Annotated in this window: 41 protein-coding genes (1 of these 41 cut by a window edge); 10 read left to right on the plus strand and 31 right to left on the minus strand. The window is 62.4% G+C overall.

The window, feature by feature from the left end:
* From ACQZ2L_RS16175 to cmoA, 4 genes are all read right to left on the minus strand, one after another.
* A protein-coding gene (locus ACQZ2L_RS16175) for a heavy metal sensor histidine kinase (RefSeq protein WP_430326948.1) crosses the window boundary here: on the minus strand, positions 1-205 show its 5' end (the start). Its footprint begins 1,181 nt before the window's first position; 205 of the gene's 1,386 nt are visible here — the first part of the coding sequence; it begins with the start codon at positions 203-205; its stop codon lies off the left edge, out of view.
* A complete protein-coding gene (locus ACQZ2L_RS16180) occupies positions 202-876 on the minus strand; it encodes a heavy metal response regulator transcription factor (protein ID WP_430326949.1) in 675 nt (224 codons plus the stop codon). Before ACQZ2L_RS16180 ends, ACQZ2L_RS16175 begins: the two co-directional genes overlap by 4 nt.
* Before the next feature lie 289 nt (positions 877-1,165).
* A complete protein-coding gene (gene cmoB / locus ACQZ2L_RS16185; RefSeq protein ID WP_430326950.1) occupies positions 1,166-2,122 on the minus strand; it encodes a tRNA 5-methoxyuridine(34)/uridine 5-oxyacetic acid(34) synthase CmoB in 957 nt (318 codons plus the stop codon).
* Positions 2,119-2,862: a carboxy-S-adenosyl-L-methionine synthase CmoA gene (cmoA, locus tag ACQZ2L_RS16190; RefSeq protein ID WP_430326951.1), complete on the minus strand. Its 744-nt coding sequence runs from the start codon at positions 2,860-2,862 to the stop codon at positions 2,119-2,121. Before cmoA ends, cmoB begins: the two co-directional genes overlap by 4 nt.
* 254 nt (positions 2,863-3,116) lie before the next feature.
* Here cmoA and ACQZ2L_RS16195 point away from each other — a divergent pair, with 254 nt between their 5' ends.
* Both ACQZ2L_RS16195 and ACQZ2L_RS16200 read left to right on the plus strand, forming a co-directional pair.
* A complete protein-coding gene (locus ACQZ2L_RS16195; RefSeq protein ID WP_430326952.1) occupies positions 3,117-4,304 on the plus strand; it encodes an alpha-xenorhabdolysin family binary toxin subunit A in 1,188 nt (395 codons plus the stop codon).
* 4 nt (positions 4,305-4,308) lie between these two features.
* A complete protein-coding gene (locus tag ACQZ2L_RS16200) occupies positions 4,309-5,283 on the plus strand; it encodes an alpha-xenorhabdolysin family binary toxin subunit B (protein ID WP_430326953.1) in 975 nt (324 codons plus the stop codon).
* Between the two features lie 9 nt (positions 5,284-5,292).
* Here the strand turns inward: ACQZ2L_RS16200 and ACQZ2L_RS16205 are convergent, their stop codons facing one another.
* The 5 genes from ACQZ2L_RS16205 to ACQZ2L_RS16225 form a co-directional block, all read right to left on the minus strand.
* Positions 5,293-5,682 carry a protease inhibitor I42 family protein gene (locus tag ACQZ2L_RS16205; RefSeq protein WP_430326954.1) on the minus strand — a complete coding sequence of 130 codons (390 nt, stop codon included), beginning with the start codon at positions 5,680-5,682 and terminating at the stop codon, positions 5,293-5,295.
* Positions 5,683-5,790: 108 nt separating this feature from the next.
* Positions 5,791-8,211: an endopeptidase La gene (gene lon, locus ACQZ2L_RS16210; protein WP_430326955.1), complete on the minus strand. Its 2,421-nt coding sequence runs from the start codon at positions 8,209-8,211 to the stop codon at positions 5,791-5,793.
* A gap of 161 nt (positions 8,212-8,372) precedes the next feature.
* Positions 8,373-10,784, minus strand: a complete 2,412-nt coding sequence (locus ACQZ2L_RS16215) for a glucose/quinate/shikimate family membrane-bound PQQ-dependent dehydrogenase (protein ID WP_430326956.1) — start codon at positions 10,782-10,784, stop codon at positions 8,373-8,375.
* Positions 10,785-10,809: 25 nt separating this feature from the next.
* A complete protein-coding gene (locus ACQZ2L_RS16220; protein WP_430326957.1) occupies positions 10,810-12,156 on the minus strand; it encodes a carbohydrate porin in 1,347 nt (448 codons plus the stop codon).
* Positions 12,157-12,395: 239 nt separating this feature from the next.
* Positions 12,396-14,444 (minus strand): TonB-dependent receptor, encoded by a 2,049-nt coding sequence (locus ACQZ2L_RS16225; RefSeq protein WP_430326958.1) that lies wholly within the window; start codon positions 14,442-14,444, stop codon positions 12,396-12,398.
* 128 nt (positions 14,445-14,572) lie between these two features.
* On the opposite strand from ACQZ2L_RS16225, the gene ACQZ2L_RS16230 reads away from it, so the two are divergent.
* Together ACQZ2L_RS16230 and ACQZ2L_RS16235 are read left to right on the plus strand one after the other, a co-directional pair.
* Positions 14,573-14,794: a VF530 family protein gene (locus ACQZ2L_RS16230; RefSeq protein ID WP_314877416.1), complete on the plus strand. Its 222-nt coding sequence runs from the start codon at positions 14,573-14,575 to the stop codon at positions 14,792-14,794.
* The gene (locus tag ACQZ2L_RS16235) at positions 14,795-15,436 is read left to right on the plus strand and encodes a Pr6Pr family membrane protein (protein ID WP_430326959.1); all 642 of its coding nucleotides are present in this window, start codon (positions 14,795-14,797) and stop codon (positions 15,434-15,436) included.
* A gap of 240 nt (positions 15,437-15,676) precedes the next feature.
* On the opposite strand, the gene ACQZ2L_RS16240 is transcribed toward ACQZ2L_RS16235, so the two are convergent.
* The 5 genes from ACQZ2L_RS16240 to ACQZ2L_RS16260 all read right to left on the minus strand — a co-directional run bounded on the left by ACQZ2L_RS16240 (position 15,677) and on the right by ACQZ2L_RS16260 (position 26,341).
* The gene (locus ACQZ2L_RS16240; RefSeq protein ID WP_430326960.1) at positions 15,677-16,438 is read right to left on the minus strand and encodes a siderophore-interacting protein; all 762 of its coding nucleotides are present in this window, start codon (positions 16,436-16,438) and stop codon (positions 15,677-15,679) included.
* Positions 16,438-16,968: a PadR family transcriptional regulator gene (locus tag ACQZ2L_RS16245; RefSeq protein WP_430326961.1), complete on the minus strand. Its 531-nt coding sequence runs from the start codon at positions 16,966-16,968 to the stop codon at positions 16,438-16,440. Before ACQZ2L_RS16245 ends, ACQZ2L_RS16240 begins: the two co-directional genes overlap by 1 nt.
* 135 nt (positions 16,969-17,103) lie before the next feature.
* Entirely contained in the window at positions 17,104-20,223 is a 3,120-nt protein-coding gene (locus ACQZ2L_RS16250) for a transglycosylase domain-containing protein (RefSeq protein WP_430326962.1), read from the minus strand.
* Positions 20,224-20,353: 130 nt separating this feature from the next.
* Positions 20,354-21,973: an FMN-binding glutamate synthase family protein gene (locus ACQZ2L_RS16255; RefSeq protein WP_430326963.1), complete on the minus strand. Its 1,620-nt coding sequence runs from the start codon at positions 21,971-21,973 to the stop codon at positions 20,354-20,356.
* Positions 21,974-22,060: 87 nt separating this feature from the next.
* Positions 22,061-26,341 carry a DEAD/DEAH box helicase gene (locus ACQZ2L_RS16260; RefSeq protein ID WP_430326964.1) on the minus strand — a complete coding sequence of 1,427 codons (4,281 nt, stop codon included), beginning with the start codon at positions 26,339-26,341 and terminating at the stop codon, positions 22,061-22,063.
* 122 nt (positions 26,342-26,463) lie between these two features.
* On the opposite strand from ACQZ2L_RS16260, the gene ACQZ2L_RS16265 reads away from it, so the two are divergent.
* Positions 26,464-26,877: an NUDIX hydrolase gene (locus tag ACQZ2L_RS16265; protein WP_430326965.1), complete on the plus strand. Its 414-nt coding sequence runs from the start codon at positions 26,464-26,466 to the stop codon at positions 26,875-26,877.
* On the opposite strand, the gene metR is transcribed toward ACQZ2L_RS16265, so the two are convergent.
* A complete protein-coding gene (gene metR, locus ACQZ2L_RS16270; protein ID WP_430326966.1) occupies positions 26,861-27,778 on the minus strand; it encodes a transcriptional regulator MetR in 918 nt (305 codons plus the stop codon). The two genes, ACQZ2L_RS16265 and metR, sit on opposite strands and share 17 nt — an antisense overlap.
* A gap of 111 nt (positions 27,779-27,889) precedes the next feature.
* Complete coding sequence (locus ACQZ2L_RS16275; RefSeq protein WP_430326967.1) at positions 27,890-33,310, minus strand: dermonecrotic toxin domain-containing protein; 5,421 nt, start codon at positions 33,308-33,310, stop codon at positions 27,890-27,892.
* 196 nt (positions 33,311-33,506) lie between these two features.
* Between ACQZ2L_RS16275 and ACQZ2L_RS16280 the strand changes: the two genes are divergently transcribed.
* Entirely contained in the window at positions 33,507-34,502 is a 996-nt protein-coding gene (locus tag ACQZ2L_RS16280; protein ID WP_430326968.1) for an alpha/beta fold hydrolase, read from the plus strand.
* A gap of 13 nt (positions 34,503-34,515) precedes the next feature.
* On the opposite strand, the gene ACQZ2L_RS16285 is transcribed toward ACQZ2L_RS16280, so the two are convergent.
* The 7 genes from ACQZ2L_RS16285 to ACQZ2L_RS16315 form a co-directional block, all read right to left on the minus strand.
* Positions 34,516-34,851, minus strand: coding sequence for a GlpM family protein (locus ACQZ2L_RS16285; protein WP_430326969.1), 336 nt, complete (start codon positions 34,849-34,851; stop codon positions 34,516-34,518).
* A 24-nt stretch (positions 34,852-34,875) separates the two neighbouring features.
* Positions 34,876-36,204, minus strand: a complete 1,329-nt coding sequence (locus tag ACQZ2L_RS16290) for a sigma-54-dependent transcriptional regulator (protein ID WP_430326970.1) — start codon at positions 36,202-36,204, stop codon at positions 34,876-34,878.
* A 13-nt stretch (positions 36,205-36,217) separates the two neighbouring features.
* The gene (locus ACQZ2L_RS16295; protein ID WP_430326971.1) at positions 36,218-38,122 is read right to left on the minus strand and encodes a sensor histidine kinase; all 1,905 of its coding nucleotides are present in this window, start codon (positions 38,120-38,122) and stop codon (positions 36,218-36,220) included.
* Between the two features lie 68 nt (positions 38,123-38,190).
* Positions 38,191-38,925, minus strand: coding sequence for an amino acid ABC transporter ATP-binding protein (locus tag ACQZ2L_RS16300; protein WP_430326972.1), 735 nt, complete (start codon positions 38,923-38,925; stop codon positions 38,191-38,193).
* Positions 38,922-39,593, minus strand: a complete 672-nt coding sequence (locus ACQZ2L_RS16305; protein WP_101321854.1) for an amino acid ABC transporter permease — start codon at positions 39,591-39,593, stop codon at positions 38,922-38,924. The genes ACQZ2L_RS16300 and ACQZ2L_RS16305 overlap by 4 nt, the downstream gene beginning before the upstream one ends.
* Positions 39,593-40,339, minus strand: coding sequence for an amino acid ABC transporter permease (locus ACQZ2L_RS16310; RefSeq protein WP_103438369.1), 747 nt, complete (start codon positions 40,337-40,339; stop codon positions 39,593-39,595). The genes ACQZ2L_RS16305 and ACQZ2L_RS16310 overlap by 1 nt, the downstream gene beginning before the upstream one ends.
* 97 nt (positions 40,340-40,436) lie before the next feature.
* Positions 40,437-41,351, minus strand: coding sequence for a glutamate/aspartate ABC transporter substrate-binding protein (locus tag ACQZ2L_RS16315; RefSeq protein ID WP_430326973.1), 915 nt, complete (start codon positions 41,349-41,351; stop codon positions 40,437-40,439).
* A gap of 335 nt (positions 41,352-41,686) precedes the next feature.
* On the opposite strand from ACQZ2L_RS16315, the gene ACQZ2L_RS16320 reads away from it, so the two are divergent.
* Complete coding sequence (locus tag ACQZ2L_RS16320) at positions 41,687-45,805, plus strand: NEL-type E3 ubiquitin ligase domain-containing protein (protein WP_430326974.1); 4,119 nt, start codon at positions 41,687-41,689, stop codon at positions 45,803-45,805.
* A gap of 57 nt (positions 45,806-45,862) precedes the next feature.
* Here the strand turns inward: ACQZ2L_RS16320 and glpD are convergent, their stop codons facing one another.
* The 4 genes from glpD to ACQZ2L_RS16340 all read right to left on the minus strand — a co-directional run bounded on the left by glpD (position 45,863) and on the right by ACQZ2L_RS16340 (position 50,896).
* Positions 45,863-47,398 (minus strand): glycerol-3-phosphate dehydrogenase, encoded by a 1,536-nt coding sequence (gene glpD / locus ACQZ2L_RS16325; RefSeq protein WP_430326975.1) that lies wholly within the window; start codon positions 47,396-47,398, stop codon positions 45,863-45,865.
* Positions 47,399-47,573: 175 nt separating this feature from the next.
* Positions 47,574-48,329 (minus strand): DNA-binding transcriptional repressor GlpR, encoded by a 756-nt coding sequence (gene glpR, locus ACQZ2L_RS16330; RefSeq protein ID WP_430326976.1) that lies wholly within the window; start codon positions 48,327-48,329, stop codon positions 47,574-47,576.
* A 147-nt stretch (positions 48,330-48,476) separates the two neighbouring features.
* Positions 48,477-49,976 carry a glycerol kinase GlpK gene (glpK, locus tag ACQZ2L_RS16335; protein WP_430326977.1) on the minus strand — a complete coding sequence of 500 codons (1,500 nt, stop codon included), beginning with the start codon at positions 49,974-49,976 and terminating at the stop codon, positions 48,477-48,479.
* Positions 49,977-50,044: 68 nt separating this feature from the next.
* Positions 50,045-50,896, minus strand: coding sequence for an MIP/aquaporin family protein (locus ACQZ2L_RS16340; protein WP_430326978.1), 852 nt, complete (start codon positions 50,894-50,896; stop codon positions 50,045-50,047).
* A gap of 304 nt (positions 50,897-51,200) precedes the next feature.
* On the opposite strand from ACQZ2L_RS16340, the gene ybaK reads away from it, so the two are divergent.
* Positions 51,201-51,671 (plus strand): Cys-tRNA(Pro) deacylase, encoded by a 471-nt coding sequence (gene ybaK, locus ACQZ2L_RS16345; RefSeq protein ID WP_430326979.1) that lies wholly within the window; start codon positions 51,201-51,203, stop codon positions 51,669-51,671.
* Positions 51,672-51,708: 37 nt separating this feature from the next.
* Here the strand turns inward: ybaK and ACQZ2L_RS16350 are convergent, their stop codons facing one another.
* Together ACQZ2L_RS16350 and argF are read right to left on the minus strand one after the other, a co-directional pair.
* Complete coding sequence (locus ACQZ2L_RS16350; RefSeq protein ID WP_430326980.1) at positions 51,709-52,818, minus strand: ABC transporter ATP-binding protein; 1,110 nt, start codon at positions 52,816-52,818, stop codon at positions 51,709-51,711.
* A complete protein-coding gene (gene argF, locus ACQZ2L_RS16355) occupies positions 52,815-53,735 on the minus strand; it encodes an ornithine carbamoyltransferase (protein WP_101321844.1) in 921 nt (306 codons plus the stop codon). The genes ACQZ2L_RS16350 and argF overlap by 4 nt, the downstream gene beginning before the upstream one ends.
* A 360-nt stretch (positions 53,736-54,095) precedes the next feature.
* Between argF and ACQZ2L_RS16360 the strand changes: the two genes are divergently transcribed.
* On the plus strand, positions 54,096-56,204 hold the full coding sequence (locus ACQZ2L_RS16360) for a molybdopterin oxidoreductase family protein (protein WP_430326981.1): 2,109 nt from the start codon (positions 54,096-54,098) through the stop codon (positions 56,202-56,204).
* 108 nt (positions 56,205-56,312) lie between these two features.
* Positions 56,313-56,651, plus strand: coding sequence for a Grx4 family monothiol glutaredoxin (gene grxD / locus ACQZ2L_RS16365; RefSeq protein WP_101321842.1), 339 nt, complete (start codon positions 56,313-56,315; stop codon positions 56,649-56,651).
* A gap of 88 nt (positions 56,652-56,739) precedes the next feature.
* Here the strand turns inward: grxD and bfr are convergent, their stop codons facing one another.
* On the minus strand, positions 56,740-57,213 hold the full coding sequence (gene bfr / locus ACQZ2L_RS16370) for a bacterioferritin (protein ID WP_103438360.1): 474 nt from the start codon (positions 57,211-57,213) through the stop codon (positions 56,740-56,742).
* A 202-nt stretch (positions 57,214-57,415) separates the two neighbouring features.
* Complete coding sequence (locus tag ACQZ2L_RS16375; protein WP_430326982.1) at positions 57,416-57,637, minus strand: bacterioferritin-associated ferredoxin; 222 nt, start codon at positions 57,635-57,637, stop codon at positions 57,416-57,418.
* Positions 57,638-57,671 lie beyond the last annotated feature (34 nt).

The following is a 57,671-nucleotide window of genomic DNA, read 5'->3' on the forward strand; positions in this document are numbered from 1 at the left end:
CGCGGGTGGCCAGGTCAGCGCTACGCAGGTCGACCCGCAGGTTGTGTTCTACCTGGAGCATCTTGCGCGCGAGGTCCTTGCGTGCGCGGCTGTCCAGTTCATGGTCGAGGGCAAATACCGCCAGGCAGGCCAGCAGCAGCACCAGCGCGGCGCCCATCAAGGTCACGCTCAGGCCAAGCCGCAGGGACAGGCTGGCAGGTTTCAACGGCGCGCCTCGAGTACGTAGCCAACGCCGCGCAAGGTATGGATCAGCTTGTCTTCGAAGGGGTCGTCGATCTTGGCTCGCAAGCGCCGGATCGAGACCTCGACAACGTTGGTGTCGCAATCGAAGTTCATGTCCCACACCAGTGAGATGATCTGCGTACGCGACAGCACCTCGCCGCTCTGGCGCATCAGCAGGTGCAGCAGCGAGAACTCCTTGGCGGTGAGGTCGATACGCGTGCTGCCACGCCAGGCCCGGTGCCGGCCAGGGTCCAGCTCCAGGTCGGCGACGCGCAATGTGCTCGGCTGCACCTGCTGATCGTTGCGCCGCAACAGGCTACGGATCCGCGCCAGCAGTTCGGGAAACTCGAACGGCTTGAGCAGGTAGTCATCCGCGCCCAGGTCCAGGCCCTTGACCCGGTCAGACAGGCGACCGTGAGCGGTCAGCATCATGATCCGCGTGGCCGACTCGGCGCGTAGCCGTTGCAGTACGGCCCAGCCGTCCAGTTCCGGCAGGTTGACGTCCAGAATGACCAGGTCGTAGGCCTGCTGGCGGGCCATGTGCAGGCCGTCGATGCCAGTGTGTGCGCAGTCAACGACATAGCCGTTTTCGCGCAGGCCCTGCTGCAGGTAATCGGCAGTCCGCCGTTCGTCCTCGATGATCAGTAGGCGCATGCTTGGGCTCAGGCAGAATTCGGGAGAGGGATTGTCGACCCTGAAGCTGGATCAAGGTCAAGCGCGCGATAGTACGCCAGGCGCAGGGCGGATCGGTGGTGATAACGGATCTGTAATCAGCGCGTCATCTGGCGGTTAGCCAGATGTTGCTGATTAAGCCAATTGGGGCTGCTTTGCAGCCCTTCGCGGCGGTCCGGCGTCCCGGTGAACCCGCTCCCACAGATTAAGGCGGCGCTGCAAAATACTGTGGGAGAGGGCTTGCCCGCTTGGCTTAACCGTGCAGCCTGGTTTACTTACGCGCCAGGATCGTCGCCCGACGCGGGGCAGGCAGGCCTTCGATGGTGCGGCTGTGGTCCTTCGGGTCGAGGAAGTCGCTCAGGGACTGGTAGCGCATCCACTCGGTGCTGCGCTGTTCTTCGACACTGGTTACGCTGACGTCGACGCAGCGCACGTCACTGAAGCCAGCGCGCCGCAGCAGGCGCTCCAGTGCCGGTACCGATGGCAAGAACCAGACATTGCGCATCTGCGCATAGCGGTCTTCGGGAACCAGCACTTGGTTCTCGTCACCTTCGATGACCAGGGTTTCCAGCACCAGCTCACCGCCTTTTACCAGGCAGTCCTTGAGCGCCAGCAAGTGCTCGATGGGCGAACGACGGTGATAGAACACACCCATGGAAAACACCGTGTCGAAGCCTTCGAGGTTGGCGGGCAGCTCTTCCAGGGCGAATGGCAGGTGCCACGCCGGCAGCTCGGGCAGGTACTTCTGCACTGCCTGGAACTGACAGAAGAACAGCCAGTTGGGGTCGACTCCGACCACCATGTCAGCGCCGGCGCCGAGCATGCGCCATTGGTAATAGCCATTGCCGCAGCCGACATCCAGCACGCGCTTGCCGGTCAGGTCCAGGTGCGGGCTGACCCGCGCCCATTTCCAGTCCGAATGCCATTCGGTGTCGACATGCACGCCGAACAGGTCGAACGGGCCCTTGCGCCAGGGTGAGAGGCCCATCAAAGCCTGCTGCAGCTGAGTGCGCGTCGCCTCATCGCAGCGGCTGTCCAGGCGCAGGCCATCGACCAGGTCAACTTCACTGGGCTGCAGCTCAGGCAGCGCCTCGAGCGCGCCACGCCAGCGCTCGAGGTCGCCGTGGCCTTTTTCCATCTTGCTGGCCAGTTGCGCTTGCAGGCCTTGCGACCAGGTAGCCAGCGGGGTGCCCGCCAGGCGGCGGACCAAGGGAGATAAATCGATCATGGCAGGGCTATCAACGAGGCGAAGTTAAGGCATTGGAACCACGGCACCACTTTCGAGAACCCGGCAGCACGCAGGCGGGCCTGATGGGTCTCGAGGGTGTCGGGTTTCATTACATGTTCGATGGCGCTGCGCTTCTGGGCAATTTCCAGTTCGCTGTAGCCGTTGGCGCGTTTGAAATCCAGGTGCAGGTCGTTGAGCAGCGCCTGCTCCTGATCATCGGCGAAGTGCAGTTTTTCCGAGAGGATCAACGCGCCTCCAGGCAGCAGGGCCTGGCGGATCCGCGTCAGCAGCTCGAGGCGCTGGCCGGGGGCGACGAATTGCAGGGTGAAATTCAGCGCCACTACCGAAGCCGGCTCGAACTCCAGGCTGAGGATATCGGCTTCCATGACCTGCACCGGCAGCAGCTCCTGGAACATCGAGTCCTGGGCGGTGAGGTACTGGCGGCAGCGCTCGACCATCGCCGCCGAGTTGTCCACCGCGATTACCCGGCAGCCGTCACTGCGCACATGGCGGCGCAGTGCCTGGGTCACCGCACCCAGCGATGCCCCCAGGTCGTACAACGCGGTGTCGGGTTGAGCAAAACGCGCGGCGAGCACGCCGAGGTTTTCGACGATGGTCGGGTAGCCGGGCACCGAGCGTTTGATCATGTCCGGGAACACCCGCACCACGTCCTCGTTGAAAGCGAAGTCAGGCACCTGGTCCAGGGGCCGGGCGAAGAGGCGGTCAGGGTCTGTGCTCACGGTGTGCTCGGGCGAAAAAAACAGGGGCGACATTCTAGCCAAGCCAGGCCTTGCTGGATACGGGCCTGGCGTGAACGGTCGGTGCCCGGGGGGAATCGCCCTGCGCTCGCCAAGCGCATATCCGTCAACCGGGGGCGAAATGTACTGCTTGGTTGCAGACCTTGTGGCGACTGCCAGTGCGACGCCCGCGCCGTATTGTCGGGGTGTTTCAACGACCCCTTGGCTCTGTGCCCTTGCCCTATAAGGATGGCCCTATGGACGTGAAGGAAAATCAATCCCTCGCGAAACTTGATGTACAACAACAAGCTGAACTGGTCCCGAAGCAGTACTTCCAGGCCATCAGCGACACTGAATTGACCGACTCACAGCCAGCACTGATCTTCAGTCGCGAGAACCTGCTGGTGATCAAGCGGTACGTACGGCGAGTGCTGGAACTGCCGAGCAACCGCGAGGTGCTGGGAGAATGGATTGATTTCGAGCTTTTCAAGCTCAACGCTGATGAGATCCACGAGACCTTCGAGGACCTGCGCAAACACGTGTTGGGTTGGGATCCACTTGAACGTGAAACCCAGGCTCTGGGCACGACCCTGGAAAACTTCGCAGAGATCTTCACCCGCGAAGGTGCAGAGTTGGTCAGCACTGCGCGCAACATGAGAGTTTTGCGCGGCGGTCGCTTGGCCGATGTCAGTGATGAGCTACTGGAAGGATGGGCGCCTGTTGCCCTCGAGCCGGGCGTCAGAGTCGACGCCTTCGGGTCCATCGAGGATCTGCTGCTTGATCTGCAAGTGGAGATAGATCGGGTAGATGCTGATATCAAGCAGCTCTGCGACAGGGCTGATCGTTTTTACAACGATATAGAGCAAATCCTGCTGCCAAAGATCAGCGCGCTGGAAACGGACCTGGGGCGGATAACTCGCGACGCATTGATCATCCGCATCACCGACGCCATGAGCAAACTGGATGAAGAGATCGACGTGAAGTCAGCGGAGATCAGCACGTTTACCGAGTACCAGTTTTTCGGCATGGTCTTCGGACCTGCCGGGGCTATTGTCACCCACGCGATTTTTGGCAGCGACGCCAAGGCTGCCAAGGAAAGCAAGAACGCGCTACTTCGTCAACGCGACGAGCTCGCTCGCAGCCTGGACGCGGTCTCGCCGCAACTGGCCCAGCTGAAGAATCTGGTCAGCCTGATGGTTGATATGAAAGAGCGCTTGAGACACGTCAACACCTCGGCCTGGAACCTGCGCTGGGTGTTGCGCTCGCTGGGCAATCACATTTCCTTGAGCAAGCAGTCCCTGGCGGATATCGACACCGATGTCAGCCTGGAACGTTTCGTTCGCCGTTTCGAAAGGATCGTACGGCCGTGGCACATGATCGGCAACATCTCCGCGGAGTTGACTCAAGTATTCAACGATGTGGTGAAAAATTATGATCAGGAGTGATGATATGGAACGTCAACAAGATGTAATGCAGTATCCAAGCGTTCGCACGCAGCGCGCGCTTCAAGGCGACATCTCGCGGCTGGTGCACGGGCAGATGTCGGCCTTGCCCGCAGTGGTGCGTGAAAATGCTGGCGACTTGCTGCGCCTGATCAGAGAGTGCGACGGCCTGATGGGCGATAGTGTGCTTAACGCCTCGATTATGCTTACTCACCAGAACTGGCTTGAGATTCAGGCTGTTGCAGGCCCACAAGCCGCAGCCCATACGGCGGATCTTAGAAAAGACATCGAAGAAGATATGCTGCGCCTGCGTGGGCGATTGACGAGCCTATGCCAGGCGATCGGCAGCAAGGTGCAGACTGTACGCAGTTTTCCCCTGAGTGACTTGAGCGAGCGCCTGTTATCGCTGAATGCCACCCGACTGACTGTTGCGACGGACGTTGAGCGGATCGAGCAGACCCTTCAGCAACTGCAAGCGACCCGCCAGGATCTCGATGTAATTATCAAAACCTTCGAAGCGCCAAGCCTGCTGAGCGTGATCAAAGGCATGATTCCGACCGAGAGTGAAGTCGATTTGATGTTCAGTGTGGTGAAGAAGCCAACTGTCTCGAAGGAGCTGGTCACCGCCGCCCTGAACAAATTTGAAGCGAACATAGACGTCATCGGGGAAGGCCGTCGTTTCAGCGATCTGGTGGCTTCGAGGGAACGCCTCGTAGGGCGCATTCGCGAGCAGCAAACCGCGCTCGCGGCATTGCAGTCAGTACTGCAGCCCACCGAGCAGGAGTTGGCGCAGATTCCTCATATGGCAACGGTGGGCGCATTACGCGACAGCTGGGTGGCGGAAGCTGACAAGCTCGTCAGTTGCTGGCAGACCGGTCAGGACACGGCCAACGCGGCGACAGAACTTGCAGATCTCGCCAGCGCATTGAAGGCGTTGGCGGGCTATCTGGGAGGGGTGCGCAATTGTTACGAAGCGGGTTGATACCGCGTCTCAGCGCACGATGACCTTGCACTCGAACGTTTGCACGGGAACCACTTCTGGCGCCCACGGCTGTTGATACACCAGCAACAGCGTACCCTCGCCGCTGGCTGCGGCCTGGAAGCGCCAGGTGGACGAACCTGCGGTACCAACCATGCCATTCTGCTCAGGTGAACTGTAGACCTCCGCGCCGCGTGCCTGGAGGACTGCGGCGGCCGAGTCTTTCAGTGTCCAGCGATAGCCAGTGGTGGGGTTGCTGGGCAGGGTCACGGTCAAGCTCTGGCCAATCTGCAGGCGCTGTGGGCATTCACCTTCAGAGTTGAGCTCGATGCCACTCGGCCGATGGCTACACGCGGCAAGCATTGCCAGGCTCAGAGGAAGCAGCAGACGAAGGACGGTCATGGATACTCCAGCACAATTCAATGCGCTGAGGATAACCCAAGCATTTCAAACTGTAAGCTCGTTTGCAGCGGAGCCAGAACGGCTCCGCTGTTTTTGCCGTCCAGTGATTTAGAACAGGACCTTGGCCACGTCGGCAAAGCGCTTGGCAAAGTGCACGGTCAGGCCCTCACGCAGGTAGTCCGGCAGCTCTTCGAAGTCGCCGCGGTTGGCCTCGGGCAGGATCAGCTCGAAAATCTTCTGACGCTTGGCCGCGATGACTTTCTCGCGCACGCCACCAATCGGCAGCACCTGCCCGGTCAGGGTCAGCTCGCCGGTCATGGCCACGCCTTTTTTCGGCACCTGGTCACGGGCCAGGGATAGCAGCGCGCTGGCCATGGTGACCCCGGCGCTTGGGCCATCCTTGGGCGTCGCACCTTCAGGCACGTGCAGATGGATGAACGCCTCGTTGAAGAAGGCTGGGTCGCCGCCGAATTGCTTGAGGTTGGCGCTGACATAGCTGTAGGCGATTTCCGCTGACTCTTTCATCACGTCGCCGAGCTTGCCGGTCAGCTTGAAGCCACGGTTGAGGGTATGGATGCGGGTCGCTTCGATCGGCAGTGTAGCGCCACCCATGCTGGTCCAGGCCAGGCCGGTGATGACACCTTTGCCAGCCATCACTTGCTCGCTGCGGAACACTGGCATGCCCAGCGCTGTTTCAAGATCCTTGGGTCCAATCTTGAGCTTGGCGGTGGGATCCTCCAGCAGCTTCATGACCGACTTGCGTACCAGTTTGCCCAACTGCTTTTCCAACTGACGCACACCCGCCTCGCGGGCATAGCCGTCGATCACCAGGCGCAGTGCGGAGTCGCTGATCGTCAGGCTGGTCTTGGCCACTCCGGCTTTTTCCAGCTGCTTGGGCCACAGGTGCCGCTTGGCGATGGCCAGTTTTTCTTCGGTGATATAGCCAGACAGGCGAATCACTTCCATCCGGTCGAGCAGCGGCCCGGGGATCGAGTCAAGGGTGTTGGCGGTGCACACGAACAACACTTTGGACAGGTCCAGGCGCAGATCCAGGTAGTGGTCGAGGAAGTCGACGTTCTGCTCAGGGTCGAGGGTTTCCAGCAAGGCCGAGGCGGGGTCGCCCTGGTAGCTCTGGCCCATCTTGTCGATCTCATCGAGCATGATCACCGGGTTCATCACTTCGACATCTTTCAGCGCCTGCACCAATTTGCCCGGCTGGGCGCCGATGTAGGTGCGGCGGTGGCCCTTGATCTCGGCTTCGTCGCGCATGCCGCCGACACTGAAGCGGTAGAACGGCCGGCCGAGCGACTCGGCGATCGACTTGCCGATGCTGGTCTTGCCCACCCCGGGCGGGCCGACCAGCAACACGATCGAGCCACTGATCTCGCCTTTCCAGGCGCCGACGGCGAGGAACTCAAGAATGCGGTCCTTGATGTCATCCAGTCCGGCGTGATGCTGGTCGAGCACTTTGCGTGCGTGCTTGAGGTCAAGCTTGTCTTTGCCGTAAATGCCCCAGGGCAGGGCGCTGGCCCATTCCAGATAGTTGCGGGTGACGGCGTACTCCGGCGAGCCGGTTTCCAGAATCGCCAGCTTGCCCATCTCTTCATCGAGGCGTTTTTTTGCAGCCGGGGGCAGGGTCTTGCCCTCCAGACGCTGCTTGAACTGTTCAAGGTCGGCGCTGCGGTCGTCCTTGGTCAGGCCAAGCTCCTGCTGGATGACCTTGAGTTGCTCCTTGAGGAAAAACTCGCGCTGGTGCTCGCCGATCTGCCGGTTGACCTCTGCCGAGATCTCGTTCTGCAGGTGGGCGACTTCGACTTCCTTGCGCAGCATCGGCAAGACTTTTTCCATGCGTTTGAGCATGGGCACGCAGTCGAGTACTTCCTGCAGTTGCTTGCCGGTGGCCGAGGTCAGTGCCGCAGCAAAGTCGGTCAGCGGCGACGGGTCGTTGGGGCTGAAGCGGTTGAGGTAATTTTTCAGCTCTTCGCTGTACAGCGGATTGAGCGGCAGCAGCTCCTTGATCGCATTGATCAACGCCATGCCGTAGGCCTTTACCTCATCGGTCGGCTCGGTCGACTGACGCGGGTACTCGACTTCGACCAGATACGGCGGGCGGTGGTGTTTGAGCCAGGTGCGGATACGCACCCGGGTCAGGCCCTGAGCAACGAACTGCAGCTTGCCGTTCTCGCGGCTGGCGTGGTGAACCTTGACCAGCGTGCCGTACTCGGGCAATGCCGAGGTGTCGAAATGGCGGTGATCCTCGGGTGGGGTGTCCATGAAGAACAACGCCAGCGAGTGATGATCGGTCTTGGCCACCAGGTCGAGGGTTTCTGCCCACGGCTCTTCGTTGACGATCACCGGCAACACCTGCGCGGGGAAGAACGGGCGGTTATGGATCGGGATCACGTAGACTTTGTCCGGCAGCTGCTGGCCAGGCAGGGCCAGGGCATGGCCAGGGATGGCGGCGCCTTCGAGATGTTCGATTTCGCTGTGTTCGTCGGGGTGTTCCGAATGATCCTGCTGGTCGCTCATGAGGCACCTGAGTTAATGACTATGGTGCTTAGATGGGGCAAAGGCCGGTGGGTTTCAAGCCATCGCAGATGAAGACGTTAGCGCGCCATTTATTAGGGGCCAAAAAAAGCGGAACCGTAAAGGTTCCGCTTGTTTATGCTGGTGATGCGCTGGCGCGGGGTTTAGTCGGCCAGTTTGTAAGCGATGATGTAATCGCCCATCTTGGTGCCCAGCGAACCGTGGCCGCCGGCGGTTACCAGCACGTACTGCTTGCCGTCCTTGCCGGTGTAGGTCATCGGCGTGGCTTGGCCACCTGCGGGCAGGCGCGCCTTCCACAGCTCGGCACCGTTGTGCACGTCATAGGCACGCAAGTATTGGTCGAGGGTGCCGCTGAGGAAGCCGACGCCGCCCGCAGTGACCATCGAACCGCCCATGCTTGGCACGCCGACCGGCATACCGATCGGGATCGGCGTGCTGTCGCGGGTGGTGCCGTTCTTGTGCTTCCACACCACCTTGTTGGTGAACAGGTCGATTGCGGCCACATAGCCCCAGGCCGGCGCTTGGCACGGCACGCCCAGTGGCGACATGAACGGGTGCATGATTACGGCGTACGGAGCACCGCTGTTAGGCTGCACGCCGCTGGTTTCACTTTCGCGCTTGCTGTCGGCAGCGACTTGCTCGCGCGGCACCATCTTCGACACGAAGGCCATGTAGTTGGGCGAGGTGAACATCAATTGGCGCACCGGGTCGATCGACACGCTGCCCCAGTTGAACACACCGACGTTGCCGGGGTAGATCAGACTGCCCTGTTCCGACGGCGGGGTGTATTGGCCTTCGTAGCGCAGTTCACGGAACTGGATGCGGCAGAGCATCTGGTCAAACGGGGTGGCGCCCCACATGGCCTGTTCGGTCAGGTCCGGGCCCAGCAGGTTGAGGTCGGAGCGGGCCTGGGTCGGTGCAGTGTGGTCGCCCTTGACCGCGCCTTGCGGCACCGGGATCTCGCGGATCGGCACAATCGGCGTGCCGTCGCGACGGTCAAGCACATACAGGCTGCCCTGCTTGGTTGGCACGATCACCGCTGGCTTGATGCCGTCATCGGTCTTAAGGTGCATCAGGGTCGGCTGGCTGCCGACGTCCATGTCCCACAGGTCGTGGTGAGTGAACTGGTAGTTCCAGCGGGCCTTGCCGGTGGCCAGGTCCAGGGCAACGATGCCGGCGCTGTACTTCTCGGCGCCCGGGGTTCGATCCGCGCCCCACTGGTCAGGAGTCTGGTTGCCCAGTGGCAGGTAGATCATGCCCAGGTCTTCATCGACGCTGGCGATCGACCACATGTTGGCCGAGTTGCGGCTGTAGGTCTTGCCAGGTGCCAGTGGCTTGGTGTCGTCCGGGTTGTTGCTGTCCCAGTTCCACACCAGATGACCGTCGTGCACATCATAGGCGCGGATCACGCCGGACGGTTCATTGGTCGACTCGTTATCGGTGACATGGCCGCCGATGATCACCAGATCGCGGGTGATCGCAGCAGGCGAGGTCGAGTAGTAACCACCTGCGGTGAACGGGCCAATGCCGGTGGTCAGATCGATGACGCCCTGGTTGGCGAAGCCTTCGCAGACCTTGCCGGTGTCGGCGTTGATGGCGATCAGACGCGCATCGGCGGTCGGCAGATACAGGCGGCGCGGGCAGGCCTGGGCAACGACCTGGCCAGCATCGGAAATTTTCGGCGCCGGGCTGCCGTCACGGCTGACGTAGCGGTTCTCGTCATAGTAGGACGCGCCCCGGCAGGTCATGTGGGCGAAGCCTTTGAAGGTGCCTACCGGGCTTTTCACTTGCGGGTCGAAGCGCCAGATTTCGGCACCGGTGTCCGGGTCCAGGGCCAGCAGCTTGCTGTGAGCAGTGCACGCGTAGAGCATGCCGTTGACCTTCAGCGGCGTGTTCTGGTTGGTCAGCTCGACCGGGTCGTTTTCGGTCGGCAGGTCGCCGGTGCGGATGCGCCAGGCTTCTTCCAGGCGGTAGGCATTCTGCGCGGTGATCTGGCGCAGCGGCGAGTAGCGGTCGCCGTGCTCGGTACGGCCATACGCCTGCCAGTCGCCGTCAGGCATGGCCGGGGCGGTGCTGGCCATTTCGCTGCTGTCGCGATTGAACTCGCCGCGGATCTCGCCCGGGTGCGTGAACTGGCTGGCCAGCGCGGTGGCGCCGGAGGCAACTACGGCAACGCTGAGCAGCGCGGTGTTGACGCGGGAGGCCGGGCCCAGCAGCGGACGGCGTGCCCACGGCAGCAGCAGGACTACGCCAAGCGCAAACCAGATGGCCAGGCGCGGCACCAGTTGCCACCAGTCCAGGCCGACTTCCCACAGCGCCCAAGCGGTGCTGGCCAGCAGCACTACGCCGTACACGCCGAGGGCGATCTGCCGTTTGGCCAACAGCAGGATGCCGCTGACGGCAAAGCCGATGCCGGCCAGCAGGTAGTAAAGCGATCCGCCCAGCTGGCTGAGCTTGATACCGCCGGCCAGCAGGGCCAGGCCCATCAGCAACAGCAGCACGCCTAGCAGGCGCGGTAGCCAGCGGGTTCCGGTTTTGGCACCGTCAGTGCTCATCAAAGGTACTCCGTGAAAGTTGAGGTCAGAAACTGCTTTGAATCTTCAGGCCGGCGATCAGCGCGTCGTCGACTGCCGATACGCCGCCCGGATGGCGGATGTACTGCAGATTGGGACGCACAGTGAGCCAGTCGGCCAGGTGCACGCCGTAGTAAAGCTCGGCGCTGTATTCGGTGTCTTGCACAGGCAGGTAGCCGGGATTGTCGTAATCATCGATGCCGGCCGCCTGATTGGCCAGACGGGCGTTCTTGCGGTAGCCGGGGTTGACGTGCACGCGGGCGAGGGCGAAACCGATGTCGTCCTTGGCCCGGGCATCGAATGGCCCCTTGTACACCACACCTGCCTGAACATAGTTGTCGATGGCATTGGTCTTCTTGTCGTGCAACGTGGCATTGGCAAACAGGCTCAGGCCGCGTGACTGGTCGGACGCCTGCGAGGTTACCTGCTGCTGCGCGCCGAGCCAGAAACCGTGTTTGCTCGAGCGGCTGCGGTAGGCAGCGCCGCTGATCGCGGCGGGTTGGCCACTGCTGTCGCGCAGTACGTCCTGAGCCTTGGCATTACTGTAGTAGTAGCCGGCGCGATATTCCCCTGCAAGTCCATTGACCTGTGGGCTCCAGACCAGTTCGATCGGCATCACCGCGCCCTGGGTGCCGCTGCCGCTGAGCTTGAAGCCATTGCCCGATTCGAGGTTGGAAGGGTTTTGCTCGAACACGCCGACCTGGGCGTACAGCGTATCGCTGAGGTTGTAGCGCACGCGCAGGGCCCATTGGCTGACCGGCCAGTTGTACCAGATGCCGCCAACCCAGTTGCCGACCTGCGAGCCGCAGAACGCCAGGTTCTGGAAGTCGCAGGGGAAGCTGTTGAAGTCTTCGCCTTCACCGAAGCGGCCGAATTTCACGTCGAGGGCGCCGTCGAAGTACTTCTGCTTGATCCACAACTGGGTCAGGCGCCAGGTCTGACCACGGCCCCAGACTTCCTGGGCGGAGGTAAAGCCACCCACGCGCGGGTCATTGATGCGGTCGTTGCTGATGTTCTGGCCGTGGCGCTCGGTTACCGTCAGCTGCACCTCGGTGGCGTTCCAACCGAGGATCTTCTGCAGGTCCAGGTGGCTGCCAAAGGTGAACTGGTCGCTGTAGCGTGCGGTGCGGTCATGGTCGTAGCCGCCATGCAGGTTGCTGCCCATTTCACCGGTGTAGCCGAGGGTGAAGTCGTAGCCGCGCTCGCGCAGGTCAGTGCGGCTGCCGTTCCAGTCGCCAAGCATCCACGGTGAGTCACTGGCGAACATTTCACCGGCAAACGTGGCGGGGGCTGCGCCGCAGAGGAGGGCGGACACGCCTAGGGCGGCATAACGAATACGGGGTAGCTGGAGCATGAGATAGCGCTATCTTTGGGTGGGCAAAAAATAGCCAAGCGCATCGAAGAGCACGCTTTCGATGGCATATGGCTGCAAAAATATGAGGTGAAGCGATTCAGTGCGGCGGGAGGATATAGCGGAAGCGGGAATAAAAAAAGACAAAATGTCGCACTTGATTGTTACTCAGGCAGCAACAATCGAGCCGAGACACTGCCGTCGGCTCATCAAGCCGACAGCAATGCCCATCGTGCAATTACTCAGAACGTCGTGCGCAGGCCAACCTCGACACTCCGCCCAGGCGCTGGGGCAATGTCGCGCAGGATGGAGCTGGCGTAACGCACCGTCTGATTGGTCAGGTTCTCACCGCGAACAAATGCCAGCCACTCGCTCTGGCCGACATCGAAGCCGTAGCCGACGCTTGCGCCCAAGGTGGTGTAACCGTCAGTGCTGGTCTCGTTGGACGGCTTGCGCTGCTGCGAGGCTGCATGTTGCACATCGACCCTCGCCTGCCAGCGATCCAGCGACCAGAGCAGGCCGCTGTTGAGCCGTAGCGGCGCGATCCGTGGCAGCGGCTGACCACTGTCGAGGTTGTTGGCGCGGGTGTAATCACCTGACAGTTCCAGGGCAAAGCTGCCGTAGCGGTTTTCCAGCAGTTGCCAGCGATCCTGCGCTTCGATGCCATAGAAGCGCGCACGTACACCTTGGTACAGGTACTCGGGAATGTCGCCATGGTCATGATCGTGATCGTGATCGTGGTCATCATCGCCATCATGATGATGCCCCTCACGCAGATTGCCGCTGCCGATCAGGCCAATGTAATTGCGAAAGTGGCTATAGAACACGCCGACACTGCCCTTGTGCGTGCCATTGTCAAAACGCAAGGCCAGGTCGGCGGCGATTGCCTTTTCCTTGTTCAGGCTGGCATCACCTACTTCATAGGCACCGGTCGCTACGTGCGCACCATTGGCATACAGCTCATAGAAGGTCGGCGCGCGCTCGGTGTAGCCGAGGTTGGCGGCCAGCGACCAGATCGGGTCAAGCTGATACACCGCGCCTGAAGACAGGCTCACGGCGTTGAAGGTGCTGGTGCTGTCAGCGGCGGCGAAGTCCTCGTTGCCCTTGGCGTCCGGATCTACCCGGGTGTGTTCCAGGCGGGCACCGAAGCTCAGGTTCAAGCGCTCGCTGGCCTGCCACTGCTCCAGCAGAAACAGCGCCAGGCTGTCGGTGTCGGTATGCGGCACGAAGGCTTCTTCACCCAGCGCGGAGAACTGATTGCGGCTGACTTGCGCGCCAATCACCCCTTCCACTGGCCCAAGCGGCTGATGCCTGGCCTCGATGCGCGCCTCGTAGCCTTTGTTCTTGAAGGTGGTGTGCACTTCACCGCTTTCGATTTCGCGGTGCTGGTAATCGGTGTAGCCGGCGTCGACCTTGACCGAGCTGAACGGGCCGTCCAGATCGCGCAGTTCAGAGGCGAAACCATAGTGGTCCTGCTGCATGTCCAGACGCACGCCGGGCTCGGCAACCGAGCCGTAGTTGCTGTCGTAACGGCTGTAGGAAAACCCGCTGTAACCGTGCTCCCAGTGATAGGCGCCGCCAATCGCGCCGCCGTCCTGGCGCCCATCGCTGTTCTCCAGGCGGTGTTTGCTGCCCGGCTCGGCGCTGTCGCGAACCTTGCCGCTGCGCGCGTACCCGGGAATGCGCAGGTCATTGAACTGACGGCTGTTGGCATCCAGGTGCAAGGCGAAGCTGCCGTCACCGGCTTCGAGCTTGCCGGCGCTGCTGCGGGTGGTATCGGCGCCGCCGTAGCGCAGCTCACCTGAACCGTGAATGCCGTCGATGGGGGCATCGGGAATGCGGTTGTCGAAGGTGTTGACCACGCCGCCGATGGCATTGCCGCCATACAGCAGCGCCGCTGGGCCGCGGACGATTTCAACCCGCTCGACGGTGACCGGGTCCAGTGGCACCGCATGGTCATACGACAGCGACGAGGCATCCAGCGCGCCGACGCCGTTGCGCAGGATACGAATGCGATCACCGTCCAGCCCGCGAATCACCGGGCGGCTGGCCCCCGGGCCAAACCAGGTGGAAGCGACCCCAGGCTGCTTGTTGAGGGTTTCGCCGAGGCTGGCGTGCTGCTGGTGGAGTAGCTCGTCGCCCTCGAGCACTGTACTTGGCGCGGCGAGTTGAGCGTTGCCCAACGGATTGGCAGTAATAACCTGTGGCTGCAGTTCAACGGCGTGGCTGGCGGGGGAGGCCAACCAAAGGGCAGCGGCAAGCGGGGAAAGGCGCAGCGGTAGCGGCAACATGAGATCAAGCGTTCCTTGGCAAGGTATTAGTATTGTTACACTATAACATTGCTTGATTGGGCGCTGGCCAGAGGTTTTTGCTTCTACACTCGTGTAATCTGCGCCTCTTTTTACCGCAGGAGCCCCGCATGAGCACGGCCAACCACAACGCATTGCACGGCAAGACGCTCGAGCAGATCCTCACCGAGCTGGTGGCTCACTACCAGTGGCAAGGCCTGGCCGAACGCATCGACGTGCGTTGCTTCAAGAGTGATCCGTCGATCAAGTCGAGCCTGGCCTTTTTGCGCAAGACGCCGTGGGCACGAGAGAAGGTCGAGTACCTGTACATCAAACTGCAGCGCAAAAACTGAGTGCCTCGTCATCCATGGCTGAGCCTGGCAGCCCTGCTGGGCTGGTTCGGCTTGAGTGTGCAGCTGTACCTGGTGTTGCTGGCGCGCTGGCAAGAGCAGGCCAGCCTGATTGGCGGGTTGATCAATCTGTTCGGCTTTTTCACCGTTTTAAGCAACACGCTGGTGGCGACCGTGCTGAGTTACGCGGCGTTTGGCCACGCCACGGCGGCGCGGCGTTGGTTCCTGTCGCCGCGGGTCAGCTCAGGCATTGCCGCCAGCATTGTGCTGGTGTCGATTGCCTACAGCGTGCTGCTGCGTCACTTGTGGCATCCCCAGGGCTGGCAATGGATTGCGGACGAGTTGCTGCACGACGTGATGCCGCTGCTGTTTATAGTGTATTGGTGGCGAGTGGTGCCCAAGGGTGAGCTGCGCCTGGCTGACCTGGGCTGGTGGAGCCTGTATCCGGCGGTGTACTTCGCCTATACGTTGTGGCGTGGGCAGCAGATCGGGGTTTATCCCTATCCGTTCATTGATGTCGCCAGCCTTGGTTATGGGCAGGTGATGATCAATGCGCTGGTGGTGTTGGTTGCGTTTTGGGCGATCGGGCTGGTATTGCTCGGGCTGGATCGCTGGCGCGGTCGGCGAACGACGCGGTTCCCGTAGGAGCGGCCTTGCCGGGGCGCCGGACCGGTCGGAAAGGGCTGCGTAGCGGCCCCACACTTTCAGCTTCGCCGCTGATATCGCCGGGCCAGCTTCGCTGGCCTTTCGCGACACAAGGCCGCTCCTACAATGACCGCGCATGCCGATGGTACGCGGTCCCTGTAGGAGCGGCCTTGTGTCGCGAAAGGGCCGCAAAGCGGCCCCAGATCCGCAGATCCGCAGATCCCCAAATCCCAACAGAGACTACTCGTCATCAGTACTGCCCTCGGCACGCCAATAGGCGGCGGCCTTCAACGCATCCTCGTTAACGCCTTTTTCCAGCAGCAAGGCCTTGGCCTGCCGAGTCAAAGATTTCTCCAGCGCGACCCAGCTGTATAACTCGCCCTCAGGCAATGGCAACTCGCGGATCAGCGCCAGCAGATCCTGCTTGTCACGTTGCACCCAGATTACCTCGACCTCAGCCTTGCTCGGCAGCGGCTGGCGTTCCTGGTCGTCGGCAATCTGAATCAGCGCGACCACCTGGCGACCCGCCGGCAGCTCGTGCAAGCGCCGGGCAATGGCCGGGATCGCCGTCTCGTCACCAATCAGCAGGTAGCTGTCAAAAATGTCCGGCACCACCAGCGAAGCCCTTGGCCCGGCGATGTTCAGCACTTGGCCTGGCTCAGCCTGAGCAGCCCAGGTCGAGGCGGGGCCGTCGCCATGCAGGACGAAGTCGATATCCAGCTCGCCGCTGGCCAGGTCATAGCGGCGCGGGGTGTACTCGCGCATGGTCGGCCGAGCGCCACCGTCGCGGCCCGACTGACGCGCGTCGATGGCCGCCTGTTCGGCAGCGGTCACGCCGAACAACAGTTTGATATGGTCGTCGCTGCCGAGGCTGACAAAACCTGCCAGCTCAGGCCCGCCAAGGGTGATGCGGCGCATGCGCGGAGTCAGATCGGTCACCCGCAGTACCTGCAGCCGACGCTGTTTGATTTCGTGATTGACGCGGTGAATGCTGTTGTTCATCAAGTGTTCTCCGTGACGGAATCGGCCGGGCCGGCGGCAATGGCCTTGGCGGTGTCGTTGAGCAGGTTGCTGACCCGCTCGATCTCGGCGCTGCTCCAGCGGCCGCTGTGCATATGCAGCGCATGGCGCAGGTTGCCGACGGCCTCATGAATTTCCGCTGGGCGATCATGGCCGCGCAGTGCCCGCTTGCTGACTTCGATGCGCATACGCACGCCATCGACGGCAACGGCTTGCTCGGTCAGGGCGCAGCGACCGGCATCGGTAATGGCGTAAAGGCGTTTGCTGCCCTGGACCTGGCCGCTGATCAGTTCGGCTTCCTCAAGGAAATTCAGGGTTGGATAGATCACGCCCGGGCTCGGGCTGTAGCTGCCATCGAATAAAGCCTCGATCTGGCGAATCAGGTCATAACCATGCCCGGCCTGTTCGGCAAGCATGGCCAGCAGCAGCAATTTCAGATCGCCCGGGGCAAATACCCTCGGGCCGCGTTCGCCGCGGGCGGGGCGGCGGTCGAAGGGATCATGATCACGCATGGTATAAAGGCTCCGTCTGCGATATATCGTTAGATACTACTCAAGATATATCTTAAGACAAGCCAGAGATAGTGATGATTCTCATTTGATTATTCGATCAGTCACCCCCGGGTTGTCCGGACGGTGACTGTGCTGTCAGTGATTGACCGCTAACTGAGGTGGTTTGCACTCGGTGCTACTGCCCGGTTCGAGATACGGCATCAGGATCGGTGCCATCCCTTTCAGCGCCTGTACCGGCAACGCCGAAGTGAAAGTGAAGGCCTCCGCCGTGCGCCCTGGCACAAAGGCGGTGAGGGTGCCGAAGTGGTTGTCGCCCAGGAAGAACACGAAGGTTGCGGTGCGGTTCAGCGAGCGCGAACCAATCAGCCGACCGCCGGCACCAAAGCTCTCGATGCGGTTGTCGCCGGTACCGGTCTTGCCGCCCATCACCAGTGGCGTGCCATCGTGCAGCTTGAAGCTGCCGGAGATACGCCTTGCCGTACCGGCGTCTACCACTTGCGACATCGCGCCTTTAAGCGCGCGGGCGACTTCAACCGGCAGAATCCGCTTGCCGCGGTCCGGGTCGCTGATCAGCTTGGTCTCATACGGCGTGTTGGCGGCGAAATGCAGGGTGTCGAGACGCAGTGTCGGCAAGCGCACGCCGTCGTTCTGGATGATCCCGACCAGCTCGGACAGCGCCGCCGGGCGATCGCCCGAGCTGCCGATGGCGGTGGCCAACGATGGCACCAGGTGATCGAACGGATAGCCGACCTGCTTCCAGCGTTGATGGATATCGAGAAACGCCTCGATCTCGACCATGGTCCGAATGCGGCTGTCACGGGCACCCTGATGGCGGCTCTTGAACAGCCAGCCGTAGACTTCCTGGCGCTCAAAGCGGCCGGCATTGAGCATCTCGCTCAGGCTCGCGCCGGGGTTTTTCAGCAGGTAACCGAGCAGCCAAAGGTCAAGCGGGTGCACTTTGGCGATAAAACCCTGGTCGGGCAGGTCGTATTTGCCGGGGCCGTAGCTGTCGTACATCTGCGACAGGCGCCCGTCGTCGAGCTTGGCCAACGCCTTCTTGTCGTTTTTGCTGTGCGCGCGGACAAAGGCGTTGAAAGTCTCCTGGGAAGCCTCCGGGAACAGGTAGCGGTGCACTGCGGCCAGCCGCTGCGGGGTGACCCGCATGCTGTCGAGGAAGGTATCCAGGCGCTGTTGCGAGGTCTTGCGCTGGTACTTTTTCCAGAAGCGCATGAGGTAGTTGCTGCCTTCGCGATCAGCAAAGCGTGCCAGGTATTCCTGCCGGCGCGGGTCGCCGTCGTCCTTGAGCAGCATCGTCCGGTTGAACGGTTGCTGATAGGTGACATAGCGGACGATGTCGCGCATCAGGCGAATGAACGGCAGGTTGATCGACTCGCGCAGTGCGTCCTTGAGGGTCGGGTTGCGACCGTTGTCTTCCTTGCGGAAGTTGTTGAACACATGCATGCCGCCGCCGGTGAAGAATGCCTCGCCGGTATTGGCCGAGTATTTGCGCTCAAGTGCTGCGTCGAGCATCGCATCAAGGTTTTGATTCTTGCTGTTGAGGGTCAGCCATTCCAGCGACCATTGGGTCAACCGATCCAGCTCGGCGACCTCTACCTTCTTCAGCTCACTGACCGGCTTGCCGGCATATTTGTCGTGCAGCTCGGCGATGATCTGCAGGTAGGTAGTGAGCACCCGCAGCTTGGCGGTGGAGCCCAGCTCGAGCTTGCTGCCCTCGTTGATATCGAAGGCCTGGTCGGTACTGTCGGTTTGCACACGAACCCGCGAGCCATCGGCGGTACGTTCGAACAGAGTGAAGCTGTAGCGCACCTGGTCGGTGGTCTTGCTGGTCAGCAGGCGCTCGCCGATCAAGCCCATCTCCCCGGCAAAAGCCGGGTCGGAGAGTTTTTTCAGGTAGTCGCTGACCTGGTTCTGCAGATCACCCTGCAGGGTGCTGGTGGCCGACAGGTCGAGGCGGTCGAGGTCATACAGGGGCCGGTTGAGCATCCCGGCCAGGCGGTTGCGGGCCAGGCTGATGCCCTTGTTGGTGATGATCGGGACGATGGTCGGCTGCGCTACCCAATCGCGATAGCGCGCTTTGCTGGCCAGCGCGGCATCCGCCAGTGGCCGCTCGATGATATTCGCCGCCGCCAGCACGCGAATATGCGAGTCGGTCAGTTCGGCCAGCTCGACACGGCCTTTGGACAGGTAATGCGATGGCCGGCGCTGTGCGATCATCAACGACAGCACCTGGCGCAGGGCCAGGCCGCGTTCGGCGAGGCTGTCGGCATCGGTGGCGGTCGAGGCGAGGGCGCGGTTGACCTGATCGAAGTCGGCGCCGTACCAGACGCGCAGACCCTCGGCCATGCCGTGCACCTCACCGTGGCCAGGCACTGCCGACAGCGGCACGCTGTTGAGATAGTCGCGCACGATGCGCTGGCGCGATTCGGTGGTGTCAGGGCCGCCCTTGTACGCGCGCACGCTTGCCGAGAGCATCTGGCGCAGCTTTTCGCTCCCCGAGACGGTCAGGCCGTCCGGTGAGTGGCGGTATTTCTCCAGCTGGGTGGCCAGCGTGCTGCCGCCGGCCGACTGGCCGGGCAGGGCAAAGTACTTGGCAATCTGGCTGTAGGCGGCCTTGGCGAAGCGTGGCCAGTCCACTGCCGGGTTGTTGCGCGGGTCGGCCGGGTCGAGCAGGTCGCGGTTCTCGATAAACAGCAGGCTCTTGACCATCACCGGCGGGATCGCCGCAAAATCCGGGTACAGGTGCTGCGGGTAGTTGTACTGGTAGAGCATGTCACCGCGGCAATCGGTGATGGTCAAACCCGCCTGGATCTTTTCGACAAAAGGCACGAACAGGCCATGGTCGACATAGTCCATCAGCGCCGGAGAAAAGCGCACCTGCTCGCTGATCAGGTAATCGCGCTTGAGCAGACGCGGCAGGAATTCACCCAGCGCGCTGTAGCCCAGGCGCTTGTCGAAAGGCCCTTCACCGGGGTAGACGATGGCATCGCTCGGGCCCGGCTCCAGGCTGTAGGTCAAGGTCGCGGCCAGGCGGCTGAATTCGCGCGACTGCAGGTGCGAGGTCTGCATTTCGTCATAGGCCGCAAAGCCGATGGCGATCATCGCCAGCAGTACGATCAGAATGATCAATCGCCACCACAACCTGCGCTGACGCGGTGGTTTTGGCGGCGGAGCATTATCCAGACCTGCTTCAGGTGCTTGGGTGCTGGAGGGTTCCGATTGCCACTGTGCGCCCATAGTCATCTATCCGGCCAAGTAATTTCGTCTTGCGTGTCTGAAGCTTAGACGCTGACCGCAGCAGGTGAAAATTTTGTGAGCGGCAGCGCCAGCATGCCCCGCTGACACTGCCGACACCTGCTGCAAACGCTTAGGCGGCCTGCTCGCTGTGCGGCTCGAAGCTGTCGGCCCGGGCCAGTTGCCACATCCGCGAATAGAACTGGCCATCGACCTCGCCGGTGAGCAGCTCGCCCGGTTTGAGGAACACGTGCATCTGCGAGAACAGCTTGATTTCGGTTGCCGAAATCCGCCGTACCAAGTGCTTGGCCTCCAACTGCGCCGGGTGCTCCAGGCCGGCCGCCGCGAGCATTTCGGCCAGCGCGCGCAGGGTGTTGTGGTGGAAGTTGAGCACGCGGTTGGCTTTGTCCGGCACCACCAGCGCTCGCTGGCGCAGCGGATCCTGGGTGGCGACGCCAGTCGGGCACTTGTTGGTGTGGCAGCTTTGCGACTGAATGCAGCCGATGGCGAACATGAAGCCCCGCGCCGAGTTGGCCCAGTCGGCCCCAATGGCCAGCACGCTGGCGATGTCGAAGGCGCTGACGATCTTGCCGCTGGCGCCCAGCTTGATCTTGTCGCGCAGGTTCAGCCCTACCAGGGTGTTGTGCACGAACAGCAGACCCTCGCGCAGAGGCACGCCGATATGGTCGGTGAACTCCACGGGCGCTGCGCCGGTACCGCCTTCCTTGCCGTCGACGACGATGAAGTCGGGCAGGATGCCGGTCTCGAGCATGGCCTTGGCGATGCCCATGAATTCCCACGGGTGGCCCAGGCAGAACTTGAAACCAACCGGCTTGCCGCCGGACAGCTCGCGCAGTTGGGCAATGAACTGCATCAGCTCGATGGGCGTTGAGAAGGCGCTGTGACGGGACGGCGAGATGCAGTCTTCACCCATCAGAATGCCGCGAGTCTCGGCAATTTCGGCGGTGACCTTGTGCTTGGGCAGGATCCCGCCATGGCCGGGCTTGGCGCCCTGGCTCATCTTGATCTCGATCATCCGCACCTGCGGGTTGCGTGCCTGTTCGGCAAAGCGCTCGGGGTCAAAGCGGCCGTCGGCGGTGCGGCAGCCAAAGTAGCCGCTGCCCAGCTCCCAGGTCAGGTCGCCGCCGTGTTCGCGGTGATACGGGCTAATGCTGCCTTCCCCGGTGTCATGGGCGAAGTTGCCCAGCTTGGCGCCTTGGTTGAGTGCGCGAATGGCGTTGGCGCTAAGCGAGCCAAAGCTCATCGCCGAGATGTTGAAGATCGATGCAGAGTACGGCTGGGTGCACTGCGGGCCGCCGATGATGATCCGGAAACTGGCTGGGTCGGCCAGCGGCGCCGGGCGCATCGAATGGCCGATAAACTCGAAGCCCGACTGGTAGACGTCGATCAGGGTGCCGAAGGGCTTGTCCGACGCCTCGTTCTTGGCCCGCGCATACACCAGCGAGCGCTGCGCGCGGGAGAACGGCAGGGCGTCGCTGTCGGATTCCAGCAGGTACTGGCGGATTTCCGGGCGAATGGCCTCGACCAGGTAGCGAATGTTGCCCAGTATCGGGTAATTGCGGCGCACTGCATGGCGCTTTTGCAGCAGGTCGAATACGCCGATCAGGCTCAGTACGGCGCTGGTCAGAGTGAGCGGCCAGAGCCACTCATGATGGATAAACGGCAGGCTGGCGAAGGTGAACAGGACGGATGCGGCGAAGAAGGCATAGCGGCTGAGGAGTGACAGGCTCATACGAAATCCTTGCGATGGCTCGGTCAGGCTCAGGGCCTGGGGCAAACCACGACCATAGCGCTAACGCCCGGCACATGGCCAGCGCAGTCAGCCCCGCAGCAGTTTTTGCCGCCAGCTATCCTGCTCCTCGGCAGGTGCTTCAAGCAGAAAAACATAGCGCCCGCCGACCCGCGTCGCCACCGGCACACCGTCCTTGTACAGCAGCCGATTACCGGCCACTGCCGGCAGCTTGGCGCCCGGCAGCAGGGTGCCGAGCAGGTTCAGTGGATCGCTGCCGCTGATCAGCACCAGGTCGCCATCCAGCGGCCTGCGCCGGACCTGGCGCAGCAGCCCGACTGCGTCCGGCAGGGCGAATTGTTCGCCGGCCAGCCCGGCAATAAACCGCCCGCCGCGGATTTCGCCGCGGGCTTCCAGGCGCTGGTAGCAGCGCAGCAGCTCGCGCCAGCTTGGCAGCGCGTCCGATTCACGCGCCAGCAGACGCCAGCAGATCACCCCGTAGCGGCGCAGCAGCGCCCGCGCGATGTACTCCAGGCGCTGGTCGTGATCGGGCTCGTCGCTGTTGCGCCTGAGCAGTGCCCAGCGCCCGGCATGGGCCATGTCGCTGAACAACGGCGGCCGACCCCGCCGGCTGATACGGGGTTTGCGTTTGGCGGCGGGGGTGATCAGGCAACGCAAGCCGATGAAACTGTCGGCGCCAACCAGGCCGGCCCCGACCAATTCCTGCAAGGCTGTTTCCAGCTCGCTGGGCAGCAGGTGCGCCTCCTGTGAGAGCTCCTCGAAAAACAACGCCCCATGCGCCTGCAGTGCGGCATGCACGCGCTGTGCTCGTGGGCCGAGGCTGGCGACCTCGGGGGTGCTGGTCAGGCTGCGCCACAGGCTCAGGTGCTCGCGTGGCAACAGCGCCAGCGGTGTGCTCGCCAGGGTGCTGCTGGCCGCAGTCGACGCCAGCCGGCTCCAGGTCCATTGCCCGCTGCGGCAGGCGTCATCCAGCCATTGCGGGCTGTAATCGCTGATGCGCGCCGGCAGCAGGTCGGCCTCCCAGGCGCCGGCACCGCCGGGGAACCCTTGCAGTTGGCCGAGTATCTCGCCGAGCGCCTCGCGGCCACGCATGCGCTGGTCCTGCGCCAGGTGTTGCCAGTCGAACAGGAAACGCATGTAGTCCTGCAGGCTGACCGGTTCGATCTCCCGGCGCAGCCGCTTGACCGTGTAGCGATGAATGCGCGCCAGTAGATGCCGCTCACACCACTGCAGCGCCTGCGCGCCTGGGCTGAAATAGCCGCGCAACAGCACACCTTGTTGTTCAAGGGCGGCCAGGGCTTGTTCGACCTGCGCCGGCGGCAGGCCCAGTGGTGCGGCTATCTGTTCACGGCTTTGCGGGCCGCATCCGCTCAGGCGAGAGCGCAGCAGCTCGCGTAGGGCGCTGTCGGCATCGACCGGTGCATCGAAGCCTGGTAACAAGGTCACGGCCGGCTCGAGCAATGCCTGCGGGTACAGCGCGTTGAACAGGTTCAAGCGCTCACGGGCCAGCCACAGCGCCTGCTCGGGGCCGTCCAGACGGCTGCTGCGACCAGTCTTGGCCAGCCGTTGCAACAGCACCAGCCAGCCCGGATTGGCCGCTGCCTCGGCCTGGGTAATGCAACCCAGGCTCATCAGCGCATCGTGCATTTCGTCGCCGTTGCTCGGTTGCGGCCAGGCTTCCTGTGCCACGGCGGTGATGGCGTCGGCATCCAGCGCACCGAGGTCATCGGCGCTGTCGACCTCGCTCCAGCGCCGGTTCAGCACTGCCTGGGTGCGCCGCTCTTCCAGCGGCGCATCGTCCAGAAACGCATAGGGCCTGGCATTGAGAATGGCCGCTGCCAGCGGCGAAGGTGCCGGCAGATCGCGGCTGATCAGGCGCAACTGGCCGCCTTCCATACGTTTGAGCAGGGCCAGCCAGCCGTCGCTGTCCAAGGCTTCGTGCAGGCAATCGTGCAAGGTCTGGGCAACCAGCGGATGCTCAGGAATCTGCCGTTCGCCGGCGATGTTTTCCAGGCAGGCCAGTTGGTCGGGGAATACGGCTGCTACTAGGTCCTCGCTCTTCATCCGCTGAATCTGCGGTGCCACCTTGCGCCCGCCGACAAAGCGCGGCAAGGCCAGCGCGACCGAGGCAATCCAGCGCCAGCGCACGCCGAACAGAGGCGCATCGAGCACCGCCTGGATCAGGATCGCCTCGGCGCTGTTGCTCGAGAGGTAGCGCCACACTTCCTCCAGCTCGAAACTGTGGCCAGCCGACAGCGACAGCACGATCGCATCTTCACTGGCAGCCGCCTGCAGTTCGAAGTTGAAGGTGCGGCAAAAGCGTTTGCGCAGGGCCAAGCCCCAGGCGCGATTGATGCGGCTGCCATAGGGCGAGTGGATGATCAGTTGAGTGCCGCCGGACTCATCGAAAAAGCGCTCCATGATCAGCGTCTGCCGGGACGGCAAGGCGCCCAGCACCTGCCAGGTCCGGCCCAAATAATCGACCAGTTGGCTGACGCAGGCCTGATCCAGCTGATAAGTGCTCGCCAGCCATTGGCTGACCGGCTCCAGCGTCCCCTGGCTGGCTTGCAGCTGCTGGTCTAGTTGGCCTTGCAGGCGCGCGACTGCCGCCGACAGCTCATCGCTGCGCCCGGGCGCCTCGCCCAGCCAGAACGGGATGGTCGGCGGTAGGCCACGGGCATCCTCGACCCGTACCTTGCCGGCCTCGACCCGCAGGATGCGATAGGACGCATTGCCGAGCTGGAAGATATCGCCGGTGATGCTCTCGACCGCGAAGTCTTCGTTGACGCTGCCGATGTTCAGCGCCTGGGGTTCGAGCAGCACACTGTAGTCGGCGTTCTCGGGGATGGTGCCGCCGCTGGTCAAGGCGGTCAGCTGGCTACCGCGACGGCCGCGCAGCATGCCGCTGACCGCATCCCGGTGCACATAGGCACCGCGCACGCCGAGGCGGCCGTTGTAACCCTCGGCGAGCAGACGCAGCAGCGCCTGATAGTGCTCATACTTCAGTGCGGCAAATGGCGTGGCCTGGCGCAGGCAATCGAACAGCGCCTGCTCCGACCAGGGCTGGTTGCTGACTTCGGCAACGATCTGCTGGGCCAGCACATCCAGCGGCGCCTCGGGTATGTGCAGCTCGTCCAGTTCGCCGCGGCGCACGCACTCCAGCAGCGCCACGCATTCGATCAAGTCGTCGCGCGAGGTGGCGAACAGGCGCCCCTTGGGCGTGCCGTCGACCTGGTGGCCAGAGCGGCCAACGCGCTGGATGAACGCTGCGATCGACCCCGGCGATGCTATCTGGCAAACCAGCTCGACCTCGCCGATATCGATGCCCAGTTCCAGCGATGCGGTGGCGACCAGCACCTGCAGTTCGCCGGCCTTCAGGCGCTGTTCGGCCAGCAGGCGGTGCTCTTTGGCGAGGCTGCCGTGGTGCGCGGCGACCACCTGCTGGCCAAGCCGCTCGCCAAGGTGGCGAGTCAGGCGCTCGGCCAGCCGCCGTGTATTGACGAATACCAGCGTGGTGCGATGAGCGCGGGCCAGCTCCGCCAGGCGGTCGTAAATCAGGTTCCAGGCATCGCTGGCCATCACCGCGCCAAGCGGCACCGGCGGCACCTCTATGGCCAGGTCGCGCTGGCGCGTATGGCCGACGTCGACGATGGCGCAGGGCCGCTGCTGGCCGACCAGGAACTGCGCCACCCGCTCGACCGGACGCTGCGTGGCAGACAAACCAATGCGGCGTAATGGCTTGCCGGTAAGGGCTTGCAGGCGTTCCAGCGTCAGTGCCAGATGGCAGCCGCGCTTGTTGCCGGCCACGGCATGGATTTCATCGACGATGACCGTGTGCACGCTGCCCAGACCTGCGCGCCCGGACGCCGAGCCGAGCAGCACGTACAGTGATTCAGGCGTGGTCACCAGAATATGCGGCGCGCGCCGGCGCATCGCTGCGCGCTCTTTTTGCGGGGTGTCGCCGGTGCGCACCGCTGTGGTGATCCGTGGCGCCGGCAGCCCCTGGGCCTGCAAAACCTGGCTGATGCCTTCGAGCGGCGCCTGCAGATTCAGGCGGATGTCGTTGGACAGCGCCTTGAGTGGCGACACATAGATGACCTGGGTTTGCTCCGCCAGGAGGCCATCATTGGCCAGACCCTCGCGAAACAGCTCGTCGAGTACTGCCAAAAAAGCGCTGAGGGTTTTGCCCGAGCCGGTCGGCGCCGTCAGCAGTACCGACTGGCCGGCATGGATCAACGGCCAGGCGCGGGCCTGGGCGTCGGTAACCGTGGCGAAGCGCTGGCGGAACCAGCTGCTGACGGCGGGTTGAAACAGCGCGAGGGCAGGGTGCTGCGAGGTAGGCAGGTTCATGTTCTGGTTATGGCGCTCGAACGCGCACTTGGCAAGGGGCCGTTCGTCTAGCAGCGTGTGCTGATACACATGCAGACTGGATCGGCTATCCTCGCCGGCTTCGTCCAGCCTCAGAGTCACCCATGCCGAACATCATCCGCATTGCCGCTGCCCTGCTCATCGACCCACAAGGACGCACGCTGCTGGTGCGCAAGCGTGGCACTCAGGCGTTCATGCAGCCTGGCGGCAAGATCGATGCAGGGGAAACGCCGCTGGCGGCGCTGGGACGTGAGCTGGAAGAAGAGCTCGGCCTGCGCATCGATGCCGCTGCGGCCGAATACCTGGGCCAGTTCAGCGCGCCGGCAGCGAACGAACCGGGCTTCGAGGTGCAGTGCGAGCTGTTTCGGGTTGACTGCGCCGCGGCCGTAGCGCCCGCAGCGGAGATTGAAGAAGTGCTGTGGATGACCGCCGAGCAACCGTCGGCGCCACCGCTGGCGCCACTGACCCGCGACCTGATTCTGCCGCTGTACCGCCGGTTGCTCAACGCACCGCACTGACCCCATCCAGGGTGGCGAAGGAGGTGTCCTTGGCCGTCAGCAGGAAGTCGCGCATATACGGCGCATCGAGCATGTCGGTGCGTACCCCGGCGTAGAGCGTGGCAAACAGGCCCTTTTCACCCAGGCGCTTGCCCTTCACATAGCCGCGCGAGCTGTATTCGTGCAGCGCCCAATGCGGCATGCCGCAGACGCCGCGACCGCTGGCTACCAGCTGCATCATCATCACCGTCAGCTCCGAGGTGCGGATGGCGGCGGGCTCGATGTCGGCAGGCTCGAGGAAGCGGGTAAAAATGTCGAGACGGTCGCGCTCCACCGGATAGGTGATCAGGGTCTGGTCAATCAGGTCCTGCGGCACGATGTACGGCTTGCTCGCCAGTGCATGCTGGTTGGCTACCGCCAGCATTGCCTCATAGGTGAACAGCGGCACGTAGGTGATCCCGGCCAGGTCGAGTGGGTCGGAGGTCACCACCAGGTCGAGATCGCCGCGGGCCAGCGCCGGCAGCGGAGCAAAGGCAAAACCCGAAGCCAGGTCCAGCTCGACTTCCGGCCAGGCATCGCGGAACTGATCGATGGTCGGCATCAGCCATTGGAAGCAGCTGTGGCATTCGATCGCCATGTGCAGGCGCCCGGCAGTGCCGCCGGCCAGCCGGGCGATGTCGCGTTCGGCGCCGCGCAGCAAGGGCAGGGTGGCGTCAGCCAGTTGCAACAGGCGCAGGCCGGCGCTGGTAAAGCGAATCGGTTTGGTCTTGCGTGCGAACAGCGGCATGCCCAGGCGCTCTTCCAGCTCCTTGAACTGATGTGAAAGGGCCGACTGGGTCAGGTGCAGGCGCTCGGCGGCTTCGACCAGGCTGTCGGATTCGCGCAGTGCATGAAGGGTTTTCAGGTGACGAATTTCAAGCACAAACAACTCCGGAGCTAAACGCGATAGTGAGTGAGTTTCGCTCATGTTGGTGTGGCTTGTCGATCTGCCAGTGTCGCCCGGGCAGCCTTGATGGCCCGCCCGGGCAGTCTGTCAGAACACCGCCGCGAAGTGTTTCTCGGCGAGTGCACGACCAATGTCGCCGCGCCAGATGGCTTCAATGTGCTCGCTCTGCCACTCACGACCCAGGTAACGCTGTGCAGGCGTCTTCAAGTGAGCTTTGACGAAGTCGCTGAACCCAGGCTCGGCCTTGTTGAAGTGGAAGTGGGCATACCAGAGCGGCTGCGCGGGCTGCTGCTGCAGGTCCCGGACAACGAATTCCTGCATGAAGTCGCGGCGTCCGTCAGCCTGCTTGCGCAGTTCGACCAAAGTGCCCACGCGCTGGATGTCGACTGCCTTTTCCGTCAACAGATAATCAAGCCTGGCCGCCGTCGGTTGGCTGCTGGCCTTGTGCTGACGGATGTGCAGCGCGCGGCCTTCATTGATCAGCGTACTTGCCGAGTCCCTGAGCTGCGCCAGCAGTGGCTCTTCGCTGGTTTGCGCCTGGATGCGCCTGGCCAGGTCATTGAGGTCCTTGGCCTTGAACTGCAGCAGGTCGTCCAGGCTGGCACCGTCCATGTCCTGGCGCGCATAGCGCTCGACCTGAGCGCGGTAGTCGCTCAGTTCGGCCAGTTGCCGGTTGGCCTCGGCCCTGAGTTCTGCCAGCGAGCGCTGCCGGGTCGGCGGCAGCACTGGCGGGTTACTCAAAGTGAAGTTGCCGCTGCCATCCTGGACATAGATTTCGGTGTGGCCATTAACCCCGGTGATGCGGTAGGTATTGCTCTGCTGGACGCGCTCGCCGACCAGATACTGGTTATCGCTGGTGGCAAACACCCGCGGCTGGCTGGCGCCTTTAGTCTGGGTTTTGGGCAGCGCCTTGCTGCGGTCGAGCAGAAAACCGCGGAAGTGTTCCTGATAGGCCTGCAGGGTGGTGTCCAGACGCTGCGCCGAGGCGGCGTCTATGTAGCTGGCATAGCTTGACTGCCAGTAGCGCAGACTGGTGCGAAAGCTGTCGATCTGGCTCAGCGAAGCACTCAGGATCGCCTGGCGTTGGGCGGCGCTGGGCTTGGCTGCGGCCAATTCGTGTAGGGCATAGAGGGCGCGATCCAGATTCGCCCGAGGTTGACTGATCTGCCCTTGAAGTTTGAGCCAGGCAAGGTTTACCTGACTTACCGGGCTGGCTATCAGGCTGGTCAGTTGCGACAGGCTCATGTAGTCCAGCGCGGCATTGCTCAGGCCAGCCAGGTCATCATCGATGATGGCCACCAGGCCGGCCCGCTCGCCTGGCTTGTTGAACGCTACCCGCCAGATACGCAGGGCGTCCAGTTGCTCGCGCAGGACCTCGACTTCAGCCAGCATCTTCAAGCGCAGCGCGCGGGTTTGTGCATGCAGAGCCAGTACTTCGGCAATGATACGGTCAATTTCGCCAGTGTTGCTGGCGCTTGCCAGCTGTTGCGATTTGCTCTGCGAAGCAGGGGTCAACTCAAGGATTTCATCGAGCAGCTTGAGACTGCGTTTCTGGCTGAGCTTCTGCAGACGGTGATGACAGTCGCATATCAGCCCCGCCAGTTCATTGGCCTGGGCCTTCGCACTGGCTTGAACCCTGCCCGTCGATACGCGTTGAAACGCCAGGCAATCGTCATGTACGCGTTTGGCGTCATCAATGCATTTTTGCAAAGCGCGGGGAAGGCCTGGGTCGGTGACGGCATCGGTGTTGCGCAGACGTTGATTGATCGCGCGGCTCTCGCCCATGACCACGTCCATCTGGCTGCCAATGCGGTCGCGCAATTGCCCGTGGACGCGGTAGGCGCGATCACGCCACCAGCGTGGCAGGCGCTCGCGAATGGCGGCTGGCCAAAGTGGTTCGAGTGTGTCAGCGAGTGTGCCGATGGCCTGGCCACCCCCGGCACCGGCGCCCTGCAGGTGGTTGCCGTAGAGGGCGAAGTGAGTGTCCCAGCGACCGCTGGCATCCAGCGCCACCGCACGTTTCCAGCTGGTGTGCCGATTTCCGGCCAGGCGCCAGGTATTCATTGCCGCGTCCCACTGCACCTCGAACGGCTGCCCCTCGATGGCGATGAAGTTACCCTCGTCGAGGCAGTAGACGCCGCGCCAGCGCCCGTGACTACCCGCTTGCCGATTGGCCAGCGACAGCTGCTGCTGGTAGCCATAACCCTGCAGCCGCTGCAGCCGCTGGCTGGCTCCGGCATCCGGGCGCCAGCGATTGGCGCCGGTGCTGGCTAGATGCCGCAACTGGCGGCCACGGGCCATTTGCCGGGCACCGCTGGCGCTGAAACCAACGCCGGTAACCAAGTCCATTGCCGCATCGATGAACGCTACCAGTGCGGCCTCCAGTTCACTCATGCCGCGAGCGACCTCACCTTGCGTGAATGCGCTGACCGCCTGAGCAGCGGCATCGAAGAAGTCGTAGATACCAATGGCGGTTCCGACGAAGGGCACAAAACCGAACGCCATTTTCAGATAGTTGAAAACCATGCCGCTCTGGTAGGCGAAGTTTTCCAGCCAAAGGTCGTGGTTGGAGCGAGAGCTTGCCCGGTTGGCCTCGATCAGCCGCCCCATCTGTGCGTCCAGCAGCAGTTGCGCCAAAGAAGTCGTGGCTGGCCATTGCACGCCCAGGCCAATGATGCCGTTGAACTGGCGCAGATGAGCCTGTTGCAGGCGCGAACGATGGGCTGCCGGGTTGCCCAGCAATGCGCGGCTGGCCAGGTACTGCGCTTCATCCTCGTGCAGGGTGCGCTCGAACAGGCTCAGGCGCGCTTGCTCCAGGTTTGGATACTGGCGGATGGGCGTGCTCGGGTGGTCGGGCTGATAGAGCAGGGTGATGCCGCTGCTGCGGTCTTCGATGAAGGTGATGCCCGACAGCGTGACGGCTTGCTCGTTGGTGTCAGCGCCGCCGCTGGTCAATCGTGCGGCGACCAGGCGAATATCGTGGCCGCCTGCCTGGTATTGGGCGCCGCTGCTGGCATCGATCGCGATACGCAAAATGGCTTGGCTGGCGCTGTCCAGGTGGCCCTGCGCGTGCAGCAACAGGCTTTGCATCTGCAGCATCAGGCGCAGGGGCTCCAGCAGCGTCTCGCGGCGAAATGCTCGCGCATAATCGGTTTCGTGCAGGCCAATGAATGCTGCTCGGATGGCATCTTCATACTGCTGAGCCAGATCCAGCTCGCGCGCAAGGGTGGCCAGGTATGCAGGCGTCAGACCCGCAATCAGTGAGCTCTGGATGAGGGGGGCGGTGGTCGCCAGTTCGAGCTTGAGAAAGCCCAGCCGCGCGGTCATCTGCGCATCGATGTTGGTCAGCAGCAGGCTCAGCAGTGGCAGGCTTTCGCGCGTCTTGCTCGGCACAGCAACCTGTTTGAACGGCACACCGGGCGCACCGCTGCCGGCGATCGGGTCTTTTTCCAGTGACACACTGACGGGCAGGTTCAGGCTGATCTGGCTGTAGTCATAGTCGCTGAAGTCCTGTTTCAAGCGGCGGTTGAGCAAGGCCAGGCAGAAACTGTCTCGGCCCGGCAAATCGCGGCTGGTGAGTGCATGACTGGCCCGGATTGCCGGGCGGTAGGCCGCTACCAGCGCCACCAGCGCCGAACGTTCTTTTTTCGGCATGCTGCGCAGCCACTCGGGGGCTGCACCTGCCACGGCAAGCGTATCGCGTTGTTGCTCCAGCATGTAGCGGGCGATGTCGCGTGCGGCGTGCGCAGGCACCTGCAGGCCGGCTTGCAGCGTGGCCTTGGCCGCAGCGATAGCCTGATCGGCAGGGTCCGCCTCGGCGCCAAGCGTCGCCAGTGTGCTGCTGGTCTGAGCGTCGAGTACAGCCCGCAGGGGATCGCCGACAATTGGCTCCAGGCGCAAAGTCTCGGGCTGGTCTAAGGGCACGGCGAAACAGGCTTCGAGCGCTGCGCGGTCGGCGCAGCGGAGCAGGCCGCCTGACGCGCCTGGCCAGTACAGCAGCATGCTGTGGCTGCCGGTGCGCTGGTCGAGGGCTGCCTGGGTGGTGATGACCACGGCGTCCTGCAGGCGGTACTCGGTTGGCTGGTCGGTACTGGTAACGGTCGCCCCTTGCTTGAATACGATCAATGCCGCTACGGCAATATCGTGTGCCTGGTCAGGGCTCACTATGGCTTCTACCCAAGCCAATTCGTCGGAATCGATCTGGCCCAACAGTTGCTGAATCCGGGCGTGCTCGCGCAAGCCTTGGCGATGGGCCTGCAACAGCGCGTCGGTGGTGCCTGACAGGGTTGCCGAGGTGTGCCAGTCGGCAGCACCGAGTTGCTCGGCAACGGCTGCAGTGGCGTTGTCACGGGCCGTTTGCAGTGAAGCCTGGGCCGCATCGTAGCGCTGGCAATGCGCCGCATCGAGTGCCTCCAGCGCTTGCAGTTGGTGGTTGATCAAGCTGCGTCGGACCGAGGCTGGTACGTCCAGTCCCAACCGACCGAATTTGAACAGGCATGGCGAATCATCCGCCTCCAGCGCGCTCTCGCTGGCCAACGGTGATTTGGCCATCCACGCCGGAGCCTGCTTGCGCAAATCGAGCTCGTCGGCCTTGATCAGGGCGAAGCCTGCATGGGCCTGCAAATCACTCCCTGGGTCGTACTCAATGGCCACAGTCAGCGCCTGCAATTGCGCCTCCAGCAGCCGGGTGAAGCCACGCGCGATCATGTCCAGTGGTTCATAAAGCAGGCGTTCCCCGGGCTCAATCGCCAGTGCCGCCAGAAGTGTTTCTTCTGTGCTATGAACGGTTACCGGGGATTTCAGTGCGGGGCGGTAAAGTACCTGTGCGCTGTCCCCCGGCAGGCTGAACAGCAGCGCGCCCGGGTCGCTGCTGACGGTCTGCACAGTGACAGGCGCGTCGTCGCTGATTACGTCTTCTGGTGCCTCCAGCGCAGTCAGCAGCGGCTGCAGTTGCGCAGTGCCTAGCGTATTGCTCGCGCCGGCCAGCACCAGCGCCGCACGCAGATGCTGCAGATACTGCTCGCAGGCGAAGGCTCGCCGGCTCAGTGGCGAGCCTTTGGCCCGAGCGTCCCAGTAGCGGTGCCATTGCTGCCGGATCGCTGCGCTGATATCCAGCGCGGCAAGCGCTTCGAACAGTTGCTGGGCATTCATCAGGGCCAGCTTGGGCGCATCCGACGGTACGCCATGAAGGATCGCTTGTGCCGGGATGCGCGTCGCCGGGTGCTGCCTGGCAAACACGCTCAGCTCGAGCAGGCTGATGAAGTGCTGACCGTGCCCGTGCTTGAGCATCAGCCCGGTGATGGCGGGATCCACGTCATAGGTGCTGCGTAGAAGCGCGGCAATGGCCTGGCGTGCGCCCGGCGCTTTGGCAAACAGATCGTTGAACCGCTGCGACGCCAGTTGCCACTGTTCGCCAGCCGCATCGCTGCTGGCTGTTTCGGCAATAGCAGATAATCCGCTGTCAGCGGGCAGGGGCAGAAACGCCGGGGTGTCGTCCTCGATGGTCATTACGCTTTCCTTTCAGATCGTGGGCAGATATGCCTGGCCATTGAAAGGAACGCGCTGGATGCACGGGTGGTACTTAATACTGGCTGAGTGACCGTCTGGCAGGGTTCATCAAACTGTCACGCAAGTGTGGCAGCGCGCTTGAACCAACTTCATCAGACTGGCGCACTAATGGGGCTGTGCATGCTGGTGTTGGTCGATGCGTTTTTTCTTGTTTGTCTTGTTACTGTGGGGCAGTGCGCCGAGTGCGATGGCCGTGTCCCGCTGCGATGCCACGGTGGCGTTGCAGCGGGCCGAGCTGGGGGCGGTGAGCATGGCCTATCAAAGTGTTGGCGCGCCGTCAGACCCTGCGCTGTTGTTGGTAATGGGCCTGGGTGGACAACTCATTCACTGGCCTGATGACGTGGTTGAAGCCCTGTGCCGACAGGGCTTTCGGGTGATCCGCTACGACAACCGCGACGTCGGTCTGACCCGCTGGAACACAGCGCCGGCAGCCGCCAACCTCACGTTCGAGGCGCTGCGCTACAAGCTTGGTCTGACTGTGTCAGCCCCCTACAGCCTGACCGACATGGCCGCGGATGGTGTCCAGCTGATGGACGCGCTGCACATCGAGCAGTTTCATGTACTGGGCGTGAGCATGGGCGGCATGATTGCCCAGCACCTGGCTGCCATGCAGCCGCAGCGGGTGCGCAGCCTGACCTTGGTGATGTCCAGCTCCGGCGCGGCCGGTTTACCGCAGCCCAGTGCGGCGTTGCTGCAGTTGCTGGCGCGGCGCAGTGCCTCGAGCCGTGCCGTGGCCATCGAGCAGCAGGCCGACCTGCTCGCCGCGCTGGGCAGCCCGCAGGTGCCTGATCAGCGCCAGGAGCTGATTCAGCAGGCGACTCAGGCCTATGATCGGGCGTTCAACCCGGAAGGCGCCAAGCGCCAGATTCTGGCGATTCTGGCTGAACCGAGCCGGGTCGAGCTGCTCAATCAACTGCGCGTGCCGACCCTGGTGGTGCACGGAACGGCAGACCCGCTGTTGCCGGTGATGCATGGGGTGCACCTGGCAGCGCATATCCAGGGCAGCCAGTTACGCTTGATCCCGGGGCTGGCGCATCGTTTTCAAGCGCCGTTCAAGGCGCCTCTGCTGGGCGCGGTCCTGCCCTATCTGAAAGCCCAGCGCGAGCAACTCGGCCACCTCGCCAGGCTCTAGCAGCGGGCAATGTTCAGTGCAGGCGCACCCAGACCGTCACCAATACAGTCGCGGCGATCAGCCAGGCCAGGGTGGCCAGCGCCAGTGATGCTTCCAGGCGCATACGCTCGACCAGCACATACAGCGACAGCAGGTAGATGAAATAGGGGATGATCGACCACATGCCGAACAGGATGGTGGTCTTCAGGTCCTCGATCGAGCGGCCCTTGCCGACAATGTAGTGAGCGATCAGGGCGAAGGTCGGAAACAGCGGCACCAGCCCGGCAATATAGTAATTGCGAGTCTTCGACAAAATTGCCAGCAGAATCACCACACCGGCGCCCAGAGCCGCTTTGAATACCAGATCCACAGAATCTTCCCGTTGCAGTTGAGTTCAGCCGAGGCCGTATTTTTTGACCTTGTCGAACAGCGTGGTCTTGGCCATGCCCAGCTCCAGGCTGGCCTGGCTCAGGTTGCCGCCGCTGCGTTGCAGGGCGTCACTGAGCAGGTTGCGCTCGAACGCCTCGACCGCTTCGGCAAAGCCCAGGCCCTGGCTGGCGCCGCCGTTGGCGGTTTTCTTGAATGCTGGCAAACCAAGCGCGTAGCGTTCGGCAACGTTGCGCAGTTCGCGCACGTTGCCTGGCCAGTCGTGGGACATCAACCGCGACAGGGTCTGGCTGTCCAGCTCGGGTATTTCGCGATCAAAGCGCAGCGCCGACTGCTGCAGAAAATGCTCGAACAACTGCAGGATATCCTCGCGTCGTTCACGCAGCGGCGGCAGCTCAAGGGTCACCACGTTGAGCCGATAGTAGAGGTCGCTGCGGAACTGGCCGCTCTGGCCCAGCGCATTCAGATCAGACTTGGTCGCGGCAATCAGGCGGCAATCCACTGCAATGCTCTGGTTCGAGCCCAGCCGCTCCAGAGTTCGCTCCTGCAGGACGCGCAGCAGTTTGATCTGCAGGTTGATCGGCATGCTCTCGACTTCGTCGAGAAACAACGTGCCACCGTTGGCATGCTCGATCTTGCCGATGCGGCGCTTGCCAGCACCGGTGAAGGCATTGGCTTCGTGGCCGAAAATCTCACTCTCGAAGAGGTTCTCCGGCAACCCGCCGCAATTGAGCGCGACGAACGGCTGCGCCTGGCGCCGGCTGAAATCGTGCAGGCAGCGGGCAACCAGTTCCTTGCCGGTGCCGGTCTCGCCTTCGATCAATACATTGGCCGAGGTATCAGCGACATTGGCGATCAACTCGCGCAGCTCCTGCATGGCCGGCGAGCGGCCGATGATGCGCCCCTCCAGCGAGCTTTGGCCGGCCAGTTGGCGGCGCAGCGATACCACTTCGCGGGCCAGACCGCGCTGTTCCAGCGCGCGCCGCACCACCTCGACCAGGCGCTCCGGCGAGAACGGTTTTTCCATGAAGTCGTAGGCGCCGTTGCGCATTGCGCCGACTGCCATGTCGATGTCACCGTGACCGGTGATCAATACCACTGGCAGGCTGCGGTCGCGTGCCTTGAGCCGACTCAACAGCTCCAGGCCATCGATGCCCGGCAGGCGAATGTCGCTGACCACGATGCCGGCGAAGTCGTCGCCGATGCGCTCCAGGGCAAGCTCGGCGCTGCCCACGCCTTCGCAGGCGATATCTTCCAGGGCCAGCGCCTGCTGGCAGCCGAGCAGTACATGCGGGTCATCTTCGACGATCAGGACGGTCAAGGGTGCTTGGTTCATGGGGACCCTTCGCTCATGGCTGCTGTGGCGGTTCGGTGGGGGCGTTGACCAGCGGCAGGGCGAGGACGAACGCCGTGCCGCCGCTGACGGGGTGCTCGACGCTGAGTGAGCCCTTGGCGGCAGCCGCCAGGCTTGCCGACAGGGTCAGACCCAGGCCCAGGCCGTGTTCGCCCGGTTTGGTGGTGAAAAACGGTTCGAACAGGTGTTTGCGCGTGTCGTCATCGATACCGTGGCCATTGTCGCGGACAAACAGGCGGTACTTGTCCCCCTGAAGCTCGCCCTCCAGCCACAGTTGCGGCTGCGGCTGACTGGTCATGGCGTCCAGGGCATTGCCGATCAGGTTGACCAGGATCTGCTCGAGGCGAGTCTGATCGATGGCCAGCAACTGATCCTCGTACAGATTGTGCAACTGCACATGGCTGCCGGCAATCCGGTTGGCCAGGACCTGCAGGCTGGCCTCGATGGCCTGGGCCAGCGAAGCCTGGCCACCGTCATCGGCGCGGCGGGCGAACGAGCGCAGGCTGGCGGTGATCCGCCCCATGCGGTCGATCAGGCCGTTGATGGTCTGCAGGTTGGCACTGGCGGTTTCCAGTGCGCCGCGCTCTAGGAAACGCACGGTATTGCCCGAGAGCGTGCGCAGCGCTGCCAGCGGTTGATTGAGTTCGTGGGCGATGCTGGTCGACATCTGGCCGATGGCCGCCAACTTGCCGGCCTGGACCAGCTCGTCCTGCGCCTGGCGCAGGGTCTGTTCGGCATGCCGGCGCTCACGAATCTGGCCCTTGAGGCGTTCGTTGCTGGCGCGCAGGTCGGCCGTGCGCTCGGCAATCTTGCGCTCGAGGTGGCTGTTGGCTTCTTCCAGTGCCTCACGTGCGGCCAGGCGCGTGGCAATCACCTTGCGCCGTTCGTTCCAGGCAATGCCAAGGATGGTCAGCAAGGCGAAGGCTACCGCGACCAGCACGCCCTGGATCATCGACTCGCGGCGCAGGTCCTGCAGTGGCGTGAGCAGGGTGAAGTGCCACGGCGTGTCGGCCAGGCGGCGGGTCTGCGCCAGATAGGTGACCTCGTGCGGCTTGCCTTGGGCGGTCTCGCTGTTGGCGGGGAAGGTCAGCTTCTCGACGCCATCGGCAAGGGTTTCGCGGGCCAGCGGCTCCAGCTCGTTCAGTGGCCACCAGTAGTATTGCAGGCTGCGCGCTAGGCGCTCTTTAGTCTGCGGGCTCAGCGCACGGACTGCCTTGAGCCGCCTCGCTGGGTCGCTGGAAAGAATGATGATGCCGTTTTCATCACTGACAAACGCCTCGAGGCGGGCACGCTGCCAGCGCTCTTCGAGGGTGTCCAGGCGGACCTTGATCACGGCCACGCCGATGATCTTGCCGTGCTCTTCCAGACCGTGGGCCAGGTAATAACCGGCCTCGCCGGTGGTGCTGCCGATGCCGTAGAAGCGCCCAGGCTCGCCTCGCACCGCGTCCTGGAAATAGGCACGGAACGACAGGTCTTCACCGAGGAATGAATCAGCGTCGCGCCAGTTGCTGGTCGCCTGGACTCGGCCACTGGTATCGAGGACGAAGATGGCCCGGCTGCGGCTGCGACGGTTGAGGCCTTCGAGGTATTCGTTGACGCTCTGGCGAGCACCGCCTTCGGGCTCGCTGAGCAACTGCGAGACGCTGTCTTCCAGCTCAAGCAGGCTTGGCAGATAGGTGTACTTGCTGATTTCGCTCTCGACCGTGCGCGCATGCAGTTCGAGTTGCCGTTCGCCGTTTTCGCTGAGGATACGAATACCGCTATTGTCACTGAGTACATAGCCGATCAGGCCCAGGCCGACCATCAGCAGGATGATCAGAGGTGGTAACAGCAGTTGGCGGATCAGACGGGATTTCACGGCAGGCAGGGCAGGGCGCAGGAGCGAGGGGTCGCATTTCATCACAGTGGCCTTGTCACGACCAGCACCCCCGGCCCGGATCGGACCGAACCAGGGGCGCTGCGGCCGGCTTAGTGTTGCAGGATTTTGCTGAGGAAGTGCTGAGTGCGCTGGTCGCGGGCCGTCTGATCACCGAAGAATTCGTCTTTGGTGCAGTCTTCGACGATGTTGCCCTTGTCCATGAAGATCACGCGATCGGCCACTTTGCGAGCAAAGCCCATCTCGTGGGTCACGCACATCATGGTCATGCCTTCGTGGGCGAGCTGGACCATTACGTCGAGTACTTCGCTGACCATTTCCGGGTCGAGCGCCGAGGTTGGTTCGTCGAACAGCATGACGATCGGGTCCATCGACAGGGCGCGGGCAATCGCCACACGTTGCTGCTGACCGCCGGAAAGCTGGCCTGGGTGCTTGTGGGCGTGGGCTGACAAGCCAACCCGCTCAAGCAGGGCCAAGCCCTTCTTGGTGGCTTCTTCCTTGCTTCGGCCAAGCACCTTGATCTGCGCGATGGTCAGGTTCTCGGTAATGGTCAGGTGCGGGAACAGCTCGAAGTGCTGGAACACCATGCCGACCCGCGAGCGCAGCTTGGGCAGGTTGGTCTTCGGGTCCGAGATCGAGGTGCCATCGACGACGATGTCGCCCTTCTGGAACGGCTCAAGCGCGTTGACGCATTTGATCAGGGTCGACTTGCCCGAACCGGACGGCCCGCAGACCACGACCACTTCACCTTTTTTGACATCGGTGGCGCAGTCGGTGAGCACCTGGAAGTCGCCGTACCACTTGTTGACGTTCTTGATGGAAATCATACGGTGATCCTTTTTTGCAGGCGCTTGACCAGCCATGAAGCGGAGAAGCTGATAATGAAGTAGACGAGACCAGCGAACAGCAGGAACTCATTCGCGCGGCCGACGATATCGCCACTGGCACGGGCCGAGTTGAGGAAGTCGACCAGGCCCACGGTGTACACCAGCGAGGTGTCCTGAAACAGGATGATGCTCTGCTGCAGCAGCAGTGGGGTCATCTTGCGAAACGCCTGCGGCAGGATGATCAGGCGCATGGTCTGGCCATAGGTCATGCCCAGCGCCTGGGCAGCGCCCATCTGACCCTTGGCGATCGACTGCACACCCGCGCGGACGATTTCGCAGAAGTACGCTGCTTCGAACATCATGAAGGCCACGACGCACGAGGTGAACGCACCGATTGGTGTGTCTTCGCCGGTGATCCAGCGCAGCACGAACGGTACTGCCAGGTAGAACCAGGTGATCACCAGCAGCAGCGGGATCGAGCGGAAGTAGTTGACGTAAGCGCCGGCAATGTTTGCCATCAGCTTGCTCGACGACAAGCGCATCAGGGCCAGCACGGTGCCCAGAGCGATACCGCCAACCACGCCCATGACCATCAGTTGCAGGGTCATCAGCATGCCGTTCCACAGGCCCGGCAGCGCGGGGATGATGTCCGAGAAGTCCAGTTCCATCACTTGCCTCCTACGGAAATCAGGCCAGGTACGGCCACTTTCTTCTCGACCATGCGCATCAGCAGCATCAGGCCCATGTTCAGGGTGAAGTAGATCAAGGTGGCCAAGGTGAAGGCCTCAAACAGGTTGGCCGAGAATTCAGCAGTCTGTTTGGTTTGCGCCAACAGCTCCATCAGGCCGATCAACGAGGCGACCGAGGAGTTCTTGAAGACGTTGAGAAATTCCGAGGTAAGCGGCGGAATGATGATCCGGTATGCTTGCGGCAGCAGTACGTTGCGATAGATCTGGGCCAGGCTGAAGCCCATTGCCCGAGCGGCGGATTCCTGCCCGCGTGGCAGTGCCTGGATACCGGTACGCACCTGTTCGCAGACCCGCGCTGCGGTGAACAGGCCCAGACAGATGACCACACTGATCAGTGCCGAGGTAGTCGGGTTGAGGTCCTGCTTGAACCATTCCTGCAAGCCTTCGGGCAACAGGTCGGGGATCAGGAAGTACCAGATGAACAGCTGCACCAGCAGCGGTACGTTGCGGAACAGTTCGACGTAGGCGGTAGCGATCCCTGATACCAGCCTGTTCGGTACGGTGCGCATGACGCCGAGCAGCGAGCCCAGCAGCAAGGCAATGATCCAGGCGCAGATGGCAATGGCGATGGTCCAGCCCAGGCCGGTGATATACCAGTCCAGGTAAGTTTCGCTGCCGACGCCAGTGGACTTGAAGAACACGCCCCAGTCCCAGTTGTAATTCATCGGGATTTCCCCTCGGATCGTTGTTTCACGGGCACCTTCGAACATCCAAGGGCGCGAGCGCCCTCGGATGAAAGGTTAGACACTAACTAGCTGCGGGTCAGGACTTCTTTTCGTCTGCCGCTTTGTCGGTAGGATTGGCAATCAGCTCTTTCAGCTCATCGCTCATCGGGAAGTTCAGGTTCAGGCCTTTTGGTGGGACTGGCTGGGTGAACCACTTGTCGTAAATCTTGTTGATCTCGCCCGACTTGTACAGCGCAACGATCGCGTCATCGACGGCTTTCTTGAACGGTGCATCACCCTTGCGCACCATGCAGCCGTAGATTTCATAGGATTGCGGGGTGCCGGTCACGGCCCAGAGGTTTGGATTCTTGGCCTTGGCCATTTCACCGGCGAGCAGGGCGTCATCCATCATGAAGGCGACTGCACGGCCGGATTCGAGCATCTGGAAGGCTTCACCGTGGTCCTTGGCGGAAATGACGTTCATGCCCATCTGCTTGTCGGCGTTCATGGCCTTGAGGATGCGCTCGGACGTGGTACCGGCGGTGGTCACCACGTTCTTGCCTTTCAGGTCAGCGAAATCCTTGTAGGAGGAATCTTTTTTCGACAGCAGGCGGGTGCCCACTTCGAAGATGCCTACCGAGAAATCGACCTGCTGTTGGCGCTCGACGTTGTTGGTGGTGGAACCACACTCGACGTCAACGGTGCCGTTCTGCACCAGCGGGATACGGGTCTGGGAGGTAACCAGGTTGTATTTGGCTTTCAGGTCAGGCTTGTTGAGCTCTTTTTTCAGGTGCTCGACGATAGCCAGTTGGATGTCGTGGGAGTAGCCGACCGGTTTGCCCGAGGCGTCGGCAATGTAGGAAAACGGAATGGAACCGTCGCGGTGGCCCAGGGTGATGGTGCCCGAGTCATTGATCTTCTTCAGGGTGCCGGTCAGCTCTGCAGCCATGGCCGGCGAAGCGATAACAGCAGCCGCGATAGCGGCGCCCAGCAATTGACGAACGATACGCATCAAATTTTCCTCGACATGTTTGTTTTTTTTATGGAGCCGTTGGCGGACTCTTCGTTCCACGAATACTGCAAAAGCAGTGCATTCGGCTACCAAGTGTAGAGCATGACTCGTGCCAAGCCCTCCAGTTGATCATAACGTCCCGAAAAGCCTGGGTATTAATCTTTTGTGATGCGAAATTTGCCCGAGGCTAACGACGGGTTACCGAATGAGTGGCGCAAAGCTGTTCGGGAATCCGAATGGAGCTGATCCGATCAACCCGAGTGGTGAGCGTTATCTAACGCGATTGCATCATCGTAACTTGCTCTTCTGGCGTTTTATCACCAGGAGTTGCCGCAGTGACTGTCCATCCGATTGCTCCAGATTCCATCGACGCGCTGATTGCCCAGCAGCTGCCCACGTGGCTCACCTCGACCCATATCGATCACCTGCTCAACCTGCACAAGGCGCTGCGTGCCCAGCAGGCAGCTGCAGAGCCGGTCAGGCAGCTATTTAAACGTATTCCGTCGCTCGAGGCGTTTGCCACACCGTTGATTGAACAGGCCTTGCGCGATGTTGGCCTGGCCAGCCCCGATATCAAAGGTATGCGCGCACGTATCAAAGAGAGCGTGCAACTGCCCACTGCCTCGCCGCACTTGCCTGCGCCATGGCTGACCCTGAATTCGCGGCGGCCACTGCTGCAGGCTGCACTGCACAACTTTCATGAAGCCGAGACGCGTCCTGTGCTGCATCGCCAGGCTTGGCTTGAAGATGCCAGAGGCGTCAGGCTGGCACTGAGTTTCGAGGCTTTTGCCACCTGCTGTCGGCAACTGGACTTGGGTGGTCGCTATCAGCAGATGCTGCGTGATCAGCTGTATCCAAAGGACCGTCCCGGAGCACCGCAAGGCTTTGCCCGGCAGGGCGTCGAGCAAAATCTCGAGGAAAACCTGCGTGCGCAGATGGACGTCGCGATACGGTTGGCCATGATCAAAGGGGAGTTGCAGCACCCGGTGTACCTGCGGTTGCTACCGGTGGTCGCTGCCAGCGCTATCGTGCCGCCAGTGCCTGGTACGGTGACGGCGCGTCAGTTGTTCTTGCTGGGCAAGCGCATCACTGGGGTCGCCACGCTGGAACTGCGTGATCTCGCAGCAGGGCCGGTGCATCGCGTGGTGGCCTGGGTTCCCTCGGATCCAGAACAGGCAGTGCGCTCTTTTCCTTCCTGGCAGGCCCTTTATGAACACTTCGCCGAGCGCTTGCGCGAGCCTGCGTTTCGACGGTTCTTTCTACGTTTTGTCGCAGAACGTGATCGGGCCTCCTTCGTCACGGTCTTGCTTGGGCAAATCAGCAGCAGTGCTGAAGCGCTGACTCTGGATGGTCGGCATTTTGCCCTGGACGAGCCGTTGTTCACGCATTTGCGCACCGAGCAGCAGCGCAAGCTGTTGGACGATGCGCGTACCCTGGCCGTGCCCACCGGGGATGAAACCGCGCTGGAGCGACATCTGCGCCTGCAGGGTATGCTTGGCGCAGGCTTCGATCTGCTCAGTCTGGCGGCCCTGCTGGTGCCTGTGCTCGGTGAGCTGATGCTGGCCGTGGCCGCTGTCGATGTGGCTCAGGAGGTCTATCAGGGCTACGCAGCGTGGAGGCTTGGTGACCGTCAGGCGGCGTTGGGGCACCTGTTTGGCGTTGCCGAGAATATTCTGCTCGGGGTGGCCGTGGGCGGCGCGCTGACAGGGGCCGGGCGGCTGCTCGAACGGGTGGCGTTGGTGGACGGACTGACCCCGGTGGCGGGGCCCGGCGGGCAGCTCAGGCTGGCTCACGGCCTGGCTGATATCCACCAGTTGGATGGCGTCGGGGCGTTGCTGCGGCAGTTTGGCGGGGACCTGGCGCAGCTCTCCGATCTGACCGCGCAGACCCTGGCAAGGACCACCGGCTTGAGCCCCGAGCAGTTGCGACGGCTACACCTGGAGCAGCTGCCAGCACCCGCACGCCTGCTTGATGCCTGCGAGCGCCATGAGCAGCATGACCTGTATCCGGAGCTGCGCGGTGAGGCATTCGAGCGTCATCTGCAGAACCGCGCCGAGCCGGTCTCAGAGGGCGTCGGGCAGTTACTGAAAAGCTTCCCCGGGCTGTCACCGCGCGGGGCTGCCGAGGTACTTGCACACGGTAATGGAGTGCAGGTCGAGGCAATTACGGCAGTTGCTCGCTTGCCCCTGGAAATCGCCGAGCGTGCCCGCTGGTACTTGCATGAGAGCCGGGTTGACCGCGCACTGGCGGGGCTTGAGCAAGACAGCGCGTGCAACAACGACAGTCAGCGGTTGGCCCTGCAGGTGCTTGAGCAGCTGGCGCCCTGGCCGGCGGCAGTGCGGGTCGAACTGCGCGAAGGTGAGCCAGGGGGACAATTGCTGACGGCTCAGGGGCCTGCCGATGCCGCTCGGGTCCATCAGATTGTGCGGACTGGCCACGGGTATTCAAACAGCGGCCCGGCGCAGCCGGCTGAACAAGGTCTGATGGAATGCCTGCTGCTGACCCTGAGTGAGCCGCAGCGGCTGGCGCTGGGTGGGGCACAGCTCGACGCACATACGCTGGCCGAGCAAATCGCCGCACACGCTGGTGCTGATCGCGCCGGCAGCGCCAGGATGCTTGCGATGCAGCCTATCGGCGAGCGCTATCGCCCGCCTCAACGCCTGGCCGACGGCCGCTTCGGATATCCACTCAGTGGCTCGGGAGAAAGCAGCCGACAGGCCATACGCCGCGGTATTCGGCAGATTTTCCCTAGCCTGAGCGAACCGCAACTGGACGCCTACATGCTTGATCTGGCCCGTCGACAGGTTGGCCTGTGGGCGCATCTGGCGCAGTTGCAAGAGCAACTTGGCGCACTGCGCGCTGCCCTGCATGCCTGGCAGGAGCAACGCAGCAGTTGGGTCGATGGCTTCCGCCGGCGACGGGTTGCCAACCACATTCGCCGGGCTTGGCGGCGCAAGACCATCGGCCGCAGTGATGACGACTTCATCCTGCAGATCAGCGGTGAGCATGTCGGCAGCTTGCCTGCGTTACCGGCCCAGATCGACTTCCAGCATGTCACTCGCCTGACTTTGCGCAACATGGCCCTGCCTTCACTGGATGAAGGCTTTCTGGGCAGGTTCAGCAACCTCGAGGAGCTTGATCTCAGGGATAACCTGCTCACCGAAATCCCGGCGGGGCTTGATCAGCTGGCGCGGCTGCGCCGCCTCAACCTTGGCAACAATCGCATCGTAATCGATGCGGACGGTGGCGCGCGCCTGAGCAGCTTGCGTCTGCTGGAGCGGCTCGACCTTAGCAGCAACCCTTTAGGCCAGGCCCCGGACCTGTCCGCGTTGCAACAGCTGCGCGATCTCTCCCTGCGGGCAACGCAGATTGCCGAGTTGCCTGCCAGCAATCAATTGCCATGGCGGGCCATGGTCGACATGCGGGACAACCAGATCAGCCAGCTCGAGGACGCCGCCGATACGCTGAGCCTGCGCCTGGAGCGTCTGGCATTGCATGACAATCCACTGGATCCAGTCAGCCGCGAGCGACTGGCCCAAGCCCGCTCCGTGGTGCATCCGCTGCGCAGCCCCTCTTACCAGCATGCGATTGCCAATAATGCCCTGCGCGATCAATGGCTGGCTGGCACTCGCGACACACTGCGTAACCAACGCCTGGCCATCTGGACGCAGCTGTCGCAAGAGCCAGGCGCAGCCGACTTGTTCCGCTTCCTCGCGGATTTTGCCGAGACTGAAGATTTCAGCGAGCTGCCGGCTTACTACCGCGCACGGGTGTGGCGGATTCTGGAACTGTGCGAAGCCAACAGCGATGCCCGCGAAGCGATATTCCTCGAAGTTGGCGGCATGCGAACCTGCGAGGACCAGATGCTGCTGATTCTCAGCCAGCTCGAGGTCAGAGCGCACATCGCCCTGTACGGTGACCTAGGTGCGACGGCCGCTGCTCAGCCTGGCTTGCTACGCCTGGGGCGCGCGTTGCATCGGCTGGATCAGGTCGATCAGATTGCCGCAGAGCACATCGCGCAGATACGCGAGGAGGCGGGCGCAGCGGTCGATGACATCGAAGTTTATCTGGCCTATCGGGTCAACCTGGCCGAGCCACTGCGGTTGCCAGCGCAGCCGCTGCAGATGCATTACCAGGAATACAGCGGTGTCAGCGCCGGGCACATCGAACATGCCGCGCAGCAGGTCCTCGCGGCAGAAAGCCGAGAAACCTTGAGCGTCGCACTGGCGGGACGGGAATTCTGGCAACGCTATGTGCGCGAGCGTCATGCATCACGTTACGCAGAGCTGGCGGCGCCATTTCATGAACAACTGGCTGGATTCGAGGCGCAGGCTCAGGTTGGCGGCGAGCAGGCCTACATCGAACAGGCCAACAGCTTGATGGCGCAGCTCAATGCCCAGGAGCGTGCGCTTGATCTACAGTTGGCCAGGCAGGCCTATAACGACGAGGATTGACTCAGCAGTGGGCAGCGACTGTGAGGTCAGCTGCCCGCCCGATCAGAGCGCCGCTGCTCACGCCGCGTCGGACTGGCCCGATTGCTTGGTCTGCTGCAGGTAGTCCATCAGCGCTTGTTGCTCTGCAGGGCTGGTGAACAGGCCCAGTTTGGTCCGCCGCCAGAGGATATCCTCGGCGCTCACCGCCCACTCATGCAGGCGCAGGTAATCAACCTCGCAGCCGAACAGCCCGCCGCCGATCGCCTGGCCGAGATCTTCCGGGCCATGTACCGCTTCGAGCAGGTGCCAGACGCGGTCGCCGTAGGTCACTGCCCAGCGCTTGGCAATATCTACCGCCAGCCACGGATGGCGGACGCGGATTGCATCGACCAAGGCTTGCGCGGTGGTCATGTTCTCGCCGCCCGGCAAGGTCGCCGACGCGGTCCAGCTGCCGCCCATCTTGCTGAAGAACGGTTTCAGTTCGGCCATGGCGGATTCGGCCAGCTTGCGGTAGGTGGTGAGCTTGCCGCCGAACACCGACAGCAGCGGTGCCTGGCCGTGGTCGGCAGACAGGGCCAGGGTGTAATCGCGGGTGACCGCCGAAGGGTTGTCGGACTCATCGTTGCACAATGGCCGCACACCGGAGTAGGTGTGCAGGATATCGGCGCGGCCGAGTTGCTGTTTGAAGTGCTGGTTGACCACATTCAGCAGATAATCGGTCTCTGCCTCACTGATGCTGACCTGGGACGGGTCGCCGCTCCACTCGCGGTCAGTGGTGCCGATCAGGGTGAAGCGCTCCAGATATGGAATGGCAAAGACGATGCGCTGGTCTTCATTCTGCAGAATGTAGGCATGCTCGCCTTCGTACATGCGCGGTACGATGATATGGCTGCCCTGGATCAAGCGAATGCCGTACGGCGCATCGAGCTTGAGGTCATCCTTGATGAAGCTGGCAACCCACGGGCCGGCAGCATTGACCAGCGCCCGGGTGTGGATGGTCTGTTGGCTGCCATCGGCATGCTGCAACAGCACCTGCCAGATACCGTCGACGCGTTCGGCCCGCAGGCAACGGGTACGGGTCGCGATCTGCGCGCCATGTTCGCGGGCGGCCATCGCATTGACCACTACCAGGCGCGCATCGTCGACGGCGCAGTCGGCATATTCGAAACCGCGGCTGATCGAAGCCTGCAATGGGCTGTTCGGGCCAAAGCGCAGGCTGCGCGAGGCGCCCAGGCGCTTGCGTTTGCCGAGATGATCATAGAGGAACAGACCGGCGCGGATCATCCACGCCGGGCGCAGGTGCGGCCGATGAGGCAACACGAAACGCATCGGTTTGACGATATGCGGGGCCTTCGCCAACAGCACTTCACGCTCGGCCAGTGCTTCGCGGACCAGGCGGAATTCGTAGTGCTCGAGGTAACGCAGGCCGCCGTGGATCAGCTTGCTGCTGGCCGAGGAGGTGTGTTGCGCCAGGTCGTCCTTTTCACAAAGGAACACCTTCAGGCCACGCCCGGCAGCGTCAGCGGCAATGCCCACACCATTGATACCGCCGCCAATCACGGCAACATCGTAGCAATCGGCAGGGACGGGCTGGGAGGAAACGGGCTGGGACACGGGCAAGGCCTCCTGAGGCTGATACCATCGAAAATGAACATCGATGTTCGTTTGCGAAAATACTAGCGCAACAAGCAAGCATTCGCCAGCGAGTCTTCATAGAAAACTTCAATAGGCGGGGCGAAATGAACAATAGCGAACATGACGCGGCGCTCAGGTCGGCGCCGCGCGCAGGTCACACCACTTCCAGGCGGACCTTGTTGTCGTTGAGCAACTGGCTCAGGGCGGGGGAGGGCGGCTGATCGGTCACCAGGCAATCGACCAGATTGATCGATCCGAGCCGGACCATCGCATTGCGCCCGTACTTGCTCGAGTCGGCCGCGAGGATGACCTGCCGCGCATTGGCGATGATCGCCTGGGAAACACGCACTTCCTGATAATCGAAATCCAGCAGGCTGCCGTCTTCATCGATGCCGCTGATGCCGACCAGAGCAAAATCGACCTTGAACTGGCTGATGAAGTCGACACTAGCCTGGCCGACCACGCCGCCGTCACGGCGCACCGTGCCGCCAGCGACCAGCACTTCGAAGTCATCCTTGGCACTGAGGATCGAGGCCACGTGCAGGTTGTTGGTGATGACCTTGAGGTGATTGTGGTTGAGCAGCGCGCGGGCAATCGACTCGGTGGTGGTGCCGATATTGATGAATACCGAGGCATGGTCCGGGATCTGCCGGGCCACGGCTTCGGCAATGCGCTGCTTCTCGTCGCGCATCTGGTCGGCGCGCATGGCGTAGGCGGTGTTCTCGATGCTCGAGTCATACGCCGCGCCGCCATGGTAGCGCCGCAGCAGGTTGCTCTCGGCAAGCTGGTTGATATCGCGGCGAATGGTTTGCGGGGTAACGACGAACAGCTGAGCCATTTCTTCGATACTGACGTAGCCGCGTTCGCGCACCAGTTCGAGGATTTGTTGTTGGCGCGGGGGCAGATTCATGGGCGGTCCTTGGGGGCTGCCGGAAAAATGCTGCAATGATGCCGTAGGAAAGGGATGACAGCCAGTGCGCGCAGTACAAACAAGTCGGTCGCCATGTGCTGCACATGGCGACCGAAGCGGGCCGGGCCGGAAATGCTGCAGTTTCAATCAGGCGTCGTGGTCTTCCCAGTCACGGGTACGCTCGACCGCTTTCTGCCAGCCGGCATAGAGCTTCTCTTTCTGCGCTTCATCCAGCTGCGGGCTGAACTCGCGTTCGATGATCGCCTTGTCGCGCAGCTCATCCAGGCTGCTCCAGAAGCCGCTGGCCAGCCCGGCCAGGTAGGCAGCGCCGAGGGCGGTGGTTTCGCGCATCTTCGGTCGCTCGACACAGCTGCCGAGGATGTCGGCCTGGAACTGCATGAGGAAGTTGTTGGCCACCGCGCCGCCATCCACGCGCAGTTCGCTCAGGCGCTGGCCGCAGTCCTGCTGCATGGCATCGAGGACGTCACGGGTCTGGTAGGCGATCGACTCCAGTGCGGCGCGGATGATGTGATCGACCTTGACCCCGCGGGTCAGGCCAAACAGTGCGCCGCGTGCGTACGGGTCCCAGTAGGGCGCGCCCAGCCCGGTGAAGGCAGGCACCAGATAGACACCGTTGCTGTCCTTGACCTTGCTGGCGAAGTACTCGGTGTCGAGCGCATCGTTGACGATCTTCAGTTCATCGCGCAGCCACTGCACGGTCGAGCCGCCGTTGAACACGGCGCCTTCCAGGGCGTAGGCGACTTCGCCGCGCGGGCCGCAAGCGATGGTGGTGAGCAGGCCGTGGGAGGAGCTGACGGCCTTGTCACCGGTGTTCATCAGCAGGAAGCAGCCGGTGCCATAGGTGTTCTTGGCCTGGCCTGGCTCGACGCACATCTGGCCGAACAGGGCCGATTGCTGGTCGCCGGCGATACCGGCGATATTGATACCGCTCTTGGTCTGGCCATACACCTCGGAGGAGCCGCGCACCTCTGGCAGCATCTGGCGTGGCACGCCGAGCAGCTCGAGCATCTTTTCATCCCACTGCAGCGTGTGGATGTTGAACATCAATGTGCGCGAGGCGTTGGTGTAGTCGGTGACATGTACCTTGCCGCCGGTGAATTTCCAGATCAGCCAGGTATCGATGGTGCCGAACAGCAATTCACCACGCTCGGCGCGCTCGCGGACACCTTCGACGTTGTCCAAGATCCATTTCAGCTTGGTCCCGGAGAAGTACGGGTCGGTGACCAGACCGGTGGTTTCGCGGATGTAGTCTTCATGGCCGTCGCGCTTGAGTTGGGCGCAGATCTCGGTACTGCGGCGGCACTGCCAGACGATGGCGTTGTACACCGGGCGGCCGCTTTCCTTGTCCCACACCACCGTGGTTTCACGCTGGTTGGTGATACCGATGGCGGCGACCTGGGCGTGGCTGATGCTGGCCTGGGCCAGGGCCTCGACCATGGTCGCGCTCTGGGTGGCGAAGATTTCCATCGGGTCATGCTCGACCCAGCCCGCCTGCGGATAATGCTGGACGAACTCGCGCTGGGAGGTGCCCACCACGTTGGCGTCACGGTCGAAGATGATCGCTCGCGAACTGGTGGTGCCCTGGTCCAGGGCGATGATGTAGTTCTTGTCCTGGGTATCTGTCATGTCAGTGGCCTTGCACAAAATAGGGGGAGGCCAGGCGGTATGCCTGGCTGTCGGCAGCGGCTCTCCGGTCAGGAGACCCGCGCATCGCTCTGGGAATTATCGTCTGCTTGCCCGAGTGCAACCTGCGCGGTGGGCAAGTTGCGGGCGATCAGGCCACGGTAGGCGGCGGCGCCCAGGCATGCACCCACAATGGGCGCGAATATCGGAATCAGGAAATACGGGATGTCACGCCCGCCAGTGAAGGCGATGTCACCCCAGCCTGCCAGGAACGTCATCAGCTTTGGACCAAAATCCCGCGCAGGGTTCATCGCAAAGCCGGTCAGCGGGCCCATGGCGCTGCCAATCACCGCGATCAGCAAGCCGATCAGCAGCGGTGCCATGGCCCCGCGTGGCAGGCCATTGTTGTCGTCGGTCAGGGCCATGATCACCGCCATAAGGATCGCGGTGATGATCATTTCAACCAGAAACGCCTGGCCGATCGACAGGGCCGGGTGCGCATAGGTGGAGAATACCGAGGCCAGCTCCAGGCTGGCCTGGCTACCGCGGACCATGGCGTGGGCTTGTTCGTAATCGAAGAACAGCGTGCTGTACAGGCTGTATACAAGCGCGGCGGCACAGAAGGCGCCAGCTACCTGGGCGAGGATGTAGAACGGCAGTTTGCGCTTTTCGAAACCGGCGAACAGGCTCAGGGCGATGCTCACGGCAGGGTTCAGGTGGGCGCCGGATACACCGGCTGTGAGATAGATCGCCATGCTCACGCCGACCCCCCAGATGATGCTGATTTCCCACAGGCCGAAGCTGGCGCCGGCGACCTTGAGCGCGGCGACGCAGCCGGTGCCGAAGAATATCAGTAGCGCGGTGCCGAAAAACTCGGCCATGCATTGGCCCCGAAGGGTGGGTTCGCGTAGTGCAGTCGTCATGTATGACCTCGGTTCTTGTTGTTGTGAGGCGCGGAGCGCTCGACAGCAAGGCCCAGAGTCGATCCCCATTGACCCCGGGCGGATAAGCGAAAGCGCACTTTAAGAGTGCACCATTTATTCAGAAGCGAAAAAATATAGGCAAGAAACGCTCATGTCAAAGGTCGAAAGTGAACGGTCAGCCACAATCTGACTCGCAGCCAGGTCTCTGACTATTCCGACAGCATCTGGCGATTTGCCGACAAGCTGGCTGGCTCGCGGCTTTTCACCTAAAGTAGCCGCCGAACTTCTCTGCTCGGAGCCCCGCATGACCCCCGCTCTCGACCTGCTGAAAAAAGCCCGCGCCGAACACCGCGTGCACAGTTACGAACATGATCCGAAGTCGGCCTCATATGGCCTGGAAGCCGCTGAAAAGCTCGGCATCGATCCTGTACAGGTGTTCAAGACGCTGCTCGCCAGCAGTGAAAAGGGCGAGTTGTTGGTGGCCGTAGTGCCGGTGGTGGGTACGCTGGACCTGAAGGCTCTGGCCCACGCGGCGGGGGTCAAGAAGTGTGAAATGGCTGACCCGGCGGCGGCGCAGCGGTCAACGGGGTATCTGGTCGGCGGGATCAGCCCACTGGGACAGAAGAAGCGCCTGCGCACCTTTATCGATCAATCCGCGCAACAGTTCGCAACCATTCACGTCAGTGCTGGCCGGCGCGGACTTGAGGTCGAATTGGCTGCTGCAGTATTGGCCGAGCATACCCAAGGGAAATTTGCCGAGATCGGCCGGGGCTGACAAGCGGGGTGACGCTGCCGTCACCCGTTATGATGTCTCAGCTCGCCGAGCTGTAGCGGCGAACGCCGTTTTCCTGGCGCGCGTGCTGAGTGGCGACGCTGCCCGGCACCGGGAACAGCACAAGGTGATCGGCTTTTACCACAATGCCGACGTCCTGACCGACCTGATGATCGATGTGGCTGGCGAAGATCGCTTCCAGCTGGCTGCCGGTCGCCAACTGCAGGCGATACAAGGTTGAGGCACCGAGGAAGCTCTTGCCGACCACGCTTGCGCGCAGGGCACTGTCTGGCGCGTGGACAATGTCGTCCGGACGCAGCAGTACGTCCACTGAACTGCCAACAGCCATGGTATAGGCGCGATTGCCCTGCAGCTCACCGAGTTCGGTGGTAACCGCTTCATGGCTGCTCATCTGGCCACGAATGAAGTAGCCCTGGCCGATGAAGCTGGCCACGAACGGCGTCTGCGGTTCGTGATACAGGTTGTAGGGGGTATCCCACTGCTCCAGCCGGCCTTCCTTGAACACGCCGACATGATCGCTGACGGCAAACGCCTCTTCCTGATCGTGAGTGACCAGGATGGCGCTGGTGCCACGGCTTTTGAGAATGTCGCGCACCTCATGGCTGAGGCGCCTGCGCAGTTCCACGTCAAGGTTGGAGAACGGCTCGTCGAGCAGCAGCAATTGCGGCTCCGGCGCCAGTGCGCGGGCCAGGGCCACGCGCTGTTGCTGGCCACCGGACAGCTCGTGCGGGTAACGCCCACCAAGCCCGCCGAGCTTGACCAGCTCGAGCATTTCTTCAACCACTGCGGCCTGACGCGGGTGCTTGCTGATGCCGAAGGCAATGTTTTGCGCGACGGTCAGGTGCGGGAACAGCGCGTAGTCCTGGAACACCATGCCGATCCGGCGCTTTTCCGGTGACAGGGTAAAACCAGCCCGCGAGATAACCTCGCCAGCGAGCTGGATTTCACCGTCGTGCACCGGCTCGAAGCCGGCAATCGCCCGCAGCGTGGTGGTCTTGCCGCAACCCGACGAGCCGAGCAGGCAACCGATGTCGCCTGCGTTGAGGTGCAGATTGAGGTTCTGGACGATGCGCTGGTCGCCATAGCCGCAGGCGAGGTTGCGCAGGTTGAGCAATAACGGATGACTCATGCGTGGTGGTAAGCCGGTTCGACAAGAAATTCGAGAAGGGCCTTTTGTGCATGCAGGCGGTTTTCAGCTTGATCCCATGCGACCGAACGTGGGTCGTCGAGCAGGTCCAGGCTGATTTCCTCACCACGATGGGCGGGCAGGCAGTGCATGAACAAGGCGTCGGGTGCAGCCAGGTCGAGCAGTTCGCGGGTGACCTGATACGGTGCGAAATGCGCCAGGCGCCGCGCAGTTTCCTCTTCCTGACCCATGGAAGTCCAGACATCGGTGGTGACCAGGTGGGCGCCGGCAATCGCTTGCTTGGGATCGCGCACGATCTGCACCCGCTCACCGGCCAGGGCAAGGAAGCGTGGATCAGGCTCGTAGCCTTCCGGGCAGGCGATGCGCAGCTGGAAGTCGAACTGCTGGGCGGCTTCGATGTAGGAGTTGCACATGTTGTAGCCGTCGCCGATCCAGGCCACGGTCTTGCCCTGGATCGAGCCACGGTGTTCGAGGAAGGTCTGCATGTCGGCCAGCAGCTGGCACGGGTGCGACTCATCGGACAGAGCGTTGATCACCGGCACCCGCGAGTTGGCCGCAAATTCGGTGAGGATGCTGTGGTGGTGAGTACGGATCATCACCGCATCGAGCATGCGCGACATGACGATGGCACTGTCGGCGATCGGTTCACCACGCCCCAGTTGAGTGTCACGTGGCGACAGGAAGATCGCCTGGCCGCCAAGCTGGATCATGCCGGCTTCGAACGACAGGCGGGTACGGGTCGAGGCTTTTTCGAAGATCATCCCCAGCACCCGGTTCTTCAGTGGCTCGAACAGCACGCCGCGGTTACGCAGGTCCTTCAGCTCGATGCCGCGACGGATCACGCCGAGCAATTCGTCAGCAGTGAAATCCATCAGGGAGAGAAAGTGCCTAGCGCTCATGATTGACTACCTTAATTGCAACGGTTCGCAGGCCAGCGTTGGCTTTAATTGACAACGGAAGAGACCTGCGGCGTAAGCCGCACGGAGCGGACGAAATAGGGAAAGGCGCAATACTATAATTAAATGTCGCGTGAAACCAAGGGGGTTGCGCGTGCGCCTGTATCAACGGATGTCCTAAGCCACTGGCCCGGCGCCGTTTTTTATTCATTACAGAGGTTTTACACGGCGGGTGAGGGGCTTGGCAAACCCGCTGTCGTTAATCGTGTGCCTGATGGCGCAAGATTCAGCCGGCGAAGTGCGCTGGCGAGCGTTAACCGCCCGGCCCATAGTTGACGCTCCCCTGAGCGGATCGAGACGACCATGGCCACCACTGTGCATCATCGCGCGTGCCACCTGTGCGAGGCCATCTGTGGCCTGAACATCGAGATCGATCAGCCTGTCGGTGCGCCTGCACGCATCGTGTCGATCAAAGGCGATCCACTCGATACGTTCAGTCGCGGCCACATCTGCCCCAAGGCTGTCGCGTTGGAGGATATACAGGACGATCCGGATCGCCTCCGGCAACCGCTGCAACGGGTCGGCGAGCGCTGGCAGCCGATCGCCTGGGAAGCTGCATTCGAGCTGGCTGCAGAAAAACTCTGGAGCATTCAGCAGGCGCACGGGCGCAACGCGGTGGCGGTGTATCAGGGCAACCCCAGCGTGCACAACTACGGGCTGATGACCCACAGCAACTACTTCCTTGGCCTGCTCAAGACCCGCAACCGCTTTTCGGCGACCTCGGTGGACCAACTGCCGCAGCACCTGACCAGCCATCTGATGTATGGCCACGGCCTGCTGCTGCCGATCCCGGACATTGATCACACCGACTTCATGCTGATTCTGGGCGGCAATCCGCTGGCCTCCAATGGCAGCATCATGACCGTGCCGGACGTGCACAAGCGCCTCAAGGCACTGCACGCCCGCGGCGGGCAACTGGTGGTGATCGATCCGCGTCGCAGCGAAACGGCGGCCATTGCCGATCAGCACCTGTTCATTCGCCCGGGCACCGACGCCGCCTTGTTGTGTGGTTTGCTCAATACTCTGTTTGCAGAGGATCTGGCCAAGGGTTCGCACCTGCCGGTCAACGGCCTGGAGCAGGTCCGCGCGGCAATCGCCCCGTTCGGGGTCGAGCGCATGAGCGCAGTGTGCGGGGTGCCTGCCGAGCAGATTCGGCAATTGGCGCGGGATTTCGCTGCAGCCGAACGGGCAGTCTGTTACGGCCGCATGGGAGTCTCGACCCAAGCCTTCGGCAGCCTTTGCCATTGGCTGATCCAGCTGATCAATCTGGTGACCGGCAATCTTGATCGGGTCGGAGGGGCGTTGTGCACCGAGCCTGCGGTGGATGTGGTCGCTACGACCTCAGGCGGCCATTTCAATGTCTGGCAAAGTCGCGTCTCTGGCTTGCCGGAGTACGCCGGCGAGCTACCTGTGGCTGCCTTGGCCGAGGAGATGCTCGTGCCCGGTGCTGACCAGGTGCGGGCGCTGATCACCGTAGCGGGTAATCCGGTACTGTCGACGCCCAATGGCCGCCAACTGGACCATGCCCTGGGCGGCCTTGAGTTCATGCTCAGCATCGACCTGTATCTGAATGAAACCACGCGTCACGCTGACCTGATTTTGCCGTCGACCACGGCACTGGAAAACGACCACTACGACACTACCTTCAACCTGCTGGCAGTGCGCAATGTCACCCGTTTCAATCGGCCCGTGCTGGCCAAACCTGCCGGTGCACTGCATAACTGGGAGATCTTCGTCGGCCTGGCCAAGGCGTTTGCCCGGCGCGCGCAGTTGGAGCTGAAACCGACCATGCCCCCGGCGCAGATGATCGACCTGGCGTTGCGCCACGGCCGCTATGGTCAAGCGTCGCCGTGGGCGCTGTCACTGGACGCCTTGGATCAGCATCCCCACGGCCTCGACCTGGGCCCGCTACGCGCCAACCTGGCAGCACGTCTGGCGACGTCCAGCAAAGCGGTCGAGGCGGCGCCGGCGCAACTGCTCGAAGATTTGCAGCGCCTTGCCAGGCAAGCCCCGGCAGCCCCAGACGAGCTGCTGTTGATCGGTCGCCGGCACGTGCGCAGCAACAACTCGTGGATGCATAACTTTCATCGCCTGGTAAAAGGCAAGCCGCGCCATCACTTGTTGATGCATCCCGATGATATGCAGCAGCGTCAGTTGAGTGATGGCCAGCGCGTGAGCATTCAATCGCGCACGGGTGTGGTCGAGGTGGAAGTGCAGGCCAGCAGTGAGCTCATGCCCGGCGTTGTCAGCCTGCCCCATGGCTTCGGCCATCGCCGCCCCGGCGCGCAATTGCAGATTGCCGCTGAGCAGCCCGGGGTCAGTGCCAATGATCTTACCGACGAACTGCAGCGTGACGCTGTGTCGGGAAATGCCGCATTGAATGGTGTGCCGGTGCGGGTCGCGGCCGTTTGAGCGCGGTCTGCTGATCCGACCGCGTGCAGGTCGACCCACGGCGGGGCTTTCCGATACAATGGCTGACCGTGCCGACCATCGAGTCGGAAAGTTCAGACGAGGTGCTTCATGGATATCATCGAAACAATCAAAGAGCAGATTGCCAACAACACCATTCTGCTTTACATGAAAGGCTCGCCGAACGCGCCTCAGTGCGGCTTCTCGTCCAAGGCGGCCCAAGCTGTTATGGGCTGTGGCGAGAAATTCGCCTATGTCGACATCCTGCAGAACCCGGAAATCCGCGCCAACCTGCCCAAGTACGCCAACTGGCCGACCTTCCCACAGCTGTGGGTTGCCGGTGAACTGGTCGGCGGTAGCGACATCATGATCGAGATGTTCGAGAACGGTGAGCTGCAAAAGCTGGTCAAGGAAGCGGCTGCCAATGCTGCCAAGGCTTCCGAAGCCTGATTGACCTTGCTGGGCAAGCAGCCAACGCTGCTTGCCCAGGCATGAAAAAGCCCCGCTCTTGGCGGGGCTTTTTCGTATGGGCTGAGAATTACTCTTCGCCCATCTGCGACTGCAGGTAGTTCTCGATGCTGATCTTGTCGATCAGGCTCAGCTGAGTTTCCAGCCAGTCAATGTGCTCTTCCTTGGATTCAAGGATGTCTTCGAGCATCTCCCGCGAGCCGAAGTCGCCAGAAGTTTCGCAGTGCGCAATAGCTGCCTTGAGATCGATCAGGCCGCTTTGCTCGATCTTCAGGTCGCACTCGAGCATCTCTTTGGAGTGCTCGCCGATCAGCAGCTTGCCCAAGTCCTGCACGTTAGGCAGGCCTTCGAGGAAGAGGATGCGCTTGATCAGCTTGTCTGCGTCCTTCATCGCCTCGATGGACTCTTTGTACTCGCGCTTGCCCAGGGCGTTGAGGCCCCAGTCTTCATACATACGCGCGTGCAGGAAGTACTGGTTGATAGCGACCAGCTCGTTCCCGAGGATCTTGTTGAGATGCTGGATGACGCTGACGTCGCCTTTCATGTCCGTATTCCTGCCGTGTTGAGTGTGTCAATGCACGAAGTTTGAGCCGGACAACTTCTAGTGTCAAACCTAAGTTATTGAATAATAAATGAAATTTAATCGGAATAAGAATGTTTGTGAACCGCGTTGGCACGCTAACTTATTGAATTAACGGCATAAAAAAACCGGACACGAGGTCCGGTTCTTCGAAATACGGGGGAAATCAGACTGCATTAAATTCGACGGGATAGGGCAGGGCGGGCTGCTGGCTGACCTGAAGGCCGGTCAACGTCTCACGCACCACCTGCTTGGCAAGGCACGCGCACTTGCCGCATTGGCTCGCCACGTTGGTGGCCGCCCGGACTTCCTTGTAGCTACAGCATCCCTCGTAGATCGCATCGCGAATCTGCCCGTCGGTGACGCCGACACAAAGACACACATACATAGAGGCTGACCATCGTCGTTGAGTCGATGCGTTG

The sequence above is a fragment of the Pseudomonas shirazensis genome, from assembly GCF_050496565.1.
GTDB classification, from domain to species: Bacteria; Pseudomonadota; Gammaproteobacteria; order Pseudomonadales; family Pseudomonadaceae; genus Aquipseudomonas; species Aquipseudomonas shirazensis_A.

Coding starts and splice junctions, on each gene's coding strand:
- ACQZ2L_RS16375 (WP_430326982.1), bottom strand. CDS start 57,637: ATGTATGTGTGTCTTTGTGTCGGCGTCACCGACGGGCAGATTCGCGAT.
- ACQZ2L_RS16245 (WP_430326961.1), bottom strand. CDS start 16,968: ATGCGTGATCATGATCCCTTCGACCGCCGCCCCGCCCGCGGCGAACGC.
- ACQZ2L_RS16340 (WP_430326978.1), bottom strand. CDS start 50,896: ATGACGACTGCACTACGCGAACCCACCCTTCGGGGCCAATGCATGGCC.
- ACQZ2L_RS16310 (WP_103438369.1), bottom strand. CDS start 40,339: ATGAATTACAACTGGGACTGGGGCGTGTTCTTCAAGTCCACTGGCGTC.
- ACQZ2L_RS16260 (WP_430326964.1), bottom strand. CDS start 26,341: ATGAACCTGCCTACCTCGCAGCACCCTGCCCTCGCGCTGTTTCAACCC.
- ACQZ2L_RS16255 (WP_430326963.1), bottom strand. CDS start 21,973: ATGAGCCTGTCACTCCTCAGCCGCTATGCCTTCTTCGCCGCATCCGTC.
- glpK (WP_430326977.1), bottom strand. CDS start 49,976: ATGACAGATACCCAGGACAAGAACTACATCATCGCCCTGGACCAGGGC.
- ACQZ2L_RS16305 (WP_101321854.1), bottom strand. CDS start 39,593: ATGGAACTGGACTTCTCGGACATCATCCCCGCGCTGCCGGGCCTGTGG.
- ACQZ2L_RS16215 (WP_430326956.1), bottom strand. CDS start 10,784: ATGAGCACTGACGGTGCCAAAACCGGAACCCGCTGGCTACCGCGCCTG.
- bfr (WP_103438360.1), bottom strand. CDS start 57,213: ATGAAAGGCGACGTCAGCGTCATCCAGCATCTCAACAAGATCCTCGGG.
- ACQZ2L_RS16315 (WP_430326973.1), bottom strand. CDS start 41,351: ATGCGTATCGTTCGTCAATTGCTGGGCGCCGCTATCGCGGCTGCTGTT.
- lon (WP_430326955.1), bottom strand. CDS start 8,211: ATGAGCGACCAGCAGGATCATTCGGAACACCCCGACGAACACAGCGAA.
- ACQZ2L_RS16290 (WP_430326970.1), bottom strand. CDS start 36,204: ATGAACCAAGCACCCTTGACCGTCCTGATCGTCGAAGATGACCCGCAT.
- ACQZ2L_RS16360 (WP_430326981.1), top strand. CDS start 54,096: ATGGCCACCACTGTGCATCATCGCGCGTGCCACCTGTGCGAGGCCATC.
- ACQZ2L_RS16240 (WP_430326960.1), bottom strand. CDS start 16,438: ATGAACAACAGCATTCACCGCGTCAATCACGAAATCAAACAGCGTCGG.
- ybaK (WP_430326979.1), top strand. CDS start 51,201: ATGACCCCCGCTCTCGACCTGCTGAAAAAAGCCCGCGCCGAACACCGC.
- grxD (WP_101321842.1), top strand. CDS start 56,313: ATGGATATCATCGAAACAATCAAAGAGCAGATTGCCAACAACACCATT.
- ACQZ2L_RS16220 (WP_430326957.1), bottom strand. CDS start 12,156: ATGCTCCAGCTACCCCGTATTCGTTATGCCGCCCTAGGCGTGTCCGCC.
- ACQZ2L_RS16265 (WP_430326965.1), top strand. CDS start 26,464: ATGCCGAACATCATCCGCATTGCCGCTGCCCTGCTCATCGACCCACAA.
- ACQZ2L_RS16180 (WP_430326949.1), bottom strand. CDS start 876: ATGCGCCTACTGATCATCGAGGACGAACGGCGGACTGCCGATTACCTG.
- ACQZ2L_RS16300 (WP_430326972.1), bottom strand. CDS start 38,925: ATGATTTCCATCAAGAACGTCAACAAGTGGTACGGCGACTTCCAGGTG.
- ACQZ2L_RS16250 (WP_430326962.1), bottom strand. CDS start 20,223: ATGGGCGCACAGTGGCAATCGGAACCCTCCAGCACCCAAGCACCTGAA.
- ACQZ2L_RS16275 (WP_430326967.1), bottom strand. CDS start 33,310: ATGACCATCGAGGACGACACCCCGGCGTTTCTGCCCCTGCCCGCTGAC.
- ACQZ2L_RS16225 (WP_430326958.1), bottom strand. CDS start 14,444: ATGTTGCCGCTACCGCTGCGCCTTTCCCCGCTTGCCGCTGCCCTTTGG.
- ACQZ2L_RS16350 (WP_430326980.1), bottom strand. CDS start 52,818: ATGAGTCATCCGTTATTGCTCAACCTGCGCAACCTCGCCTGCGGCTAT.
- ACQZ2L_RS16205 (WP_430326954.1), bottom strand. CDS start 5,682: ATGACCGTCCTTCGTCTGCTGCTTCCTCTGAGCCTGGCAATGCTTGCC.
- ACQZ2L_RS16230 (WP_314877416.1), top strand. CDS start 14,573: ATGAGCACGGCCAACCACAACGCATTGCACGGCAAGACGCTCGAGCAG.
- ACQZ2L_RS16295 (WP_430326971.1), bottom strand. CDS start 38,122: ATGAAATGCGACCCCTCGCTCCTGCGCCCTGCCCTGCCTGCCGTGAAA.
- ACQZ2L_RS16195 (WP_430326952.1), top strand. CDS start 3,117: ATGGACGTGAAGGAAAATCAATCCCTCGCGAAACTTGATGTACAACAA.
- argF (WP_101321844.1), bottom strand. CDS start 53,735: ATGAGCGCTAGGCACTTTCTCTCCCTGATGGATTTCACTGCTGACGAA.
- ACQZ2L_RS16280 (WP_430326968.1), top strand. CDS start 33,507: ATGCGTTTTTTCTTGTTTGTCTTGTTACTGTGGGGCAGTGCGCCGAGT.
- cmoB (WP_430326950.1), bottom strand. CDS start 2,122: ATGATCGATTTATCTCCCTTGGTCCGCCGCCTGGCGGGCACCCCGCTG.
- glpR (WP_430326976.1), bottom strand. CDS start 48,329: ATGAATCTGCCCCCGCGCCAACAACAAATCCTCGAACTGGTGCGCGAA.
- ACQZ2L_RS16200 (WP_430326953.1), top strand. CDS start 4,309: ATGGAACGTCAACAAGATGTAATGCAGTATCCAAGCGTTCGCACGCAG.